The sequence below is a fragment of the Phaeobacter sp. G2 genome (genome assembly GCA_025163595.1).
Lineage (GTDB): Bacteria > Pseudomonadota > Alphaproteobacteria > Rhodobacterales > Rhodobacteraceae > Pseudophaeobacter.
In genome coordinates this window covers 3,433,159-3,489,731 of record CP104100.1, presented here as the reverse complement: position 1 = coordinate 3,489,731, position 56,573 = coordinate 3,433,159, and the positions used below count along the sequence as shown (strand labels likewise).

Below are 56,573 nucleotides of genomic sequence, written 5' to 3'. Positions count from 1 at the left end.
GCAGCACCGAGGCCAGCATCGCCACCACCGTTTCATCCTCGTTTTGTCTTGAACCAAATATCATCTGGACCCGATTTTCTAAAATGTTGGACATTTTTGCCGCAGAGGCCGCCGCGTGTCAATCGCCTGAATTTTCCCATATTTTTGTGACCTTTCTCGGATCATTCCCAGCCGTCGCGTTGACCCTTTGCTGTTGCTCTGCCACTCATGGCGGGGCCAAATGACTGACCATCCAAGTATAGACCGCCTGATCCCCTGACCCGGAGCCCGAATGCCCGCCTTTCGCTTTCTACACACCTCAGACCTGCATCTGGGCAAACGGTTTGGCCAAATGCCGGAAGAGGTGCGGGCGGATTTGCAGCAGGCGCGTCAGCAGACACTCGCCACTCTCGCCGCTCTGGCGCAGGAACAGGGGGTACAGCATGTCCTGATCGCGGGGGATATGTTTGACACCGAAACGCCCTCAGAACGAGTGCAGCGCCAGGCCCTGGCGGCAATGGGGGCGGCGCCGGATCTGCACTGGTGGATCATTCCAGGCAACCACGACAGCGCGGCTGCGGAAACGCTGTGGGCCGGGATGGCGCAGCATGCTGCGGCAAACACACATCTTTTGATGCAGCCTGAGCCGGTGAAAATGGCGCCTGGGGTGCATCTGTTACCCGCGCCCTGTCGTCATCGCTTTGCCGGGCAGGACCTGACCGCCTGGATGGATGGCTGCGACACCCCGGCGGGGGATTTGCGCATTGGTCTGGCCCATGGCGGGGTGCTGAACTTTGGCAGTGATGAGGCCGGCGGTGAGGTGATTTCGCCCAATCGTGCCAGCTCTGCCAGATTGGATTATCTGGCGCTGGGCGACTGGCACGGTGCCTTTACCCTGAATGATCGCAGCCGTTACAGCGGCACGCCAGAGGCCGACCGGTTCAAACACGCCGGGCGGGGCCAGTGCCTGTTGGTCGAGCTGACCGCGGCAGGCCAACCGCCGGATATCACTGCCCTGGAGGTCGGCGCTTATCACTGGCAGGAACAGGCTTTGCCCCTCACCCCGGCGAGCGATGTTGCGGCAGAACTGCAGGCGCTGTTGCCTGCCAACCGGGCCCAGTGGCGCCTACATCTGTTGCGGCTCAAGGCCGAGGGCTGGGTCACTGCACCGCAGCGCCTGGCCCTGGAGCAGGCGGTGGCACAGGTCGCCCCTGAGTTCTGTCATTTCACCCTGGAAACATCAGGGCTGCGCAGCGAATACCAGCTGTCTGATCTGGATCTGATTGCCACCAATGGGGCGTTGCGGGCGGCTGCCGAAGATCTGATGCGCTCGGCCGAGGACACAAGCGAGTCCCAGAGCGCGCGTGACATCGCTTCGGCGGCTTTGAACCGTTTGTTTGCCTATGCCCAGGACGGTGACGCGACCGGGGAGCGCAACGCATGAAGATCCGCGCTATTCGTTTGGAAAATGTTCGCCGCTTTACCGACCCGGTTGAAATCACCGGCATTGGGACGGGGCTTAATGTGTTGGCCGCCCCCAATGAACAGGGGAAATCGACCATCTTTGACGCGCTGCATGCGGTCTTTTTCAAAGATGCCAAATCCTGGGACAAGGACATTCGTGCCTTGGCGCCGCGCGCTGGGGGCGAACCTCGGGTCGAGGTGGAGATTGAACGGGACGGCAGCTGTTATCGCCTGGCCAAGCAGTTTCAAAAGGCCTCGGGCAAGGGCGATCTGCGGATCTGGCAGGGTGATCACCTGTATCTCCAATCGGATGCGGCAGAGGCCTGGCTGCAAAGCCTGATCAAATCCCCCAAAGAGGGCGGTCCCTCCGGGTTGCTTTGGGTGCGTCAGGGGCTGACCAATTTTGCCGACGCAAAGGAAACCCTGGCGGCGCGGCAGGATTTGATGTCGTCGGTCGCGGGGGAGGTGGACAGTATCACTGGCGGTCAGCGCATGGATGCGATCCGGCGCGATGTGCGCCAGTCCCTGGATCGTCTGGTGACCTCGCGTGGGGCCAAAAAGGGCGGCGCGCTGGACCAGGCGATGCATGAGGTGGCGACCTTAGCAGCGCGCGAAGAAGAGCTCGCCGACAAGGTGCGGGAACTGCGCGATCAGCTTGACCAACGTCAGGATCTGCGCCGCGCGCTGACGGATCTGCAAGACCCCGAAACACAACAATCGTTGGAGGCGCGTCTGCGCCAATCCCAGCAAGAGCTGCAAGCCGCTGAGCAATATCAGGAAAAACTGACCGTCGCGGAGCAGGCGCTGCGCACCGCCACCTTGGTGCTGGACAATCACAACAGCGCCTTGGCCGGGTTTCTGGCGCGCCGCAAAGACCGTGCCGAGGCAGAGCAAGCCCTGAGCGCGGCGGCGGAAACCCTGAAACAGATTTGCGAAGTTCTGGATCCGGCCCATGCCGAGGCAGCGCAGGCGGAGCAGGTTTTGGCAACAGCCAAGGCGAAAACACAGGCGCTGGAGGCGCGGTTGGCGCAGATGCAACGGGCCGCGCGTCTGGAGCAGGCCGCAGACCAGCGCCGCGCCTTGCAAAAGACGCTGAAGCAGGTCCGCAGTGTCATGCAGCAGGTCGCAGCGCTGAAGGCGCAGATGGAGCATGGTCCCGACAAGGCTGCGATGGAGCGGATCGAGACCGCCCGCGACACCCTGGCCCTGGCGGCGCAGGCGCAGCAGCTGGGGGCCTTTGCCCTTACCGTCACCTATGAGCCGGGGCAGGAGGGGCGCTTGACGCTGGATGGTGCGCCGCTGGCTGGCGGTAGCCGCATACCCCTGCCAGAGGGGGGCAGCCTGGTGGCGCCCGGTCTGGGTCGTATTGAGCTGCACCCGGGTGATGGCGCTGGGCGGGATCAACTGGATCAGGCGCAGCGGGCGCTTGCAGCGGCCTTGGAGGTGGTGCAGTGCGACAGCATCACCCAGGCCCGCGCGGCCCATCAGACCCGTCAAGAAGCCCGCATCCGACTGGAAGAGGCTGAAGGCCAGCTACTGGTTCTGGCACCCGAAGGGGTGATGGCGCTGATGCAGCGCCTTGATGCTTTGCCGGTGGAGACGCCCCCAGCTGAGGCGGGCGCGCCTGCAAATGAGCCTGAGGAAGAGGATCTGGACCAGCTGGAAGCCAGGCTTGTTGTGCAGCGTGCAGAAATGGACGCGTCGGCTGTCGCGCTTGACCAGGCGCGCCAAAGCGAAGCCCGTCACCGGTTGGATCTGGAAGGCGCCCGCGTTAGCCATCAGGCGGCGCAGCAACGGCTGGAACGCGCCGATGCCGCGTTGGCGGGACAAAGCGACACTGCGGAGCGGCTGGCGGAGTTGCGGCAGCGTCAGGCGGAACTGCAGCAGGATCTGGCGGCACAACAGGCCCAGTATCAGGCCTTGCAGCAGGATGCGCCAGACCTGGCCCCGGCGCGCGCACGCGCCGCGCGGGCAAAATCCGAACAGGCCGCGACCCGCGAGGCTATCCAGGCGCATCTGCGCGATCTTGCGGTCCTGGACAGTCGCATTGCCACAACGGCAGGCATGGCCGTTGAGGAGGAATTGGCCGAGGTGCGCGATCAGCTCAGTGCGGCGCAAAACCGGCTGGCGGCGGTGGAGTTTGAGGTCGCCGTGCTGCGGCGGCTTGATCAGGCGCTGGAACAGGCACGCAGCGCCGCGCAAGAGGCCTATATCGGACCGGTGCTGCAAGAGCTGCAACCGCTGTTGCGGCTGCTCTGGCCCGAGGCGCGTCTGGGGCTGGATGCCGGGCAGGTCCTGCCGGATCAGCTGATGCGGGCCGGCCAGGAAGAGGACTTTGACAGCCTGTCCGGCGGCACCCAGGAACAGATTGCCCTTTTGGTGCGCTTGGCCTTTGCCCGGCTTTTGGCGCGCAAAGGCCAACCGGCTCCGATCATTCTGGACGATGCAATTGTCTACACAGATGATGCCCGCATCGAGAAGATCTTTGACGCGCTGACCCTGCAGGCGGATGAGATGCAGATTCTGGTCTTTACCTGTCGTCAAAAAAGCTTTCGGGCTCTGGGTGGCACCCAGCTGAGCATTCGCCCGGTGTCCGACCCCGCCTAAGCCGCCAGTTGGGTGGCCAATGGGGTGGATCGGTGGGGCGCGGCGAAGGCAGGCTGGACGGCGAAGCTAAGGCAGGTGGGGGGGGGCTGGCGGCAGAACTAGTCGCGGATTTCTTCCGGCATCACGCCCCACAGCTTGCTTTTGGGGGCCCAGCCGTCGAAACCGCCAACCGAGACTTCGCACCAGGCCGGCGCGCATTTGCCCAGCCGTGCCACAACCCCGTATTCCAGTGCTGCAGTGACCGGTGCCTGTTCATTGGCCTTGGCGTGCAGGGTCAGCATGTCTTCCTGGATCAGCACCGTTCGGGCTCCGGACAGTAGGGCGTAATGGACCCAGCCTCCGGCGCCATCCTGATCGCGCACGCGGCGCCAATGGCCAAACTCGGCGGTGATCTCCAGCGGCATGCCGCGGCGTTTGAACACCCAGTCAATGCGGTGGGTCAGGGAGGGGCCGCGGCGCACATTGCCCTCGGAGGCCTTCATCGAGACATAGCGCGGCAGCGGCAGGTTGGTCACTGGGCCGCGTTCAGAGGCCGCAGCCATGGAAGCCAGTGGGCCACAGCCCAACGCCACACAGAGCGCCGCCAATAGGCTGCGCCGATGCAAAAATGTTTTAATCACTGCCTGCTCACTTCTGCTCGTGGTTAAGCCTGCCATATCGTTGGTCCGAAATCTTGCAGGTTTTCCCGCCTGAAAAAGGCAAAAAGCTGCGTCACTTGTTCCGGTTCTGGCGGATCGGTTCTTGTGCCCGGTTCCGTCCTGCGCCACCATGCCATCAAGGCAGATGAAATGAAAAGCCAGGGGAGAGCAAAAGTGGCAAGAGAACGTCTGAGTGTTGTCGTAACGCGACGGTTGCCAGAGCCGGTGGAAACTCGGCTGAGCGAGCTGTTTGATGTTCAGTTGCGCGGCGATGATACACCGATGAGCCGTCAGGAGCTGGCCGCCGCGATGAAAGCGGCGGATGTGCTGGTGCCAACGGTTACGGATACCATTGATGCCGCCCTGTTGGGGCAGGCCGGTGATAAACTGAAACTGATTGCAAACTACGGTGCCGGGGTGGATCACATTGATGTGGCCACCGCCCGCCAGCGCGGCATTCTGGTGTCCAATACACCGGGTGTCCTGACCGATGACACTGCCGATATGGCAATGGCTTTGATCATGGCTGTTGTGCGCCGTATCCCGGAAGGGCTGGCTGTGATGCAAAAGGGCGACTGGCAGGGCTGGGCGCCAACTGCGATGCTTGGCGGGCGTCTGGCGGGGCGGCGTCTGGGCATTCTGGGGATGGGTCAGATTGGTCAGGCCGTGGCGCGTCGCGCCCGCGCCTTTGGCATGCAGATCCATTATCACAACCGTCGTCGCCTGCGCCCCGAAATCGAGTCCGATCTTGAAGCCACCTATTGGGAAAGCCTCGACCAGATGGTGGCGCGCATGGATGTGATCTCGGTCAATTGTCCTTCGACGCCTTCGACCTTCCACCTGCTGAACGCCCGGCGGCTGAAACTGATGAAACCCTCGGCGGTGGTGGTGAATACCTCACGCGGGGAGGTGATCGACGAACACGCCCTGACCCGGATGCTGCGCAGCAATGAGATTGCCGGTGCCGGTTTGGATGTCTACGAGAAGGGCACCAGTATCAATCCCAGGTTGCGTGAATTGCCAAATGTGGTACTCCTGCCGCATATGGGGTCTGCAACTCTGGAGGGCCGGATTGAGATGGGAGAAAAAGTCCTATTGAATATCAAAACCTTCGAGGATGGGCACCGGCCCCCCGACCAGGTGGTGCCTGCCATGTTGTAAGGCGCACCTGTATCTTTCAGTTGTGAGGGCGTTCCATGAAATCTGTTCTACTGACCTGCCTAGCTTTGTCGGGCCTATCGTTGTCGGGCCTAACCCTGTCTTCCGTCGGGGCTGTCGCGCAGGAGGCGGCGGATGCGGTTGCCCCTGAAGGAGCCAGTTCTGGCTCAGTCACGGCGATTTCAGACGCGGTTGCCGCCTCGCTTGCCAGCAAGGCAGCGGGGGCACCGGTTGAGGCGCAGACCTGGATGATCGCAGCCGCCAATCCCCATGCGGTTGAAGCCGGCGCTGCCATTTTGCGTCAGGGCGGCACCGCTGCGGATGCGATGGTAGCGGTGCAGACCGTGCTGGGGCTGGTCGAGCCGCAGTCCTCGGGGCTGGGGGGCGGTGCCTTTCTGGTCTGGTATGACGCCAAGTCCGGCGAGATCACCACGCTGGACGGGCGCGAAACAGCGCCTTTGGCGGCAACGCCTCGACTGTTCCAGGACGCGGCGGGCGAGCCGCTAAAGTTTTTTGACGCGGTTGTGGGCGGGCGATCTGTGGGCACCCCCGGCACCCCGGCCTTGCTGGAGGCGGCGCATCGCAAATGGGGGCGCGCCAACTGGGGCTCGCTGTTTGCGGCGGGTATTTCTTTGGCTGAAGAGGGATTTGAAGTCTCGCCGCGTATGGCAGGGTCGATCGCGCGTGACGCGGACCGGCTGGGGCGTTTCCCCGCCACGGCCGACTATTTCCTGCCTGGCGGCACGCCTTTGGCAGCCGGGGACATCCTGACCAATACCGCCTATGCGGATGTGCTGCGCCGCCTCGCGGCTGAGGGCGCCGAAGGGTTTTATACCGGACCTATTGCAGCCGATATTGTGCGCACCGTGCAGCAGGCCGAGGGCAACCCCGGTGTCCTGTCGGCAATGGATCTGGCGCTGTATCAGGTGAAGGAGCGTCCCGCGAGCTGCGCCAGCTACCGCGCCTTTGAGGTCTGCGGCATGGGGCCGCCCTCGTCGGGGGCGCTGACCGTGGGGCAAATCCTGGGCATGTTGGGCGGCTATGATCTGGCAGCACTGGGGGCTGAAGACCCACAATCCTGGCGACTAATTGGCGATGCCTCGCGGCTCGCCTTTGCGGATCGTGGCCGTTACATGGCCGATAGCGACTATGTGCCGGTTCCAGCCAAGGGGCTGGTGGATCCTGATTATCTGGCCAGTCGGGGCGAGCTGCTGGCGGGCGATGCGGCCCTCGCGGAGGTGGCGCCGGGCAAGCCGGAGTTTGATCATGCGGGGCTGGCACCGCGTTGGGCGGATGATGCCTCGATCGAGTTTCCGTCGACCTCACATCTGGTGATTGTCGATCAATATGGCAACGTACTATCGATGACCACGACCATTGAAAATGGCTTTGGCTCGCGCTTGATGAGCAATGGGTTTCTGCTCAACAATGAGCTGACCGATTTCTCCTTTCGCAGTCACCGCGATGGCGTTCCCATCGCCAATCGGCTGGAGCCGGGCAAACGGCCACGCTCCTCCATGGCGCCAACAATTGTGATGAAAGAGGGCGCACCGGTGCTGGCGATAGGATCGCCCGGTGGCAGCCGCATCATTGGCTATGTGGCAACGGCCATTGTCGCCTGGGCGGATTGGGGCATGGATGTGCAGCAGGCGCTGAGCCTCCCACATGCAGTGAACCGGTTTGGCACCTATGATCTGGAGGCCGACACCGTTGCCGTGGACCTGGAGCCGCGCCTGACCGAGATGGGCTATAAGGTCAATATCCGCGATCTGAACTCAGGCCTGCATGCCATTGAAATCGGCAAGACCCTAAAGGGGGGCGCCGACCCGCGCCGCGAAGGCATCGCGCTGGGCGAGTGACCTTGGGGGCCTCTGTGGGGCTACCTCGGGAGTTTGGCTCTGGCAGCCTGATGCCGCTGAGACAGCGGGACAGATTGGGGCGCAGGCAATGGTTGCCTGCGCCCTTTTTCTGCGCAATAAGAGGCGCGTGTTGTCATGACAACACGAAACGAGAGAGATAGCGCCCGGCGCTATTGGGGTAAGGAAGAGGAGTGAGACATGGTGCAGGCGACGGCATTGCCACGCAACGAAGCTGGGATTGAGGCTGCGATTGGCGTGCTCAAACAGCAATTTGGTGACCAGATGCAGACCGGGCAGGCGATCCGCGAGCAGCACGGCCATACCACCACCTGGATCACCAATCAGGCCCCTGATGCGGTGATCTTTCCGACCTCCACCGCCGAGGTTGCCGACATTGTCAAAACCTGCGCCGAATATGGCGTTCCGGTCATTCCCTTTGGCACCGGCACCTCGCTTGAGGGGCATGTCAACGCCCCCGCTGGCGGCATCTGTGTCGACATGATGCGAATGGATCAAATTCTGGCGGTCCATGCTGAGGACCTGGATGTGGTGGTGCAGCCCGGTGTTACCCGCGAACAGCTGAACACGTTTTTGCGCGACCAGGGGCTGTTCTTCCCGATTGACCCCGGTGCCAATGCCTCGCTTGGTGGCATGGCCGCGACCCGGGCCTCGGGCACCAATGCGGTGCGCTATGGCACCATGAAGGACAATGTTCTGGCGCTGGAAGTGGTGATGGCGGATGGCGAAGTGATCCGTACTGCTCAAAGGGCCAAAAAATCCTCGGCGGGTTATGATCTGACCCGGCTGATGGTCGGCTCCGAAGGCACCCTGGGCCTGATCACTGAAATCACCCTGCGTCTGCAGGGCATCCCCGAGGCGATCCGCTCGGCTCGCTGTTCGTTCCGCACCGTGGATGACGCCTGCCGCGCGGTGATGATGACCATTCAATACGGCATTCCCATCGCCCGGATGGAGCTGCTCGACGAGATGAGCGTTGCCGCCGCCAACAGCTATTCCAAGCTGTCCTTGCCGGAAACACCGCTGCTACTGCTGGAGTTCCACGGCTCGGATGCTGGCGTTTTGGAGCAGAGCGAGACCTTTGCCGCCATTGCGGATGAGTTTGGCGGCTTTGACATTGAGGCCACCTCTTCCGCAGAGGAGCGCAACAAGCTGTGGCAAGCGCGCCATGACATGTATTGGGCCTGCATGCAGATCCGCCCCGGTGCCAAGGGGATTTCCACCGATGTCTGCGTGCCAATTTCAAAACTGGCCGAATGTGTAGGGGCCACCCAGCAAAAGGCCGAAGACCTGGGGCTGGTTGCGCCAATCGTTGGCCACGTGGGCGATGGCAATTTCCACTCCCTGGTCTTGGTGGACATGGAAAACGCAGAGGAGCGGCAAAAGGCTGACGAATTTATCAGCTGGCTGAATGATCTGGCGATCTCGCTGGATGGTACCTGCACCGGCGAACACGGCATTGGTCAGGGTAAACGCCCCTATCTGCAAAAAGAGCTGGGGGCGGCCACCCGCTATATGGCGGCGATCAAGGCAGCGCTTGACCCGGACGATATCCTCAACCCCGGCAAAATCCTCGCTGACAAGGGCTGAGGTCCAAGACTTCCCCAGGCTATGCTCCCAGACCGTGCTCTCTGGAGGCATGGCCTGGGAATGCCATAATTTCCACCAACTCCCCCTGTACACTGCTTTTTGTGAGTGAGGTTCAGGTTTGGGAGCGTGGAGATGAGTATTCGAAAAACCTTGGGAATACTTGTGTTTAGTATCCAGGCAGTTGTTGCGGTGGACTATAATATGCAAAGCCAGAAAGCCGGGTTGGGGCCGGGTGAGCTGAGTATGAAAGACTACGCGGCCATCGTGCAAAAGCGCTATGAGACTGAGCCGGCTGATCGCATTGCAACGGCAGGTCAGCGGGATCGGCTTTGGCAACAGGCCGCTGGTCTGGGCTCTGCAATCGACGCGCGTTTTCCCGGCGCTGCGGATGTGGCCGACGCGGATGTTGCGGCGCAGGAGCAGGCGCCTGCCAGTGTCTGCATCCGCCGAGGGACCACCCTGGACTGTCAATAATACAGACGCCTGAGGTCCAGACCTGCATGACAGCAGGGCCGGGCTGGGCTGGGACTATTGCACGGAACAGTGGCTGTAGGCGTCAAAAGGTCGGTTTTGGCTATATTTGCGTCGGATGGATTTAGACCGGTTTCACGGGGGTTGGGCATAACCAATGCAGAAACCGAGTCACTTGTTCCGGAGAACGGCCTCATGAAAACCCAAGTCAAAGCATTGGTTGTCGGCGGCGGCGCCGTTGGGACCTCTATTGCCTATCACCTCGCCAAAGCCGGCTGGGACGATGTTATGCTGATCGAACGTGATGAGTTGACCTCGGGCTCGACCTGGCATGCGGCGGGGCTTTTGCCGCTGTTCAACATGTCCTATGCGACAACCCATATCCACAAATACTCGGTTGATTTTTACAAACAGCTTGAGGAAGAGACAGGCCTGAATGCCGGTTTTGCCGTTGTTGGCAACCTGCGCATGGCGCAAACCGAAGAGCGTATGGATGAATACAAACTCTACGCCTCGACCGCAGAAACCTGCGATGTGGATTATGAGTGGCTCACACCCGACCAGATCAAGGAGCGCTGGCCGCTCATTGAGACCGGCGATCTGAAAGGCGCGATCTATCACACCGAAGATGGCTATATTAACCCGGCCGACGTGACCCAGGCGATGGCCAAGGGCGCGCGTCAGCGCGGTGTTGATATCGTGCGCAAACTGCAAGCCGATGCCTTCCACTGGACCGGCACCCATTGGGAAGTCACCTGCACCAAAATGGTGGAAAAGGGCGGCAACCTGGTTCCCTCCGACGAGCAAGTGGTGATCACCGCCGAACACGTCGTGACCGCATCCGGCAACCATGCACAGCGCACCGCCAAGATGCTGGGCATCAAGATGCCGGCGATCCCGGTCGAGCACACTTTCATTGTCATGGACAAAGACCCCGAGCTGGTCAAATGGCGCGAAGCGGGCAATCCCGAGCACCCGGTTGTGCGCGACGCTGACAACGAATCCTATGCCCGCGAAGAGCGCGGCGGCTGGATCCTCGGCATCTACGAGCACGGCGCCCCCGCCCGTTTTGAACATGGCGTACCCGACAGCTTCCGTGCTGACCTGTTCCCGCTGGATCTGGACCGGATCGCTGAACAGTATATGGCGATGGCAGAGCGCGTTCCCTCCTGCGCCGAATCCGGCCTCAAAGACGACTTCAACGGCCCGATCTGCTACACGCCTGATGGCAACCCGCTGGTGGGTCCGGCACCTGGTCTGCGCAACATGTGGCTGGCCGAAGGCTTCTCCTTTGGCATCACCGCCGCAGGCGGCACCGGCTACTATCTGGCGCAGATGATGGTGGATGGCGAAGCCGAAATCGACATGGCGTCGCTCGACCCCAAGCGCTATTCCTCCAACTGGCTGACCACGGAATTTGCTGCCCGCAAGAACGAAGAATGCTACGAGCACGTCTACGTGCTGCACCACCCGGACGAAGAACGCGCTGCCGCCCGTGGCCTGCGCTGCTCGCCAGCCTATGACCGCCAGAAAGAGCGCGGCGCACAGTTTGGCTGGGTCAATGGCTGGGAACGTCCCAACTATTACGCGCCTGCAGGCTTCAACGACGCCGAGGCCCGCAGCTTCCGCCGTGGTGGCTGGTGGCAGTATGCCGTGGAAGAGGCCAAGGCGATCCGCGAAACCGCTGGTCTGGTGGATGCAACCGCCTTTACCAAACATGTGGTCAAGGGCCCCGGTGCCACTCAGTTCCTCGACTGGTTCACCTGTAACAAACTGCCCAAGGTTGGCCGTATCAACCTGACCTATGCGCTGACCTCGGCGGGCACCACCCGCACCGAATACACCATCGTGCGCAACGGCGAGAACAACTACTATCTGGTCTCTGCCGGTGCCTGGACCGAATATGACGCCGACTTCCTGCGCAAGGCGGCTGAGGACAAGATGGAGGAGTTCGGCTATATCGAAATCCAGGATGTCACCACCCAGTGGGGCGTCTTTGCCATCGCCGGACCCAAGTCGCGCGATATCCTGAAAGAGATCATCGTCGACGCCGATCCGGAAACCGCGCTCAGCAACAAGCGCTTCCCCTGGCTGTCGGCGCGTCAGATCGAACTAGGCATGTGCCCCGTCAATGCGATCCGTGTGGCCTACACCGGTGAGCTGGGCTGGGAGCTGCACCACCCGATCGAGATGCAGAACTACCTGTTCGATCTGCTGGAAAAAGCAGGCGAGAAACACGGCATGAAGCTGGTTGGCGCCCGGGCGCAAAACTGGCTGCGGATGGAGAAGAGCTATCGCGCCTTTGGCACCGAGCTGGGCCGCGACGCTACCCCAGCCGAGGCCGATCTGCCACGTTTTATCGACCTGGAAAAAGATTTCCACGGCAAAGAGGCGATGATCGAAAAGGGCGTGCGGGTGAAATGCTGCACCCTGCTGATCGACGGACCTGACGATGCTGATCCATGGGGCCGCGAGGCGCTGTATACCGAAGATGGTGCAACCCGCGTTGGGCGCCTGACCTCGGGCGGCTATTCGGTGGCTTTTGAAAAGTCGATTGGCATGGGCTATGTGCCGCCAGAGCTGGCGGTTGAGGGCACCAAACTGAAGGTGAAACTGCAGGACAAACTCTGGGATGCGGTTGTGACATGCGACAGCCCCTATGATCCGACAAACGCCACCATCCGTCAAAACGGCTAAGGCGCAGTAGAAAACGCAAAGCTATTAGCTTTCCGGGTTCTAGAACACAAAAGAAAAGCCCCGGTGATGATGTCACCGGGGCCTTTTACGTTCAAATCTGTCGTGTCGCGCGTCTGGCTGGGTTCAGATCAGAGAGGACCACGACAGGGGGGGGCAGTTGAGGCTCCGCTGTCAGATGTATTAGCGGCCAGAGGGGATCTGGTTCTCAAATCGTTTGAATGCCAGCCCAATCAGCCCGGCAATCACCATATAGACCAAGGCAAGCAGCAACAGCGGCTCATAGACAATAAAGGTGTCGGAGCGCACCCTGGAAGAAACGGCGTAGATCTCGACCACGGTGATGGTGGCCACCAGCGGGGTGGCTTTCAGCTGCAGGATGGTCTCGCCCCCCAGGGTTGGCAGGACGTTGCGGATCGCCTGGGGCAGCCAGATACGGCGGAACATGGTGAAACGGGGCATGCCAAAGCTCTTGGCGGCCTCCAGCTGGCCCTTGGCGACGCCAGAAAAGGCACCGCGCATCACTTCGCCCTCATAGCCAGCATAGGACAGGGTGAGCGCCAAAACCGCATAGGGCCAGGCCTGGCGCAGATAGGGCCACAGCTCGCTGGAGCGGATCCAGGGAAACTGCGGAAACAGCGAGCCAAGCCCATAGTAGAGCAACCAGATCTGCAGCAGGAGCGGGGTGCCGCGAATGACGGTGCAAAAGACCCGCGCGGGCAGGGAGAGATACCAAGGCCCAATCGCCTGTGCCAGCCCCAGCGGGATGGCAAGCAAGAACCCCAGAACCGTGGTGACCACCAGAATCCAAAGAGTGGTCCACAACCCCTCCAGGGCCAGGGGGGCGTATTTGGGGATCCAGTCCCAACGCATCGTCAGCGCACACCACAGGACCAACCCGGCAAAAAGGGCCATCAGCACAATGCGATGGGGCTGCATCAGGGATTTTAGACCGTTCATTGGCTGCCCTCCTTCAGCGAGGGCTGGCCCCGGCGGGCCCATTTCTCAATGCGGGCAAAGATCACGCCAGAACAGAGCGTCACCAGCAAGTACAGCCCGCCAGCAGCGAGGAAGAAGGTGAAATAGGCCCGTGTGCTGCTCGCCGCCTGTTTTGTTTCCAGCGTTAGCTCATTAAAGCCGACAACGGCCAATAGGGCGGTGTCCTTGGTTGCAATCAGCCACAGGTTTGCCAGCCCCGGCGTGGCAAAGGCCATCATTGCGGGAATGGTCACACGGCGCATGGTCATCAGTGCCGGCATGCCATAGGCGCGGGCGGCTTCGATCTGGCCGGTGGGGACGGCCTGAATAGCGCCGCGCAGGATCTCGGTAGCATAGGCGCCCTGGACGATGCCCAGGACCCAGATACCAGCCACAACGCCGCTGATTTCGACACGGCCATAGCCCATCATCAAGGCCAGTTTGTTGATGAGATCGGTACCAACATAATAGAGGATCAGGATCAGGACCAGTTCAGGAACCGCCCGGATCACGGTGGTATAAATGGCGAGCAGATCCCGCAGAATCGGCCCGCCATAGAGTTTTCCATAGGCCCCGAAAAGCCCGATTATCAGCCCCATGCCAAAGGCACCAAAGGCGATCTGCAGCGAATTTGCCAGACCGCGCAACAGGTTGCTGCCCCAGCCGGGAGCCGAGAGCGACAGCAGTGCTGCGCTCTCAGCCAGACCGAGCCATTCGAGGATCATCGTCACGTCGCTACTGCCTTAGTAGATGCTGGCAGAGAAATAGCGTGCAGTGATTTTGTCGTGGGTGCCATCTTCCAGGATCTTGGCGATGCCGGCATTGAGGGCAGTACGCAGGGCGTCATCGCCTTTGCGCAGGCCTGCGCCAACGCCAAGTCCCAGGATGGCCGGATCATCTGCAACGGCGCCTTTGATCTCGCAGCAAGCGCCGGCGTCAGAACCGACAAAATCTGCCATGGCAATGCTGTCGGCCTGGATGGCGTCGATGCGACCAGCAAACAGATCCTGGTTGGCTTCATCCTGGGTCTGATAGACCCGGATTTCAGCATCCGCAAAGTGCTCCTGCGCATAGGCCTGGTGAATGGTCGAGGCCTGAATGCCCAGGATTTTGCCCTCCAGACCTTCTGGGGTGGGGGCGATATCCATCGATTTATCCGCCACAATCACCGCAGGGGTGTTGTAATAGGCATCCGAGAAGTCGATGGTTTTCAGCCGCTCTTCGGTGATCGACATCGAGGCCATGATGGCGTCGATCTGCTGGCCTGTCAGAGAGGGGATAATGCCATCCCAGGCAACGGGCGTCAGCACGCAATCCAGTTCAGCCGCCGCGCAGACCGCGTCGATCACTTCGACTTCCCAGCCAACCCATGTGCCCGAGGAATCCAGCGAAGCAAAGGGAGGATAGGGCTCAGCGGCGATGCCGATTTTGACTTGCTCGGCCTGGGCTGCGCCTGTGGCCAGGGTGGCGAGGGTCAGGCCTGTGGCCAGAAGTGTTTTGAGTGTCATTTTTGATCTCCCTGTTTTGGATTTTGGTTTTGGTTTTATTATGAAACGGATTTCAGGAACTGTTGCAGGCGTTCCGATTTTGGATTGCCAAAGACCTCGGCAGGTGGACCCTGCTCTTCAATACGTCCCTGATACAGATAGACAACGTGATCTGCGACTTCGCGGGCAAAGCGCATCTCGTGGGTGACCAGCAACATGGTGCGCCCTTCGGCGGCCAGGTCGCGGATCACGGTCAGGACTTCGCCCACCAATTCCGGGTCCAAGGCGCTGGTTGGTTCGTCAAACAGCATTACAGATGGATCCACAGCCAGGGCGCGCGCGATGGCGGCGCGTTGCTGCTGGCCACCAGACAAAAAGGCCGGAAAGGCGTCTTCCTTGTCCGCCAGCCCAACCCGTGCCAGCAGGACGCGCGCCTGGGCAATGGCCTCGGCGCGTGGAATTTTCAGCACATGAACCGGCACTTCGATGACATTTTCCAGCAGGGTGCGATGGGTCCAGAGATTGAAGGACTGAAACACCATGGCCAGCCGGGTGCGGATACGTTCGATCTGGCGACGGTCAGCCGGGGTGCCATCGGCGCGCATCTTCACCTCTTCCCCGTCGATGATGATCTTGCCGCCAGAGGGGGATTCCAGGAAATTGATACAGCGCAGCATGGTGGATTTGCCAGAGCCGCTGCCGCCAATGATGGCGACAACATCCCCCTGCCGCGCGGTGAGGGAGACGCCCTTGAGAACCTTTAATGTGCCAAATGATTTGTGTAGATCTTCGATACGCACAGCATCCTTACCCAGGGAGGCGCTCTGGGCAGAGGAGGGGTCGGTGGCTGTGTCTTGTTCAGCGGTGGCAACTGTTGGCATGGTTGGACGTCCTTGGGTATTGCGGTAGTAAGGCGTAATCGTGGTAGTTATGCAAGTGTATAATTAGGCCGAGCGGTTGTGGAGACAGAGATGAGTGACGAACGCCGAAAATTTACGCGTGAAAGTGCGCAGCAGCGCAAGCGTACTCTGATTGAAGCAACGTTGGAACTGGTTGCGGAAAAGGGCGTCCAGGGGGCAACCGTGCGCGGCATCGCGGACCGGGCACAGGTGACGCAGGGGCTGATAAGGCATTACTTTTCTTCCAAGGAGGAGCTGATCACTGCGGCTTTCGAGTACCATATGACGCAGATGACCGACCTGACTTTTGCACCTGTGGCGGATGTCAAAGGCTCCGCGCGGGATCAGCTGCGGGTGTTTGTGCAGTCCTCCTTGATGCCGCCTGTGGTGGACCCGCGCTCGATTGCGCTGTGGGCGGGGTTTCTCAACAAGGTGCAGCATGATGCACAGATGAAAGAGACACACGCAAAAACCTATGTGCAGTTTCGCGACCGGCTGGAAAACCTCATTCGGGCCGCGCTGGAAGAGGCGGAACGCGAAACCGAGCCCGCGCGGCTGTACCAATTGGCGACCGCCTGCAATGCGCTGATTGATGGGTTGTGGATGGAGGGCGGCGCCTTGCCAGAGGCCTTTGCCCCCGGCGAGTTGTCGCAGATTGGGCTCACCTCGGTTGGGGCCATTATTGGCCTGTCTCTTGAACCCTAGCCAAAGCGAAGGTCAGCTGACAGGCACGTTGCCAGTGCAGTTGCAGGTGCAGTTGAGGTTTTGAAAACACACCCTGTGCTGGGCTGCGCCCAGGGGAATGAGTTTGTTCTTTATCTGAACGGTCCGTTTTGTTAAGTTTCCCTTAATAATATAAAAAAGAGCAGGCACACAGGCAGATGAAAACGGGCTTTCAGGGCACGTTCGTCATTTCTTGGTCGCAAACAGAAGTCGATGGCCTTTTGGCCGCACCGGTCGAGTCTATCGATGTCGGGGCCACGTGGTCCTGGCAAGGTGAAGCAGTGCGGGTTGATGGCCCGGCTGAACTGTTGCGTTTGGGTATGGCGAATGGAGAAACGGATCTGCGACGTCGGGCGGCGCGCTCGGTGCGCAGACTGGTCGGGGCGGCGGTCCAGAATAAGACAGACCTGCGCGAGGTCGCGGTCGAAGATCCGCTGTTGGATAAGAGTTTTGTGGTGACAAATGGTGTTCAAAGCTACACCGTCACCCTGATTGAGGTCGCCGATAGCGCGCGGCCTCTTTTGATGTTCGTGAATGAAATCCCGCCCAAAGGCGCGGACCTGTGGGTGGTGCATCACTCGCTGGGCAGTATTGGCTGTCCCATCGACACCATGCCGGGGCAGCCGGGCAGTGGGGTGATTTGCTTTACGCCGGGAACCCGGATCGCCACCCCCAGTGGCCCCCGTCGGATCGAGGATCTGCGCGAAGGTGACAAGGTGCAGACCCGCGACAATGGAGCCCAGGAAATCCAGTGGATCGGTGCCCGCCGGATCAGCGGTGCCCGGCTTTTTGTGGTGCCAAAGCTGCGGCCTGTGCGTATCCGCGCCGGCGCTTTGGGCATCGACAGGCCGGAAAAAGAGCTGCTGGTCTCGCCTGAACACCGCATGTTGCTGCGGGGGCGTCAGGTGCAGGCGCTGTTCAACACCAGCGAGGTGCTGGTTGCGGCGCGTGATCTGATCAACGGCCATACGATCGCCACAGATACCGCAGTGCGCGAAGTGACTTATATCCACCTTCTGCTCGGCTCACATCAGGTGCTTTGGGCCAATGGGGTGGAAAGTGAGAGCTTTCACCCCGCCAGTGCCGCGATGTCGGCGCTGGACACGCAGGACCGCATTCGGTTGGGTAAGGTGCTGCCGCAGGTCGAACAGGATCCGATGAGTTATGGCAGCTACGCGCGCCGCAATCTGAGCAGCTCTGAGGCGGCAATCCTGATGTATGAAGCCGCTTAAACTGGACGGCTGTCAAAAAAACCAAAGAAGCAGGAGACGCGCTGTTGACTCTGCTTCCTTTGCGCATATAAGCGCCACTTCATTGGTGTTGGTGGGCCCCGCAAGGGGATTCCTGTCATAGGCGCGGATCGCAAGATTTAACCCTAAGAGGACAACGCCCTTTATAGCCGCCGTTTTCTTGGCTGCGTTCTGGCTGATCATGACTGTAGGCGCCTGCGTCCGCAATCCGAAAAGTGGGAACCGTTCGGGTAGATCGCGGAGCAACTAAAAAGGAGAACAGCCGTGACTAAACGTACGTCTGCCAAGTATAAAATTGACCGCCGCATGGGCGAAAACATCTGGGGTCGTCCTAAGTCCCCGGTTAATCGTCGTGAATATGGCCCCGGCCAGCACGGTCAGCGCCGCAAGGGCAAGCTGTCCGACTTTGGTATTCAGCTGCGTGCCAAGCAGAAGCTGAAAGGCTACTACGGCGACATCACCGAGAAGCAATTCCGCCGCATCTACGCCGAAGCTGAGCGTGTAAAAGGCGACACTGGTGAAAACCTGATCGGCCTGCTCGAGCGCCGCCTGGACGCTGTTGTGTACCGCGCCAAATTTGTGCCTACCGTCTTTGCCGCACGTCAGTTCGTCAACCACGGCCACGTCACTGTAAACGGTCAGCGCGTCAACATCGCCTCCTACCGTGTCAAAGAAGGCGACGTGATCGCTGTGCGTGACAAGTCCAAGCAACTGGCCGTTCTGCTGGAAGCCGTTGCCCTGGCCGAGCGTGACGTTCCTGACTACATCGAAGCCGATCACTCCAAAATGACCGCGACTTTTGTGCGCGCGCCTGGTCTGGCCGATGTGCCTTACCCGGTTGTTATGGAACCAAACCTGGTTGTGGAATTCTACGCCAAAAACTAATCCTGACGCCCTTTGTGGCTGTTGGAGAAAAGGGCTGCCTGCGGGCGGCCCTTTTTGCATTTGACCCTTTGGCATGGCTCCGAAGTCTCCTGGAGCAGCGTCAGATCAGGGTGCGTAGCTTCCGGATCTGCTAGCCTAGCGAAGTATTCAAAGCGGAAAAGCGGTTGTCTTTTGCCGGGATTGGTCGCTACCGTAAGGAAAAGGAACCGGGGCTTTTAGGTGCCGGGAAAACGGGAGTATGAAATGAAACGCTTTTGGACCGGTACACTTGCCGCCATTGTTGTGACCTGCGCCACGGCGCTCAGCGCGGCGCCGTTGAAACTGCAGCCTGCCAATCCGCAACCGTCGGGGCTAAAGCCGGGGCTTGCAGTGCGCTATGCCTACCCGGTGGATGTCAGAACACTGGTTGAAGCCTCTTCAGCGTTGAAGATTAAATCGGAACGTGGCCGACCTCTGGCGGGGTTGGATCACCGCGACACCAATGAAGGCGATATTACGCTGACCTCAAAACGATCAGAGCATGTGGTGGCCGGGATCAACGGCTATGTGCATTTTGCCAAACCAGGGATTCACAGCATTGATTTTCTGACAAACGACGGGCTGCGCGCGACAATTGGCGGGCAGGTGGTCGGGAAGTTTGATGGTCGCCAAACCTGTGATTCCACCGTGATGAGCGAGGTCGAGGTGCCCTCGGCCGGTTGGTACAAGGTGGATATCCTTTATTTTCAGCGCCTTGGCACTGCCTGTTTGCACATGCGCATGGGGCCTCAGGGAAAGCGCCCGTCCTGGATGCCAGACAAGGCCTTTGGCCATTAGGGGAAGACCCCGAGGGGCGAGCCCCGTTGGCGGTGTGACCTTTGCTGATCTGAGGTCACAGTGGCAGCGGGCGGGCCTCTGCGATGGTTTCCATCGCAAAATATGAGGTGACGCTGTCCAGTTCGACGCCGCTGATCAGCCGTTGATAGACCTGGTCATAGCTGCCCATATCCTGAGTCACCACCTTCAGCTGATAGTCGTAATCGCCGCCAATCCGGTGGAAATCCACCACTTCGGGAATGGTCAGCACATGGCGGCGAAAGGTGGTGAGCCATTCGGCAGAGTGATGCCGGGTCCGCAGCATCACAAAGACCACCAGATCCAAACCCAGCTGGGCGCGGTCTAGCCGCATGGTGGATCCTTGTAGAATTTTCCTGTCATTCAGGCTCTTCAATCGCCGCCAGCAGGCATTTTGCGACAGCCCGACCTCGTCGGCCAGTTCCCGTTGTGACAGGCTGGCGTCCCGTTGCAACGCGCGCAGAATGTGGAGGTCCATATGATCTATAGAATTAGCCATTACCCGATCGTATGACACATAAAATTGAAAAATCAATCAGACATTTGTGGTGATTTTGCGTGTTTTACATAGGAGATTAAACAAAATCCCTTTTAGGAGACGCGCCTATGACCTCGGCAGTAGTGAACCCTCTGGAAAGTTTCAAAGACGACCTGGCCCAGGCCGCCAGTGGCGTAACGCTGGCACAGGGGCTGATTGGCGAAGGAATGATGATCCCAGGCCCGGACGGGGATGTGCCGCTGGTCTATGCTGACTATGTGGCCTCGGGGCGGGGTCTGCATCAGGTGGAGGATTTCATTGCCAGGCATGTCCTGCCGTTCTACGCAAACTCTCACACCGAGGCGTCCTTTTGCGGGGCCTATGTCACCCGAATGCGCCGCGCCGCGCGGCAAGAAATAGCGCGGGTGACCCAATGTGGTGCGCAGGATGCGGTGATCTTTGCTGGCGCCGGCGCCACGGCCGGGCTCAACCGGCTTGTCAGTCTTTTTGGGGTCAATGAGGCGCGCAATCCGGTGGTCTTTATCGGCCCCTATGAACATCACTCCAACATCCTGCCCTGGCGCGAAAGCAAGGCAAAGGTTGTCGAGATCCCGGAGGCGGCAGAGGGCGGAATTGATCTGGAAGCCTTGCAACAGGCCCTGGTGCAGCACGCCAGCTCTGATTTGATGATTGGCAGCTTTTCGGCGGCCTCCAATGTCACAGGGATCCTCACTGATCCTGATCCGGTCAGCCGTTTGCTGCATGCTGCGGGCGGGCTGGTGATCTGGGATTACGCAGGCGGCGGCCCTTATTTGCCAATCTCGATGGCCGGGGACCATGGCGCCCATAAGGATGCGGTGGTTGTCTCCCCCCATAAATTCCCAGGGGGCCCAGCGGCCTCCGGGGTGCTGCTGGTTAACAGGCTGGCGGTTCAGCGCCGCTGCCCGTCCTGGCCCGGCGGTGGAACCGTCAGCTTTGTGTCTCCCTGGGGGCACGAATACAGCGAAGACCTGGTCGCGCGGGAAGAGGCGGGAACGCCCAATGTGATTGGCGACATCCGCGCCGCCCTGGCGTTTTTGGTCAAGGAAGTGGTGGGCGAGGCAGAGATTGCGGCCAAAGAGGCGCAGTTTGCCAAAATGGCGCGGGCGGGCTGGGCGGATAATCCGCAGCTCACGCTGTTGGGACACGCGCAGGCGCATCGCTTGCCCATTTTCTCTTTCACGGTCAGGGGGCGCTCTGGCGCGCCTGTGCATCAGCAGCTGTTTACCCGAATGCTGAGCGATCACTATGGTATCCAGGCCCGTGGCGGCTGTGCCTGCGCCGGGCCCTATGCCCATCGCTTGCTGGGGATTGAACAGGCCGAGTCCGAGGCCTTGTTTGCGGCGCTTCAGTCGGGACAAGAGCTGCAAAAACCGGGCTGGGTCAGGCTTAATTTTTCCTATCTGATGACAGATGAAACAGTGCAATACATCATCGACAGCGTGAACGAGCTGACACTGCGCGCCGAAGATCTGGCCCAAAGCTATCTGGCGGATCCCAAAACCGCGCGGTTCCAGCCCCGCGCGGCCTGACGGGGAAAGCACCGGTCAAAACCCCCATGACAGGGGCAAGGGCTTTATGGCAGGATCACAGCGTTGATTATTTTGTTATTGGTCGGAGCCTTGTTATGGCACTTAATCTATCTGCCCCTGTGGGGGATAAGAACCGTATTACCAAACCTGACGCCAAATCTGGCGAGGGAAAATTCAAGCCCGTAAAAAATGCCCCCGCAGATGTGGAGCTGGTGCGTTTGATGCTGAAGGCAAATGGGTTTGCCAATATTGCGATCTCCAAAAAATGCGACGCAGGCCTGATTAAAGATATCCGCAGCTTCCAGAAAAACGCGCTCGGGTTCAAAAAGCCGGATGGTATTGTGGATCCGGGAATGCGGACCTGGAAGGCGGGGCTGGCAAAACTGCAGGCGATGATTGCCAATGACCAAAAGGTCGCGGTCTATGAGGTCAAGGAAGAGGGCAAGACCAAACAGGTCGAAGTGCGCGAGTTCGAGGCCAAAGAAAAGGCGCTCAAGCATGAGATCCTGTCCAAGGCCAACATGATGCTGGGGCAGGCGGAAACCTGGGTGGATTTCTGCAATGACGTGGAGAAAACCCGCCAGGCCGAGGATGGCATGATGATGGCGATTGCCGAATTCACCATGTCGACGCTGAACGATGACACCGACCCGCCCTGGACCCCGATTTTGAACGCCCGTTCCGAAGCTGGCAACCTAAAAGCCCTGGTGAACCGCTCCAAACCGGATTGGGCTAAGATACAAAAACAGGATGCCAAGGCCACGCGGGTCTATAACACCGGGCAAAAGGCCTTTGACAAATTTATCAAGGCCCGCATTGGCACGGCGAGCAAGGCGGTTTTCACCCTGGAGATCGTGCGCGAAACCTCCTTTACGGTGATCGAGGTCTACGCCACGGCACGGTTGGTGGCCACCAAAGGCATGAACCCGGTCAAGGCCCATGCGATCGCAGCTGCCGGCACCGAGGCGATGAAATCCAGCGCTGGCCAGTACGGGGAATACCTTGCCGGCAATAAGGTCACCTGGGAGGGCGCAGCCAAGAAAGTTGCCCTGGATACGATGTTTGCAGGGGCGGCTGGTGCCGCCGGGGGTAAGCTAGGGGGCGCTTTCCTGAAAGGTGTTGCCGGCAAGGTCGCCGCGCAACTGCCGGGCAAGATGTTCCAGACCTTCTCACAAAAGTCGCTGACCGTGTTTATGGAGAAGGTGTTCACCACCACTATTGGGCAGGAAATGATCAAAAATGCCGCCAAAGAGGCGATCATGCTGTTCAAACCACTGGTAGAAAAAGGCCGCGCGCCGAACCAGAAAGAGTTCACAGACGCGGTGGTCAAGATCCTGTCAGGGGGCATCATGGCCTCGGGACCGATGAAGTCGGTTTCGCAATTTGGCTCTAACTATGTGGCAAATTCCCAGGGCTTTTTGGCCCAGAAACTAATCCCCCGGGCAATGGATTCGGTCTGGAAAGGGGATTTGGTCAAAAAATATGGCGCTGATGCGGTAGAGGAATTTGCCAAAAAGCACGGACCAAAGATCTATGCCGATATCGCTGAGGGGCTTCAGGATAAGGTCTTTGTCGCCTACGCCAATAAAGCTCTTGAAAGCTCAGACGGGACGCAATCTGCCAAGGTGCTGCAAAAAACCATGGAGGAGGCCATGCGCAAGGATGCAAAACTGCGCAAAGAGCTGACCGACATGGTGGAAAAACAGGCCGAAGCCAAGTTGAAAAAGCTGGAAAAAGCCAAGTAATCAGCCGGGGGCGCGGGGAGCTGTGCAATGGGCGGCTCTTTGGCGCCTTCTCCCGGCGGTGGATCTGACGCAGCTGGATTTGAGAGGGGGCATCTTGCGGCTTTCCCATTGGCTTGCGCCTCGCTATTACGGGGGGGAACCAAGGAGCCCGAAGTATGACCCAGATTACGCCGCAGCCCGGTATTATGGATATCGCTCTCTATCAGAGCGGCGCGGCCCATGTGGCGGGGGTGAGCAACACCGTAAAGCTCTCCTCCAATGAAAACCCACTGGGGCCAAGCCCGCTTGCGATTACAGCCATGCAAGAGGCGGCGGCAAATATGCATCGCTATCCCAGCTCGGACCATCAGGCCCTGCGTCAGGCCATTGGTGAAGTCGAGGGACTGAACCCGGAGCAGATCATCTGTGGTGCGGGCAGCGATGAGATCATCGCCTTTTTGTGCCAGTGTTTTGCAGGTCCCGGTGATGAGGTGCTCTATACCGAACATGGGTTTGCCATGTATCGCATCAGTGCTCTGGCCGCTGGTGCCACGCCGGTCGAGGTCAAGGAGCGTGAGCGGGTGACCGATGTGGACGCCCTACTGGCGGGATGTTCGGAACATACCAAGCTGGTGTTTATCGCCAACCCCAACAATCCCACCGGCACGATGATTTCTGCCGCTGAGGTTGCTCGTCTCGCCGATGGGCTGCCCAAAGGCGTGCTGTTGGTATTGGATGGTGCCTACGCGGAATATGTCGAAGGCTTTGACGCTGGCGCGGATCTGATTGCGACCCGGGACAACATCTTTATGACGCGGACCTTTTCCAAGATTTACGGATTGGGCGGCGCGCGGGTTGGCTGGGGCTATGGCCCAGCAGCCATTATTGATGTGCTGAACCGGGTGCGCGGGCCTTTTAATGTCTCTGCCACAGCCCTGGCCGGGGCAGAGGTCGCAGTGCGTGATCGCGCCTATATCGACCATTGCCGCAATGAAAACGCCAAATGGCGCAGCTGGTTGGCGGCGGCGCTGGCAGAGCTGGGGGTGGCGTCGGATACCTCCTGCACCAATTTCATTCTGGCGCGGTTTGCCAGCCAGACCGAGGCTGAGGCCTGTGACACTTACCTGCAAACCCAGGGGCTGATTGTGCGCCGGGTGGGCGGCTATAACCTGCCCGCCGCATTGCGCATCACCATTGGTGACGAGGCGGCCTGCCACCGGCTGATTAAGGCCATTTCTGAGTTCAAAACACAGCAGGGTGCCGCATGAGTGAGGTTGTCTACAACCGGGTGGCGCTGATTGGTCTGGGCCTGATTGCCTCCTCAATGTTCTGGGCGATGAAACGGCGCGGCTTGGCGGGCGAGGTCACGGGCTATGCCCGTAGCGCCGAAACTCGCGAAACCGCCCGGCGCATCGGGCTGTGTGATCGCGTCTGCGACAGCGCCGCCGAGGCCGTCGCGGATGCTGATCTGGTGGTGCTCTGTGTGCCCGTAGGGGCCATGGGGCCAGTCATGGCCGAAATTGGACCGTTGCTCAAACCCGGTGCAACTGTGTCAGATGTGGGATCGGTCAAGGGCCATGTGATCGAAGCTGTGGCGCCGCATATCCCCGATGGCGTTCATTTTGTCCCGGCGCATCCCCTGGCCGGCACTGAACATTCCGGCCCTGAAGCGGGCTTTGCCGAGCTGTTTGATAACCGCTGGAGCCTGCTGGTTCCGGTTGAAGGCAGTGACGAAGAGGCGGTTGCGCGCATGCGTGCGCTTTGGGAAGGGATGGGCGCCAATGTTGATGAAATGGATGCCGATCACCATGATCTGGTGCTGGCCGTGACCAGCCATGCGCCGCATCTTATCGCCTATACCATGGTTGGGGTGGCGGACGATCTGCGCCGGGTGACCGATAGCGAAGTGATCAAATATTCGGCGGCGGGCTTTCGTGATTTCACCCGGATTGCCGCTTCGGATCCGACCATGTGGCGCGATGTCTTTTTGACCAACAAAGAGGCGACGCTGGAAATCCTTGGCCGCTTCACCGAAGAGCTCTTTGCGCTGCAACGGGCCATCCGTACCGGTGACGGGGATCACCTGCATGATTACTTTACCCGTACCCGTGCCATCCGTCGCGGCATTATCGAAGCCGGGCAGGACACTGCTGCGGCTGACTTTGGCCGGGCGCATAAACCATGATCGGATGGGGGCGTTTTCAGGCGGCAGTTGTGCGGGTCAGGGTCTGGGCTCGCGACTGTGGTATGAACGGGGCCAGGACCGGGGCCGGGAACGCGGCTTTGGCTGCTGGGCTGCTCTGTGTTGCGGGTCTGGCCCCGCTGCACGCTTCGGCACCAGAGGTCTCGTTGCGCCCGATTGATCGCCCCTTGTCCGGGAGTGCAGCCTCGGCGGCGGTGCTGCCGCAGTCCTCGGTTGCTGCCCTGGCGGATCTCGAACAGGGTGGTCCAGCCTTGGGGGGCGGTCTGCGCCCTGTTGAGCGTCCGGTTTCAGCCCAAATTCTGGCCGCTGCCGATTTATCTGCGGATCTGGTGCCGCCGGTGTTGGATCAGTCCCTGGTGCCTTTAGTGCGCCCGGATACCATTTTTGAACAGGCTTTGTTCAAACGGCGCCGGCTGCGCAAAGGCTCTGTCTGTGGCGACATTGAAATCCAGGGTAAGGCGGTTGGCGAAGTGGCGGCAGCCCTGCCGGGCTGTGGTGCGCGGGATGCGGTGCGCGTGACCTCTGTCGCGGGGGTCAGGCTGAGCCAGGCCTCGGTGATGACTTGCGAGACGGCTGATGCGTTGAAACGCTGGGTGTCCAAGGATGTAGAAACCGCCTTTGGTCGCCGCAACAAGGTTGTTAGCCTGCGCGTCGCGGCGCATTATGCCTGCCGTCCCCGCAACAATCGCCCCGGGGCGCGGATCTCGGAACATGGGCGGGGCAAGGCGATTGATATTTCCGGCTTCAAGCTGGAGGACGGCACACTGGTAACAGTGCTCCATGGCTGGGGGGCGCGCCAAACCCGCAAACCGTTGACGCGGATCTGGAAGGCGGCCTGTGGCCCCTTTGGCACTGTGCTCGGCCCCGAAGCAGACCGCTATCACCGCGACCATTTCCATCTGGATGTTGCCAGTTACCGCAGCGGTTCCTATTGCCGCTAAGCAGAACGGGCGGCACCTGCGCCCAGGGTTGCATCACGGCCAATGGGTTGTTTTCTGTGAATTTTTAGCCACGGGCGGTGCCGCGCCGCGCCATAGGCGCGGCGCCCGGCCCAACTGAGACGTGGCATTCTGCAAGAATACCGCCAATCAGGCGGGAGCCCGCCGCTGTTTTGTGGATTTGTTCAATTTTGCCCTGTGTTTTGGTGCTTCTGGCCCGCCACTTCCCAGTTAGCCAGTTAGCCAGTCGGGCGGCTACAGACAGTCCGGCTGTTTTGCTCTCAGCGAAGAACCAAAAGCGGTGCCGTGCCAAGTGGCAGCGGGCCAGCCCAGACCTGCCCCTGCTTAAAGCGCAAAGAGATGTCGATCTTTGCGGCGCGCCCGGTTCCGGTCGAAAACAGCGCCAGGACTTTCTCCACCGCTCTGCGACTGCTTGGTGGCAGCAGGCTCAGGCGCTCAGCCATGTCCAGAATGGCGGGCCAGTTTTCCGCGCGCAGATCCAGCGCGCCGCTCAGACGGCCTGTCTCATCAACTTCCAGCGCTCCAGTTGCCCGGAACAGCATATCTCCCCAATGAGCCTCGGCCAGAGCCAGGTTGATCTGGCGCAGCTGTGGGCGTCGCAATTCGATGGCGCGCCGATCCCAGGGGGTATCAAACCCCAGATCTGCGCGCAGGCGCAGAGCATCAAACCGCGGCGGCAGATCCTCCCTTGTGGGGCTTAAACCGCTAAAACCTGTGCGCAATAGCCCCCGGGGAGCAAAATGCGTCGCCACGGCAGTGAGGTGGTATTGTTCGGCCTGCGCTAGCTGCCGCATCTCCAGCAACAGGTCCTGCGCCTGCCAGATGACGCCAGAGGCATCGCTGATCTGCCAATCCTGGCTGGTCAGCGACAGCTTTTCCAGTTCCAGCGCCAGCCCGGGGGCCAGTTGCAGATCCGCGCGCATTTGCTCTGCCGTCACACTGCGGGTCTGGTCAAAAAAGGAATAGTGTTGCGGCGTTGCGGGAAACCGCAGGCTTTGTGCACCGGGCCAGAGGGCCGGGCTGTCAAATTCGATCCAATCGGCGCTCCAGGCCGCGCCGGTGCCGGGATCGGCCAGCAGCGGTTGGTTCAGGCGGGTGACATGGCGGGCCGGAAATCCATCGGTGGTCATTGGCCCATAAGAGACCTGCCAGCCCTGTCGTTGCTGTTCGTCAAACCAGGCCTCAAAGCCCGCGCGCAGGCCCCAGGCCGCCAGCCCCCAGTACACTATCCAGACAGCCGCCCCAAGGCTGAGCCATTTCAGCAGTCGCATTCTGCAAAGACCCTCTTTTTCTAGCCTGCATTTTGCTGTTTATAGGCGGCGGATAAAAAGGGCCATAGATCATGACAATGTGGGTATTCGGATATGGATCGCTGCTGTGGAACCCGGGGTTTCCGGTGGCGCGCCGCGAGGTAGCAACCCTACAGGGCTATGCGCGTTCTTTTTGCATGACTTCGATTCACCACCGGGGCAGCGAAGAGGCGCCAGGACTGGTGCTTGCCCTGGATGAGGTCAAAGGATCGCAATGCCACGGGCTGGCACTGGCGGTTGCCGCCGGTGAAGAGGACCAAACCCTGGCCTATCTGCGCGAACGTGAACTGGTTTCCTCGGCCTATCTGGAACGTGATCTGACGGTTGCATTGCACACAGGTGAAGAGGTTGAGGCCGTGACCTATGTCATCGATCCGCATCACGTGCAGTATTGCGGGGGGATGGCGCTGGAAAACCAGGCGCAGATCATCGCCACTGCGGTGGGCGGGCGTGGTCCCAATACCGAATATCTGTACAATACGGCTGAACATCTCAGCGAGATTGGCCTGGGCGACGCCGAACTGGAGTGGTTGATGATGCGTGTGCGGGAAATTACGGCATAAAGCCTTGTTGCTTTTGTCTCTTTGCCTTTAAGCTCCGAAGGGAATTGAGCTGAAAACCTGACAGGATCACACCGAATATGGCCCATACCGAACGCAAGACCAGGCCGCAGTTCTCGCAACCCGTTCGGCAAATCATCCTGATGCTGATCGCCCTTGGCCTTGCAGGCTTTGGCATCTTTGTCGCCCTGCCCAAGGTGCTGCCGGTGTTTCAGGCTAATCCCTGGCTCAACGGCTTTATTGTCTTTGTTTTTGTCATCGGCGTTCTCTCCTGTTTCTGGCAGGTGCTGCAGCTGATTGGCTCGGTGCGCTGGATCGAAAGCTTTGCCTCTGGTGGCAGCCGCGGGGAGAACCGTGCGCCCTCGCTGCTGGCGCCCCTGGCGGCGCTGCTGCGCTCGCGGGCGGCCCGGATGCAGTTGGGCTCGTCTTCGACACGTTCCATCCTGGATTCCGTAGCGCAGCGGGTGGATGAAGAGCGCGAGATCACGCGCTACATCGTCAACCTGTTGATTTTTCTTGGCCTTTTGGGTACATTTTATGGTCTTGCAACCACGGTTCCTGCGGTGGTGGATACCATTCGCAGCCTGGCCCCGCAGGAGGGCGAAGAAAGCATTGCGGTGTTTAACCGTCTGATGACCGGGCTTGAGGCCCAGCTGGGCGGCATGGGGGTTGCCTTTGCCTCGTCTCTCTTGGGGCTGGCGGGATCGCTGATTGTTGGCTTGCTGGAGCTGTTTGCCGGACACGGTCAAAACCGGTTTTACCGCGAGCTGGAGGAATGGCTGTCTTCCTTCACCCGGGTCAGCTTTTCCTCAGGCGAGGAGGGCGGCGGTGGTGAAACCGGCGTGGTCTCTGAGGTGCTGGACACCATGGCGGAGCAGATGGATGCGCTGCAGGCGATGTTTGCCCAGAATGCCTCTAGTCGGGCAGAGATCGACAACAAGCTGTCCCAGCTGGTGGATGCGATAACCGATATGAACGCCCGTCAGGACCAGGCGGCGAGCATTTCCAGCGCGCTGGACCGGGTTGCGGTGGGGCAGGAGACCCTGACCGAGATCATGCGCGCCCATGGCGATGTTGGCATGGATGCCGAAAGCCGTATGAGGTTGCGCTCAATCGATGTGCAGATGCTTCGCATCCTGGAAGAGATTTCCGCCGGTCGCCAGGAAAGCCTGGCAGAGTTGCGCAAAGATATCGACCTTATGGTCAAGGCCTTTGCAGTGCCCCGTGGGCGCGAGCGCCAGGCGCCAGAGCCCGAGCAGAGCGCCGGCTCCACCTTTCTGCAAGGCGAGGACTAGACCATGGCCCTGTCGCGGCGCAGCGGGCAGCGATTTCAGAGTTCTATCTGGCCCGGTTTTGTCGATGCCATGACGGGCCTGTTGTTGGTTCTGATGTTCTTGCTGACCATCTTTATGGTGGTGCAATTTGTGCTGCGCGAGACCATCAGCGGCCAGGAAAGCGAGCTGGATGATCTGTCATCCGAGGTGCAGGCGCTGGCCAATGCACTGGGACTGGAAGAACGCGACAACAGCCGCCTGAATGCGCGGCTCGGGGCGCTCAGCTCGACGCTTTCCACCACACAAAGCGATCTGGCGCAGGCGCAAAACGCCTTGGACCAGCAGCGCGCGGTGATTGCCGGGCTGACGGCTGACCGGGATCAGCAACGGGCGGCTCTGGCGCAGGCACAAAGCCAGATCACCGCCTTTGAGGCGCAGGTAGCGAGTTTTATTGCCGGGCGGGATGCTGCTGAGGCGCGGATTGCGGAGCTGACTGAAAACCGGGACGCCCTTGAGCTGGAGCGCAGCACCTTGCTGAGTGAAGCGGAGGCGATGAATATCGCCCTGGCCCAGGCACGCGAAGAGATTGATGCCGGTGTTGAAAACGCCCGCCTGGCGGCGGCCAAACGCGAAGCCCTGGAGGCGCTGATCGCTGATCTTGAGGCGCAGGGCGCGCAGCAGGAAAGCACGGTATCGGCCTTGACCGCGCAGCTGAGTGCCGAAGAAGAAGCCCGTCTTGTCGAAGCCGCCGCCGCCGAAGCCCTGCGGGCGCGTCTTGAAACTGCGGATGCAGAATTGACGGCGATGACCCTGTCGCTGGAACGTCAGCGGCAGGAGGCGGAGGATACGCTGACGCTGTTGGCGGCGGCTGAACAGGCCAAGGAACAGTTGAACAGCGATCTGGAACAGGCCCTGACAACCCTGGAGACGGCCAAGGCGCAGGGGCAGCAGCGGGATGAGCTGGCCGAACGTCTGACGCGAGTGCTGGCGCAGATGCAGGTCTCACAATCCGCCGCCGAAGGCCGTGTCGCAGCGCTTGAAATCGAGCTGAACCGGCTGCGTCAGGATAGCAATGCCACACAAGAGCGTCTGAATGCTGAGCTGGACGGCGCCCGCCGCTTGGCCGCTGAAAACAAGGCAGCACTAGAGGCAGAGCTGGCGCGGCAACGCGCCGCCAATGTGGAGACTGAAACCCAGTATCAAAGCGAGCTGGCCAACCTGCAGCGGCAGCAGGCCGAAACGGTCTTGCAGTTGGAGCAGCAACTGGCGGCACAACGGGCTGAGGCAGAAGAGGCCCAGCTTGAGATTGCGACGCAACTGGCCCGTTTGCAGGCCGATACGGCCTCGGTGATGTCCGGGCTAGAGGCAGAACTGCTGCAGGCGCAGAACGAACTGGCAGCTGCCCGCCGCGCTGCCAGTTCAACCGCTGAGGAACGTGCCTCGGTTGAGCTGCGCCTGCTGGAAGCGCTGGATGCTTTGGAAAATGCCCAGGCGGCGGCCAGCGATCAGGCGGTTTTGCAGCAACGGCTTCTGGCGGCCTTAAATGCCCAGCAAGAGGCTGAAAGTAGTGCCAAAACGGATCGCAACCTGGCGCAGGACCGGGCGGCTCTTTTGGCCCAGGCCCAGGCCGCCTTGGCAGATCAGAAAACCGTCTCAGCCGAAGCGCAGCGCGAGACTGCGCTGTTGAACCAGCAGGTTGCTGCCCTGCGCGAGCAATTGGGTGGGCTGCAGGCCATTTTGGACGACTACCAAGCGCGCGATGCGGCGCAGCAGGTGCAGTTGCAGAACCTCGGTCAGGATTTGAACTCGGCCTTGGCACGGGCCGCCTCAGAAGAGCGCCGCCGCCGCCTGCTGGAAGAAAGCGAACGCAAACGGCTGGAGGTTGAGGCAGCAGAATTGGCCAGCAAGGCAGAGAGCCTGGAAACCAAGGCTGAGGAGTTGGAGCGCTACCGCTCAGAGTTCTTTGGACGCCTGCGCAATGTTCTGGGCAGCCAGGAGGGTGTTCGGATCGAGGGCGACCGCTTTGTCTTTGCCTCTGAGGTGCTGTTTGCCTCGGGCAGTGCAGATCTGTCCAGCGCGGGCAAGGGCGAGATCACCAAGGTGGCGAAGATCTTGCAGAGCGTCGCCGCCGAGATCCCACCAGAGCTGAACTGGATCATCCGGGTGGATGGTCACACCGACAATACGGCCATGGCAGGCAGCGAAAAATACAGCGATAACTGGGAACTCAGCCAGGGCAGGGCGCTGTCGGTGGTGCGCTTTATGATCGAAAACCTAGGCATTGCGCCGGATCGCCTGGCGGCCAATGGTTTTGGAGAGTTCCAGCCAGTGAATACCGATGATACCCCGGAGGCCCGAGCTCAAAACCGCCGGATCGAGCTGAAGTTCACTGAGCGCTGACCGGGGCAACGGCCCAGGCGCTTCAGTCAATTCGCTCCAGCCAAGTTCCAGCAGTCAGGTTTTCCCGGGCAGGGCGCTCAGCGAAGGTCGACAACCTCTTCTATCCGGTCAATTTCTTCTTCATCGCGCAGCAGCACCGCCAATGCCGTGTAACGCCCATAATCCCAAGCTTCGCTGCGCAACCGTTTGCCAGAGGCCCGGAAAAACTGCGCCTGATCGCGTTCAAGCGTGATTTCGTGAACGGAAAAGACGCCTTTAGGCCCGGAAATGGTCAGGCGCACACGGTCGCCCTTTTGGCCACCAAAGGCATAGGCCCAAAACACCAGTGCCGGCGATTGTGTGGTCAACCGCTCACGCGTCGCCGCGCCGGATTTGATTTCTATGAACTCTGGAACATGGGTAGAGAACCCGGCCCCCAGAAAGCCCCCTGGCTGATAGGGCAGCGGCTCGGCCCATAGGCTAGAGGCGGGTGCGGTCTCTGTATCCAGATCACAGGATGGGCGCCCTTCCGGGGCAAAGGGGTCTACAACCGTTCCGTTTAGGCGGAGTGACAGGTGTAGATGGGGGAATTGGGTCTTGCCAGAAAGCCCGACTTCGCCCAGAGCGGTTCCAGCTGCTATCTGCTGGCCTTTTTGCACCCGGACAGAGCCCTGTTTCATGTGGCAATACTGGGTTTCCCAGCCGCCTTCATGGCGTAGGACAACGCCGTTTCCACATTCGCGCCCCTTCAGAAGCTCGGCGTTTTCCTGGGTGGAATAGGTATCCGGCATGGTGTTGCGCACCCCCTGGACAACCCCTGGTGCTGCGGCCCGGACCGCGACTCCTGCCTGCATGTCGCTCAGATAGGGCAGGGCGATATCAGTGCCTTTATGCCCGGAGTAGCTTAGCCCCTGGCATTTGTAATCCTGGGTCGCCGGGCCAGGGAGATGGTCGACATATTGTTGGATGTGACAGGTTTCTCCCAGGCGACAATCCAGCGGCCATTGCAAGGTGAAATCGCTCGCCACGGCAGGTGCCGTGACGAGCGAAAGGAGAAACGCTCCGAAAGATAGCCGCATGATCAGTCAGCAGTCAGCAATGGCGGTTTGTCGCCAGAGATCCGTGGCTTGGTTGGCCCTTCGATCCGCAGATCGAGCTTGCCATCCTTGATGCCAACCTTGACCAGCCCACCTTTTGCAAGCTTGCCAAAGAGCAGTTCTTCGGCGAGCGGTTTCTTGATGTGCTCCTGAATGACCCGGCCAAGAGGCCGTGCGCCCATGCGATCATCATAGCCTCGTTCCGCCAGCCATTCCGCAGCCTTGCGGGTCAGCTCAATCGAGACATTGCGATCCATCAACTGGGCTTCAAGTTGCAGCACGAATTTCTCGACCACTTGCAGGATGACCTCTTTGGGCAGTGGCGCAAAGGCGATCACAGCGTCCAGACGGTTGCGGAATTCCGGCGTAAAGGTGCGCTCAATCGCGGCGGTGTCTTCACCCTCGCGGCGATCACGACCAAAGCCGATCGCAGCCTTTGCCATATCTGAGGCACCAGCGTTGGAGGTCATGATCAGTACCACGTTGCGGAAGTTCACCGCGCGGCCGTTGTGATCGGTGAGCTGACCGTTATCCATCACCTGCAGCAGGATGTTGAAAACATCCGGGTGCGCCTTTTCGATTTCATCAAGCAGCAGTACGCAGTGCGGATGCTGATCCACCCCATCGGTAAGCAAGCCACCCTGATCAAAGCCCACATAGCCGGGAGGGGCGCCAATCAGACGGGAAACCGCGTGTTTCTCCATGTATTCCGACATGTCAAAGCGCAAGAGCTCCACACCCAGGGTGTCGGCCAGCTGTTTGGCCACCTCGGTTTTGCCGACGCCCGTGGGGCCTGCAAAGAGATAGTTGCCAATGGGCTTTTCGGGTTCACGCAGACCGGCACGGGCCAGTTTGATGGCGCTGGACAGCGCATCAATGGCATCGTCCTGGCCAAAGACAACCCGCTTGAGGCTTTTTTCAAGATCCTTCAGCACCTCGGCATCGTCCTTGGTGACGCTCTTGGGGGGAATGCGGGCGATCTTGGCCACGACGGCCTCGATCTCTTTGACGCCGATGGTTTTGCGGCGTTTGCTTTCCGGCACCAGATGCTGTGCAGCACCGGCCTCATCAATCACGTCGATGGCCTTGTCGGGCAGTTTGCGGTCATTGATATAGCGCGCGGCCAGCTCGACAGCGGATTTGATCGCATCGGCGGTGAACTTGATGCTGTGGTGCTCCTCAAAATAGGGTTTCAGCCCTTTGAGGATCTCAACCGCATCTTGAACCGAAGGTTCATTGACGTCGATCTTTTGGAAACGACGGGCCAGGGCGCGGTCTTTTTCAAAATGCTGACGGAACTCCTTGTAGGTGGTGGAGCCCATGGTGCGCAGCTTGCCGCCCTGCAACGCAGGTTTCAGCAGGTTAGAGGCATCCATGGCACCGCCAGAGGTGGCACCAGCGCCAATCACCGTGTGGATTTCATCAATGAAGAGCACGCCATCGGGATGGTCTTCCAGTTCTGTCACCACTGCTTTGAGACGCTCCTCAAAGTCGCCGCGATAGCGGGTGCCGGCCAGCAGCGCCCCCATGTCGAGCGAAAAGATGGTGGTTTCAGCCAGAACCTTGGGGACTTCGCCCTGAACGATCTTGCGCGCCAGACCTTCGGCAATGGCGGTTTTGCCAACACCGGGATCCCCCACCAACAGCGGGTTGTTCTTGCGGCGGCGGCACAGCACCTGGATGCAGCGCTCCACCTCATGGCTGCGGCCAATCAGCGGATCAATGTCGCCTTCGCGGGATTTGGCGTTGAGATCGACGCAGTATTTATCCAGCGCGCTTTCTTTTTTGTCGCCTTCGCCGGGCGGGGGGGAGCCCATGGCCTCTTCTTCGCTTTCGGGGGCGCCAGTGACCGGGCGGGATTCGCCAAAGGCGGGATCCTTGGCCACGCCATGGGCAATGAAATTCACTGCGTCATAGCGGGTCATATCCTGATCCTGCAGGAAGTAGGCCGCGTCGCTCTCGCGTTCTGCAAAGATCGCGACCAAAACGTTGGCCCCGGTGACTTCGGTGCGGCCAGAGCTTTGCACGTGGATGGCGGCGCGCTGAATAACCCGCTGGAAGGCTGCTGTCGGGACCGCTTCGGATCCATCAACATCCGTCACCAGATTGGCGAGATCTTCGTCAACAAATTCAATCAGCGAAGCGCGCAGCTGACCCAGCTCAACACCACAGGCGCGCATGACGCGGGCGGCTTCTGGTTCTTCGATCAAAGCCAGCAGCAGGTGTTCCAGCGTGGCAAACTCATGGCGCCGCTCATTCGCCAGCGCGAGCGCGGCGTGAATGGCTTGTTCTAGTGTGCTCGAGAATGAAGGCACGGGCGTGCTCCTCTGTTCTTGGGTTGACCGGGGCATCGGCTTTCTGCCTCTTCCCCGTGCATCAACCATGTCCTCATAGTATTAGAGTTTGGTTGATAGAGCGGCAGCTTCAAGGACTTTCTTTCAAATTTGGGTCACATTTCTTTTTAAAGCGGTTGAATTGCACTCGGCCCTTGAAGGCTCAAACCGTGGTCGCGGGTGCTAGAACGTGTCCTTCCGGTGACGAATTTCTGCAAAAACATCTGCGTTTTCAGCGTCTTCCATGCCGATGGCTGATTTGACTTTATCCAGATGAGCCCGCAAGAACGGATTTGTGTCCAGTTCCAGCTGCAATCGCGACGGAACAGTGGCTTCGCCTTTGGCGCGTTTTTTTGTGATTTCATCAACGCGCAGCTGCAAGGCGGCATTGTCAGGCTCAATTGTAACCGCAAAACGGGCGTTGGATTGGGTGTATTCATGGCCAGAGTAAACCATGGTCTGCGGCGGCAGTGCCATCAGACGGTTGAGACTGTCCCACATCATGTCTGGCGTGCCTTCAAACAGGCGACCACAGCCAAGCGCCATCAGGCTGTCGGCGGTAAAGACGGCCTGGCTCTCTGGCAGGAAAAAGGCGATGTGCCCAATGGTGTGGCCCGAGACATCCAACACCTGGACCTCTTCGCCAAACAATTCAAAGCGGGCGCCATAGTCCAGCGCATGGTCCAGCGGTGGCAGGCGGTGGGTGTCGGGTTTGGCGCCATAGATCTTGGCGCCATAGCTGCGGCGCAGCTCGTCCACGCCGTCGATGTGATCATAGTGGTGGTGGGTCAGCAGGATCGCATCCAAGCCCCAGCCACGGGTGCTCAGCGCTGTTTTCACCGCAGCTGCTTCCGGCGCATCCACCAAAGCGGTCTGACCGCTCTTGGCATCGTGCAGCAGATAGGCATAGTTGTCCGAGAGACAGGGCAGGGTAATGATTTCCAGGGGCATGGTTTTTCGCCTCACCATTGTTACACTGCGCATAGATTGGCCCAAGCAGCAGGCACCCGCAATGCATCTTGATGTTCAGGATCTTAGGAATTTTTATTACCGCAGTACTCTGGGTCGTGCGGCGCAGGCTTCGGTGCGGAACCGATTGTTGGAGCTCTGGCCAGAAGCCGCGGGGCAGACCGTGGCGGGATTTGGCTTTGCCGCCCCCTTGATGCGGCCCTATTTGGCTGAGGCGCGCCGGGTCATTGCCTTGATGCCAGGGCCCCAAGGGGTGATGCAGTGGCCTGCAGGCATGCCCAATGTGTCGGTCCTGTGTGAAGAGACCAGCTGGCCGATCGAAACGGGGCGGGTGGATCGCCTGGTGGTGATGCATGGGCTGGAGACCTCGGAGCGGCCATCCCAGTTGCTGGAGGAATGTCGCCGGGTTCTGGGGCCAGGGGGGCGGGCGATCTTTGTGGTGCCCAACCGGGCCGGGTTCTGGGCGCGGTCTGACAAGACTCCCTTTGGCTATGGACGCCCCTACACGCTTATCCAGCTTGAAAACCAGCTGCGCCTGCATGAGTTCACCATCGAACGCCATGCCGCTGCGCTGTATCGAATGCCAAGCCAGAAACGGTTCTGGCTCAAGTCGGGTGCCCTGTTTGAGCGGGTCGGGCGGCGGTTGCCAACGATGTTGGCGGGGGGCGTGTTTATGGTCGAGGTCAGCAAACAGACCCATCCGCAACATGGGCATATGACCAAGGTCAAGCGTGCCAACCCGATCCGGGTTCTTGAGGGGTTGTCGAATCCCTTGCCAGACCCCGCCTGAGCTGCCCCTGTATTTGCCTGCCCGCCTGAATAAGCCTGCCCGCCTGAAATCCTGCGCCCGGCGAATAATGGCCCACCCAATCCCGGTGCAGGCTTGCGCCGGTCGAGGGGCGATTGCCGCGGGAGGAAGTGGGGTGCGAAGATGATTCTGTTTGTAACTTTTTGTAACGGAGGCTTGAATGCTGGCAGCATCCGGCAGGACTATCGGGGGCAATAGTGTCGTTTTTACGCAGTCAGGAATCGTAAATTGCTGCCGTAACGTAGATAAAAATGCTTTTGTTTAGAGGGGCAAACAGCCGCAGTTTGGCTAACTGATTGAAAACATTGAAGTCACGGAATTCACCCTAGGGGCTATAGACAGTTGATAGGTTGCTAAGGCTCTGTTACATCCACGCTGATTTTAACGCCCTGCCGCTTTTGGTGGGGCTTGCTCACGCCCCCGGACGCCGTCTGCTCGCAGACATGCCAACCGGGGCCAAATGTCGGAAGGGTGGACGTGTCCGAACCAGCTTCGATTTCAGCAGGCATTGCTGCGCGCTATGCCACTGCGGTCTTTGAGATCGCCGAAGAAAGCAAGGCGCTCGATAGCCTTGAAACCAGCATCAATGATCTGGCAGCTGCCCTGGCTGACAGTGACGACCTGCAAAACCTGATCAGCTCTCCGCTGATTTCTCGGGATGAGCAGGGTGCCGCGATTGCGGCAGTTGCGGATAAAATGGGCCTGGCGCCCGTTCTGCGCAATACTCTGGCTCTGATGGCGCAAAAGCGCCGTCTGTTTGTGGTTCCAGCGCTGATCTCCGCTCTGCGGGATCGTCTGGCTGAGGCCCGCGGTGAAGTGACCGCAGAGGTCGTTTCTGCCAAGGCGCTGACCAAGACCCAGAGCGAAAAGCTGGCCAAAACTTTGGCAGAGCGCGTAGGCAAAAAGATTACCATCAATGCAACCGTCGATGATAGCATCATTGGCGGTCTCGTCGTTAAAGTGGGCTCAAAGATGATCGATAGCTCGATCCGCTCCAAGCTCAACTCCCTACAGAATGCAATGAAAGAGGTCGGATAAATGGGTATCCAAGCAGCAGAAATTTCTGCGATCCTAAAAGACCAGATCAATAATTTTGGTCAGGAAGCCGAGGTGGCTGAAATTGGTCGCGTGCTGAGCGTTGGCGATGGTATCGCCCGCGTCTACGGTCTCGACAATGTTCAGGCTGGTGAAATGGTCGAATTCCCTGGTGGAATTATGGGCATGGCGCTGAACCTGGAGGCCGATAACGTTGGTATCGTTATCTTTGGCTCCGACCGCGACATCAAAGAAGGTGACACTGTTAAGCGCACCAACTCGATCGTGGACGTTCCCGTTGGCCCCGAACTGCTGGGTCGCGTTGTTGACGGTCTGGGTAACCCCCTGGACGGCAAAGGCCCGATCAACGCTGCAAAGCGTGGCGTTGCCGATGTCAAAGCACCAGGCATTATCCCACGTAAATCGGTTCACGAGCCGATGGCGACAGGCCTGAAATCTGTTGATGCGATGATCCCCGTTGGCCGTGGCCAGCGTGAGCTGATCATTGGTGACCGTCAGACTGGTAAAACAGCCATCGCGCTGGACACCATGCTGAACCAGAAATCCTACAACGATGCAGCAGGCGACGATGAGTCGAAGAAACTGTACTGCGTTTACGTCGCGATTGGTCAAAAGCGTTCGACTGTTGCTCAGCTGGTGAAAAAGCTGGAAGAAGCCGGCGCGATGGAATATTCGATCGTGGTTGCTGCAACCGCGTCCGATCCTGCGCCTCTGCAGTTCCTGGCCCCCTATGCGGCCACCGCGATGGCGGAATACTTCCGTGACAGCGGCAAGCACGGTCTGATCATCTATGATGACCTTTCCAAGCAGGCTGTTGCCTATCGTCAGATGTCGCTGCTGCTGCGTCGTCCGCCCGGACGTGAAGCCTATCCTGGTGACGTTTTCTATCTGCACTCCCGCCTGCTGGAACGTTCGGCTAAACTGAACGAAGACTTCGGCGCTGGCTCCCTGACGGCTCTGCCCGTTATTGAGACCCAGGGTGGTGACGTTTCCGCCTTTATTCCAACCAACGTGATTTCGATCACCGATGGTCAGATCTTCCTGGAAACCGAACTGTTCTACCAGGGCATCCGTCCTGCTGTGAACACCGGTCTGTCGGTTTCGCGTGTTGGCTCCTCGGCCCAGACAAACTCGATGAAGTCTGTTGCGGGTCCGGTGAAACTGGAACTGGCTCAGTACCGCGAAATGGCGGCCTTTGCGCAGTTTGGGTCTGACCTTGACGCCGCCACTCAGCAGCTGCTGAACCGTGGTGCCCGTCTGACCGAGCTGATGAAGCAGGCGCAGTATTCGCCGCTGACCAACGCAGAAATCGTTTGCGTGATCTTCGCCGGCACCCAAGGCTACCTCGACAAGATCGACGTAAAGTCCGTGGGCCGCTATGAAGAAGGCATGCTGGCGCATCTGCGTGGCAAGCACGCTGATCTGCTCGAGTGGATTTCGACCGAAGATCCAAAGATCAAGGGCGATGCCGCCGACAAAATCAAAGCAGCGCTGGACGAATTCGCCGCAGATTTCGCTTAAGGGGATAAGGCAATGCCAAATCTCAAGGACCTGAAAAACAGGATCGCGAGTGTCAAAAGCACTCGTAAGATCACAAAAGCCATGCAAATGGTGGCCGCGGCGAAACTTCGCCGCGCCCAGGAAGCTGCTGAAGATTCACGTCCCTACACCAAGCGGTTCAACGCCGTTATGGCGGGGCTTGCCTCTTCTGTTGGTGGCAGCGATAGCGCGCCAAAACTGCTGCGCGGCACCGGTAGCGATCAGGTTCAACTGCTTGTTGTCCTGACCGCTGAGCGGGGCCTGTGTGGTGGCTTTAACGCCAATATCGCCAAACTGGCGCGCCAAAAGGCGCAGGAGCTGAAAGCGGCTGGCAAAACGGTCAAGATCCTGACCGTTGGTAAAAAGGGCCGCGACGCGCTGCGTCGCGATCTGGCTGATGATTTTATCGGCCACGTGGACCTGAGCGAAGTTAAGCGCATCGGCTATGCCAACGCGCAGGACATCGCAAAGGATATCCTGACCCGCTTTGACGCTGGTGAATTTGATGTTGCGACTCTGTTCTTTGCAGAGTTCGTCAACGTCGTGACCCAGGTGCCAACAGCGCAGCAGATCATTCCGGCCTCTTACGAGGGCGGTGCCGCTGAAGAGACATCCGCGGCCGTTTACGACTACGAGCCCAGCGAAGAGGCAATCCTTGCCGACCTGCTGCCCCGTGGCGTATCGACCCAGATCTTTTCGGCGCTGCTGGAAAATGGTGCATCCGAACAGGGTGCCCGGATGAGTGCGATGGATAACGCCACCCGTAACGCTGGCGAGATGATCGACAAGCTGACCATCGAGTTCAACCGCTCGCGTCAGGCCGTCATCACCAACGAGCTGATTGAAATCATTTCGGGCGCTGAGGCGCTCTAAGAGACAACCGGAGACAAACACATGGCAAACGCAAAAGGCAAAATCACGCAGGTGATTGGCGCCGTTGTGGACGTGCAGTTCGAGGATGCCCTGCCGGAAATCCTCAACGCTGTGACCACCGACAACAACGGTAAGAACCTGGTTCTCGAGGTTGCTCAGCACCTGGGTGAGAACACAGTCCGTACCATCGCTATGGACGCAACCGAAGGTCTGGTGCGCGGACAGGACGTGACCGACACTGGCGCGCCTATCTCGGTTCCAGTGGGCAACGCCACACTGGGTCGTATCCTGAACGTCATCGGCGAACCCGTTGATGAAAAGGGTCCCGTAGAATCCACCGAAACACGTGGCATCCACGGCGACGCGCCTTCTTTCGCGGATCAGTCGACCGCAACCGAGATCCTGACCACAGGTATCAAGGTTATCGACCTTCTGGCCCCCTACACCAAGGGTGGTAAAATTGGTCTGTTCGGCGGTGCCGGCGTTGGTAAAACCGTTCTGATCATGGAACTGATCAACAACATCGCGAAGGTGCACTCTGGTGTGTCCGTGTTCGCCGGTGTTGGTGAGCGGACCCGTGAGGGCAACGATCTGTACCACGAGATGATCGAATCCGGTGTTATCGTTCCCGATAACCTGGTCGATTCCAAAATTGCCCTGGTCTACGGCCAGATGAACGAACCTCCCGGTGCGCGTATGCGGGTTGCTCTGTCGGGTCTGACCCTGGCGGAACAGTTCCGTGATGACAGTGGCTCGGACGTTCTGTTCTTTGTGGACAACATCTTCCGCTTCACACAGGCGGGTTCCGAGGTGTCTGCTCTGCTGGGTCGTATTCCTTCGGCGGTGGGCTACCAGCCAACACTGGCCACCGACATGGGTGCGATGCAGGAACGGATCTCTTCGACCAAAAACGGTTCGATTACCTCCGTTCAGGCCGTCTACGTTCCTGCGGATGACCTTACCGACCCTGCGCCTGCGACCTCGTTTGCGCACCTGGATGCGACAACCGTTCTGGATCGTGCGATCTCGGAGAAAGGTATCTATCCTGCGGTTGACCCGCTTGGTTCCACATCGCGTCTGCTGGATCCACTGATCATTGGTGACGAGCACTATAAAGTTGCCACCGACGTTCAGCAGATCCTTCAGCGTTATAAATCGCTGCAGGACATCATCGCCATTCTCGGCATGGACGAGCTTTCTGAAGACGACAAACTGGCCGTGGCCCGTGCGCGTAAGATCGAACGCTTCCTGTCTCAGCCGTTTGACGTTGCAAAAATCTTCACCGGCGCCGACGGTAAACAGGTTCCGCTGGAAGACACCATTGCATCGTTCAAGGCCGTTGTGGCTGGCGAATACGACCACCTGCCCGAAGGCGCCTTCTACATGGTTGGCGGCATCGACGAAGTGATCGCAAAAGCCGAAAAAATGGCTGCTGACGCGGCCTAAGGAGGGCCCTGATGGCTGATACCATGCAATTTGACCTCGTAAGCCCGGAGCGCAGCCTAGCGTCGCTCCAGGTGAACGCGGTGCAGATCCCCGGCGCGGAGGGTGACATGACGGCTATGCCGATGCATGCACCCACCATCACCACCCTGCGTCCGGGTGTCCTGCGGGTTGAAAGCTCGCAAGGCACTTCGGAGTTTGTGGTCACTGGCGGTTTTGCCGAAATCAGCGCTGAGGCCCTTTCGGTCCTCGCTGAGAAGGCAATCCCAATGGATGAGATGACCCGCGCCCATCTGGACGAGCTGATCGAAGAGGCTCGTAACATGTATAAAACCGCGCAGGAAGCGGAGCAGCCCCACGACATCGTCGAGGAAGCCGCTAAGCTGCTGTCGGACATGGAGGCCCTGGGCACACATATGAGCCTGTAACGGCCCATGGATGCACGCCCAGTGTGTTCTCGAGACTTAGAAACCGGCCCTTCTTCGTGATGGGCCGGTTTTGTTTTTTGAATTTTAGAATTTTTTGGCTTTTAATGGCCGAACCGTGATTTCGCGCGGATAGACTGAAGCTGGAACGATAAGACATGCAACGACTACGCAATCCACGGATTGGAATTGACCAGGGCGAACTGGTGTTGTTTTCCGAATTCGACAGCGGCGGCAGCATGTGGACCGGCGAGGGCGCCCGCGAGCGGCGCAAGCTGGTGACATTCCAGGAAGCCTATCGCCGCCCACCTGCGGTGCAGGTCTCGATCTCGCTGTGGGATATGGACACCAGCGCTGCCATCCGTGCCGAGCTGGTAACGGAGAATATCACCACCACGGATTTTGAAGTGGTGTTCCGCACCTGGGCCGACAGCCGCATCGCCCGCCTGCGCACCGCCTGGATCGCCATGGGCGAGCTGCCCTTCGATGACGACTGGGATGACGTGGATTGAGGGTTGCGGGGTGGGCTTGTGTTATCGCAAAGGTCAGCTATGCGGGACAAACGGTGCATTCGCTGCGGCTGCGCCAAGGTCTGCTTCACCGATAGACAATAAGAACCCCACGTGTCATTAAAGGCGCATGAAAACCTTGGTTCAGAACTTTGGTCGTCGGGGCCAAAATCGAATTACCTTCCCGGTCTGAAAACCGGGCCGGGCTAACTCGTATTTGAACGTCAACTGCGCACGCCGCGCTGAACAAGGTTATTCATATGTCCTCGACAACGCCAACTCTGCACCTGTTGTGCGGAAAAATTGCTTCTGGAAAATCCACTCTGACTGCCCAACTTAGTCGCACGGCGGGAACTATTGTGATTGCTGAAGATGATTGGCTGAATGGTCTTTATTCTGAAGAAATGTCGTCGATTTCGGACTACATGCGGTTCATGTTAAAGTTTCGCGAGGTCATGGGACCACACGTCGTCTCATTGCTACATGAGGGAATTTCAGTCGTTTTGGACTTCCAAGCAAACACGATTGCTTCGCGTGATTGGATGCGGGACATCTTGGAACAGACGAAGGCTGCACACAAACTTCACGTTTTAGATGTCCCTGACGAAGTCTGTATCGCGCGGCTTCATGCTCGCAATGCTCAAGGCGATCATCCATTTGCGGCAACAGAAGAGCAATTCCGACAAATTTCGAAATACTTCGTCGCTCCTTCACCTGAGGAAGGTTTCAATGTGGTGATGCATCACGTTGACACGAAACTCTGAGTTAACCGGACCTTCATTGATGGTGCGGCATCCGGTAAAGTGAGCTCATTGCTGACATTGAAATGGAAGCTGTACTCTTGCAGCATTACCACTTGCACTTAATAAAAAAGACCCCGGCAGAGTTCCGCGCGGGGCCTTTGTGATGGGGGTGATGCGGGCTTAGACGCCGTTGGAATACAGCGACTCGTAGATCGGGATCAGGGTCTTGTCCTCAAACAGCGAGGACACCGAGGTGCCGTGCCAGATGTTCAGGATTGCCTGAGTGAACAGCGGCGCCGTGGGCAGGATGCGGATGTTGGGCGCATTGCTTACGGCTTCGGTGGGCTGGATGGAATCGGTTAGCACCAGTGACTTCATCACCGAATTGGTGACGCGTTCCACCGCAGGGCCGCTCATCACGCCGTGGGTGATATAGGCGTGGACCTCTTTGGCGCCATTGTCCAGCAGCACCTGCGCAGCCTTGCACAGGGTGCCAGCGGTGTCGCACATGTCGTCAATGATCAGGCAGATCTTGTCCTGCACATTGCCGATTACGGTCATCTCGGCTACTTCACCAGCTTTTTCACGGCGTTTGTCGACGATCGATAGCGGCGCGTTGATGCGTTTGGCCAACTCTCGGGCGCGGGCAACGCCGCCCACATCGGGAGAGACCACCATGAGCTCGTCCATGCTGTCCTTGAACTGGTTTTTCACATCCAGGGCAAAGATCGGTGACGCATAAAGGTTGTCCACCGGAATATCAAAGAAGCCCTGGATCTGCGCGGCATGCAGATCCATGGTCAGAACCCGCTCGATACCCGCGCCGGTCAGCATATTTGCGACCAGTTTGGCGGAGATCGGCGTGCGGGCCTTGGTGCGGCGGTCCTGGCGGGCGTAGCCGAAATAGGGGATCACAGCGGTGATACGTTGCGCAGAAGAGCGGCGCAGGGCATCCGAAATGATCAAAAGCTCCATAAGGTTGTCGTTGGCCGGATTGGAGGTCGGCTGAATGATGAACATATCCTCGCCGCGCACGTTCTCGTAGACCTCAACAAAGATCTCACCGTCGTTAAAACGTTCAACGCGGGCATCGACCAGGCCTTGGTCGACACCGCGGTGCATGCTCATACGGCGGGCAATGGAAGTGGCGAGCGGGAGGTTGGCGTTCCCAGCGATGAGCTTGGGTTCGTGCAAAGTCGGCATTGGCTGATATCCCCGGCAGCAATGGCTATGTGACAGATTCGTGATCTTGCTCACCGCTTAACATGTGCGTAGCGTCCAGCCTAGTTCTAAGCGGGAGAAAACCACCATGACGACCATTGATTATTATTTCTCGACATTGTCACCCTATGCATATCTGGCTGGCACACGGTTGGAGGCGGCTGCGGCGCGGCAGAATGTTCAGATCAACTACAAACCGATGGATATTGTGGCGCTCTATGGCAGCACCGGTGGCACACCGCCCAAGGAACGTCACGTCTCGCGGCAGGAGTACCGGTTGATCGAGCTGCAGCGGCAGGCGAAAAAGAATGGGCTGACAATCAATCTGCAGCCAGCACATTGGCCGACCAATGCTGCGCCTTCGTCCTACGCGATCATCGCGGCGCAATCTGCAGGGGGCGGTGATCTGGGCGCATTGGTACATGGGCTGATGCATGCGGTCTGGGTAGAGGAGCGCGATATTGCCCAGGATGAGGTGATCAAATCCTGTCTGACCAGCGCCGGCTTTGACCCCGCGCTGGCGGATAGCGGGCTCTTGGCCGGCGCGGAGAGATATGCGCGAAACCTCGAGGAGGCTCTCAAGGCGGGGGTCTTTGGCGCACCCTTCTATATTACTGAGGACGGGGCGCGGTTCTGGGGCCAGGATCGGATCGAGGATCTGGAACAGCATCTGGCAGGATAATCCCGCCCATACGGAGACCCCGGCTCAGGCCCCCGTGTTGGCCTGGGCAAACTGGCGCGGCACAAGAGCCGAACAAGTGAGAGAGCAAGTGATGAAGGATGGCAGGGTGAGCGACGTATATTGCCGCAGTTTTGGAGCGGGAGCGCGCCGGGTTTTGGCGGTGCATTGCTCGCTGGCGCATTCCGGGGCTTGGCGCGGGCTGGCGGAGCTGATGAAGGATGAGATCACGCTCACGGCCTTTGACATGTTCTCCCATGGCCGCAGCCCGGATTGGGATGAAGCTGTGGATTTTCAAACTGCCAATCTGACGGCTGGTTTGGCTTTGCTGGACAGGGAGCCAGGGCAGGTTGACCTGATTGGTCACTCTTTTGGGGCGACCGTGGCCCTGCGTATGGCCCAGGCCCGCCCGGAGCAGATCAAAAGCCTGGTGCTGATCGAGCCGGTGCTTTTTGCAGTTGCCCGACAAGAGGCTCCAGAGCTGCAGGCGGCGCTGGAGGCAAAAGAGGCGCCGTTTAATGCGCTTTTTGAGGCCGGTGAGGTAGAGCAGGCGACACGCCTGTTTAATCGCATGTGGGGCACCGGGAAGCCAAAATGGGAAGAGCTGTCCGAGCAGGCACGGGCAGCCATGGTGCGGGCGATGCGTGCGGTTCCCACAAGCTATGAAACGCTTTATCTGGATGACAAGGGCGTCTTGAAACCCGGCGCCTTGGACCCGGTTCAGATGCCGGTTCTTTTGCTCAGCGGCGGTGCCAGCCAGCCGGTGATGCCAATGATCAATGAAGGTTTGGCGCGACGGTTGCCGCAGGCCCGTTGCGAAGTGGTTGCGCAGGCTGGCCATATGTTGCCCATCACCCATGCCGCAGTGACAGCGGGTCTGCTGCGACAGTTCTGGACTGGGATGGCCTGAGGGCTGGCATGGCTTGAGGATCATGGAGGGGGCGCGGCCCCCGGAATATTCCTACAAAGATGAACGTGGGGCGGCTGGTTATTCTGGTTGGGTTATCAGGGCCAGGAACTGATCAATCTGCTGCTTTTCAATTGCCCAGTCGCAGACAAAGCGGGCGGCAACCTGCTCTTGGGGATCGCCGTCGAGGGGGCCATCCCAAAGGTGGTAGGCGGCGCCTGCATCAAACAGGCGCTGGTGGGTTGCGCGGGGCAGGGCGGCAAAGATCATATTGGCCTGTGGCTCATGCAGGAAGGGGGCCTTGGTGCGGCGCAGCCCCTGGGCCAGATAGGCGCAGTTGTCATTGGCTTTGACCGCGTTGTCGCGCCACAGATCATCAGTGAGATAGGCCAGCATCTGGGCCGAAAGATAGCGGTGCTTGGAAAACAGATGACCGCCGCGTTTGCGCCGCAGCTCAAACTCCCAGGCGTGTTTAGGATCAAAGAAGATCACCGCCTCGACCCCAAGAAGGCCGTTTTTGGTACCACCAAAGGAGACAGCATCCACGCCAGCCTTCCAGGTCATGTCAGCCGGGGTGCAATCCAGGGCCACCATGGCATTGGCAAAGCGGGCGCCATCCATATGCAGGGGCAGGTCGAACTCTTTGGTCACAGCGGCGAGCGCCTGTAGTTCGGTCAGAGAGTAGATCGTGCCGCGTTCGCTCACCTGGGTGAGAGAGACCGGCCCGCGCTGTGGCCCGTGAACGCCGCGTGTTTCTTCCTTGGCGATGGTGGCGCGCAGAGCCTCTGGCGTCATCTTGTCGTCAAACCCGGGGGCACCGGGCACCAGGGTCAGTTTGGCGCCACCGCTGTAGAATTCGGGCGCGTTGCACTCGTCTTCGTGGATATGGGCGGTGGGGGTGCAAAAGATGGTCTCAAAAGGCTGGCAAAGCGTCGAAAGCGCCAGGGCATTGGCGGCGGTGCCAGTGGCTACCAAAAAGACCGCAGCCTCGGGGGCTTCAAAAATCTCGCGGATCCGGGCGGTGACCTCTGCCATCTCTGCATCGGCGCCATAGCCCATCGCGTAGCCGGAATTTGCCTCTGCCAGCGCGGTCAGAACCTGTGGTGGCACCGGGCCGGAATTGTCAGAGGCAAAAAACATCAGATAGGCTCCTCGATGATATGGTCTTCCCAGTCTTCTTCCGGGGTGTCGAATTCGGAAACGGTCCAGCCGCGCACGGTGACGCCTGCGGCATGAGGGCTATTGCGGTCGCCGGTCAGCAGAGGGTGCCATTGCGGTAGGGGCTTGCCCTCCCAGAGCAGCCGGTAGGCACAGGTCTGCGGCATCCAATAGGCATGGCTGTCCAGATTATCGGGCCGGAGCACGATACATTCGGGGATGAACTGGTGGCGGTTTTCATAATGGGCGCATTGGCAGCTGTTGTCGTCGAGCAAACGGCAGGCCACACGGGTCAGTGCGATCTCGCCGCTGTCTTCGTCCTCAAGTTTGTTGAGGCAGCATTTGCCGCAGCCATCGCAAAGGGCTTCCCATTCCTGCTGGTTGAGCAGCTCCAGCGGCGTGGTTTCCCAGAACCGTGCTTTCAGACCTTTGCGGTCAATACCTTCGTTCATGTTGGGGCCTGCATTTCGGCGTCCAGAATATCACGGGCACGGGCGCAATCTGCATCCATCTGGTCGATCAGCGCTTGCAGCCCGTCAAATTTCATCTCCGGGCGCAGGTAGTCCACCAGGGCGACCGAGAGGGTCGCGCCATATAGGTTGCCGGTGAAATCAAACAGGAAGGTTTCGATATTGGGATGTGCGCCATCAAACATCGGCCGCACCCCAACAGAGGCCGCGCCCTGATAGCTACCCTGATGCGGGCCATTCAACACATCCACCAGCACCGCATAGACGCCAAAGGCAGGCGGGTGCAGCCCGTCGATGGACATATTGGCGGTGGGAAAGCCAAGGTCACGACCGCGCTGCTCGCCGCCGATGACTTCGCCCTCGATCCGGTGCCAGTGGCTGAGCATGGCGGCGGCATCGCGGGGGCGGCCTTCGCTGAGGGCGGTGCGAATGGCGGTGGAGGAGACGGTATTGTCCACATGGTTCATCAAGGGGGCGATGGTGACGCCAAAGCCCATCTCGGCCCCAAAGCGCTGCAGGTCAGTGGCGGTACCGCTGCGGCCCTTGCCAAAGCAGAAATCAGCGCCAACCACCACATGGGCAAGGCCCAGCCCCTCGGCAATGACCTTGCGGGCAAAGTCTTCTGGGGGCAGGCTGGAGAGGGCGGCGTTGAAGTTCAGCTGATACAGCCGCTCGACCCCGAGTTTTTCCAAGCGCGAGGCCCGGGCTTCGGGGGACATCAGGCGGAAGGGCGGGGCGTCCGGCGCAAAAAAGGCGCGCGGGTGGGGCTCAAAGGTCATCACCCCCAGCGGAGCCTCCGGCGCGGCGGCGCGAGCCAGATCAATAACAGATTGATGGCCCCGGTGGACGCCGTCAAAATTGCCGATCGCGACGCTGGCGCCACGGTCTTGTTGCTCTACAAATTGATAGTCTCGGATGATGCGCATATCGCCTGCCTAGCGCTCTGCAAAGAGGCTTGCAAGTGGCGGCGTTGCGGAAGTTTGCAAGAGGCTGTGTTCACCTCTTGCTGGGGGTGGGGAGAACCTAGTCGAACTTGCGCGAAGGGGCCATGACCATGGCTTCGCCGACCAGGACCTTTTTGCCGTCAACCATGCAGCGGCAATCCAGTTTGACCCGGCGTTTGTCGATGACGATATCCGTCACCTCAACCTCGGCCAGCACCAGATCGCCGGGCCGCACCGGGGCCAGAAATTTCAGCGATTGGCTCATGTAGATGGTGCCATGGCCAGGCAGCTGTTCGCCAATGACCGCAGAAATCAGACCGGCGGTGAGCATACCGTGGGCGATGCGTCCCTGAAAGATGGTGTCCTGAGCGTAGTCGTCATCCAGATGCACCGGGTTGCGATCGGTGGAGACCTGGCTGAACATTTCGATGTCTTCATCGGTGATCACTTTGCGGACAAAGCGCGTCATACCCATTTCGATGTCTTCGATGCAGATGGTTCCGCGCGGCATGTTGTCCAACATTTGATCCTCCATGAGATCTCCCCGATTGAGGGGCTCTTGAAATTTTAAAGCGCCAGATGGAGCCTGTTGGCAACTTTATTACTTTGCAGGTGCAGAAAATCAAGAGCTTTTTGACGGCGTCCCTCTGCTCAGAATTCTGAATTAGGCATGGCCGAGCACAGCTGAACCGGCGCCTATAGCGATGGTGCTGCGGATCGAAAGTGTGCTAGATACATGAAAAGTAGGTATAATTTATCTACCTGAGGAAGCCGATGCTAAAGGTCGGCGCTGATTTTTCCTGCTCGAGATAGGCTGTTAGCGCTGCAGCATCGGGCTGGGTGGTGGTTTTTGTTTCACGGGCTGCCAGGCCGCCAGTGATAAAGAGGGAATCGATCCCCTCTCCCATGGCGCCAGCGATATCCGTATGGGGGCCGTCACCAATTGCCAGAATATCGCCATCGGCGATGTCGGTGCCCAGCTCGGCCAGGCGGCGGCGGGCAAGATCATAAATCGGCGGATGGGGTTTGCCAAAATAGAGGCTCTCGCCGCCCATCTCGGTATAGAGCCGTGCCAGCGCCCCGGCGCACCATTCCCGTTTTTCACCGCGATCCACGACGATATCGGGGTTGGCACAGAGCAGTTTCAGGCCCTTTTGCTTGGCCAGCAGAAAATCAGCGCGGTTTACATCGGGGTCGGCCATAGTGTCGAAGGGACCGCAGCAAACGATGCCCTCAGCCTCAGCCAGGGGCGCGCGGGTGATCTCAACCGGATCGTGAATGACATCTAGCGGCTCAAAGAAGCCTTCATCACGCTGCCATTCCCCCATGAAATAGACCTTGCTGCCCACGGCGCCCGTAAACATCGCCGAGCGGGCAGAATCGCCAGAGGTGGCAATGGTGTCATAGGCGTCTTCTGGGACGCCAAATTCAGCCAGCTGCCCGGCCACCCCGGCACGGGGCTTTGGCGAATTGGTCACCAGCACCACAATACCGCCGCGGGCGCGGTAGGCCTGTAGCGCGGCGACGGCTTCGGGAAAGGCGGTAACCCCATTGTGGACGCAACCCCATAGGTCGACAAAAAGCGCGCTGTAGCGGTCGGAGACCTCTGCGAGTGATTGAATGATGCGGGTCATATATGCGCCTTTCCTGTCTGCGCCGCGCCGTCTGGTTTTGACGGGCTGGGCTGTGCGAGGCTAGATATGACCGAGTTCCCCGGCTGATGCCACCGCGAAACGCGCAGGCCGCACTGGCGCAGGGGGAAATCGCCTGCAAACCGTTACATGGGAAAAGAAAGCGGTATCACAGGTTCAGGCATGTGGACCGGCGGCACCGAAGTGCCGCTGGCCAGAGGTAACAAGCAGCGCTTAGGCGGCTTTCTTCAGCGCTTTTTTAGCGGCTTTCAGTTTTTCTTCCTGACGGGCTACTTTGGCTGCGCGCAGTTTGACTTCTTTTTTCAGGTCTTTAATTTTTGCTTTTTTGGCGTCGGCTTTTTTGCTCATGACGTTTGTCCTTGTCTCAAGTTTCAGAATTAGTGTTGTCGTGCTCACGCAGGAACCCACGGATGAAGCGGCGAATTTCACGGGCGGCGCTGGTGTCCAGCCCGTCGCAAAGTTCCACAAAATCATCCCGCTCTTCTTTCGATATCCGAATGATAAGCTGGGCATCCTTGCGGGCCTTTTTGGTCTTTTCGGCTTTGGCCATCTGTGTTGGCTCCTTGGTAAGCGTAACCTTGTTACTACAATGAATATCGTTTGTATATACAAAAAGAACCCAGTGGGTGATTTTTATCCGCTGTCAATCTGGCGGGGGGGCATGTCAGCGTGACAGGGCAGAACAACTTAGGCGGGCACAAAAAGGGCGCCCCATTGGGACGCCCTAAAACAGTCAGCGGTCAGATGCTGTGGGGACCGCCTGCTCAGACTTTCAGGTTTGGAATGATCTGCTTTTTGCGGCTCATCACGCCGGGCAACACAACCGAGTCGCCTGAAACAGAGACTCCAAAGCTTTTCTCGGCAACGGTTTTCACCAGATCGTTGGGCACCATCAGGGTGGCTTCTTCGTTGAGGATATCCACCACAAACAGCAAAACCTGATCCACACCGTCTTCGCTGGCGACGGTGGTCATTGTCTCCATCAGGCTGGCCTGACGGTCCAGCACCACCGCAGGGGCGGTGGTTTCCAGAACTGAGACGCGGAACTTGGTGCCTTCAACCGCGTATTCCTTGCTGTCCATGCGCAGCAATTCGGCGTCCGAAAAGGACGACACATCGGACTTGGCAGCAAACATATCAGCGGCATAGGCGGCGATATCGATGCCCAGATCAGCGGCCAGCTTTTCGGCTACGGCACGGTCGTGGTCGGTGGTGGTGGGGGAGCGGAATTCCAGCGTGTCCGACAGAATGCAGGTCAGCGCCGCGCCTTTGATGGCGTCGGGCATCTTGGCCATGTCGTCACCGATCAGATCATACATGATGGTGGCGGTGCAGGCGAGCGGGCGGATGGTGATGTCGATGGGGCCTTTGGTCTCTAGGCCGCCAACCAGTTTGTGGTGGTCGATGATGGCCTGCACATCGGCGCCATTGATATTGGCGGGCAGCTCGGCCGGGTTGTTGGTGTCGACGATGACAACTGGCTGATCGTCCGCCACATCAGCGATGATTGCAGGTTTGTCCAGGTTCCAGCGCTGCAACATGAAGGCGGCTTCGGTATTGGGTTCGCCGAGCAGTTTGGCTTCGGCGGCAACACCTTTGATCTCGTTCAGGTACCAGGCCCAAATGATTGGGGAGCCGGTGGAATCGGTGTCAGGGGATTTGTGGCCAAGAACTTGGACGGTCATGATGCTATCCTATGAACAAAAAAGGGAGAATTTGAGCGCCTTATAACAGGGTGAAATCCCTTGTCACCCCACCAGGGGTGCAATGCGGCAATGTGGTTCACGCAGTGCCGCATTTGCTGGTTTTTGATCTCTGATCAGGCTGATCCGGGCGAAGCGCGCCGTCTCGGCGGCATATGCAGGGTCAAAACGCGGCGCGCGTCAGGCTGTATCCCTGCTGTTGTAGCAGGTTCAATATGCCGGTTTCTCCTGGCAGGTGCAGGGCGCCAACAGCCACCACCAGGGTGGTCCCCTGGGTGGCTTCGATCACTGGGATCCAGGCTGCGTTGCGGTGCACCAGCATCAGGTCCATAGCCTCATCCCACGGCTGTCTGGCCTCGTCTTCTTCAAAGGTAGAGCTTTGGTAGAACCGCCGCTCCACCATGGCGAGGTAGCGCCAGCTGGTCTGCTCAAAATAGCTGTGGGTCAATGTGACGAATTCGTCCGCGCCCTGTCCCATCAGGCTGAGGGAGAGCTGCATCTGGCGCAGCTGTTCGTCCAGCGTTTCCGCATTCATCGCCTGCAAGATCGTTATCGGATCTTCGAGGGATAGCATGGGGATTTCGGTGCCTTTGGCCTGTTTCTGCAGCCGCTTATCAAGGCCCAGCTTGCTGGCCTTGCTGCCCCTGAGGCAGGGCGGAACGGACATCGACATGGCCAGAAACCAAGGCCGCATTTTTGCCGCCATCCAGCCGGGGATGCCGTGTTTCTGTGCCATACCGGACAGGGTGGCCCAGTCGTCGGTGGACAGCCGGTCAATCAAAGATGGGCCTTGGGTAATGAACATCAGCTCAGGAGTTTTTCCCAAACGCGCTTGTAACTTTGCTTCGTCCTCTGGGGTGATCTCCAACAGCAGCGTGTCGGCAGCGGCAAGAACCGGTTCCAGGCGGGCAGTGATGGCCTTAAGGCGGGGATCATTCAAATGCAGGGTCCCGATGACATGGATCCTGCGCTCCCCGCGCTGGGCGATCCAGTGATTGCCCTCAGCAAAGGGGGCATCGGCGATCCTGGTGTCAATCCAGCTCTGATCCTGGGGAGACAGCGTCGTGCGCAGATCGGTGCCGGTGCAGGCGGCCTGGGCCCAGGCCGGTAGCAGGGCAGGCAGCAACAGGAATAGAATAGAATAAATCAGTCGCATCGTTGCTCCAGGAAAATGGGTAGGGGGTGGCCGCCCGCACCCTGGCGCGCGCCGTTTGAAGGGGAGATCTTAATTAAAGGCGGCGCGTTCCAAACTGTAGCCGCGCTGTTTGAGCAGGTTCAGAATGCCCTCTTTACCCGGCAGATGCGCTGCCCCCACCGCGATCACCACTTGCTCGCCTTTGATCTGCTGAATGGTCTTGATCCAGAGCTTGTTCCGCCACCCCAGCATATTACTATAAAATGCACGGTCCAATCGGGTGAGCTCTTTTGCCGAAACGCCGATATACTGACTGGCAATGCGGGGCTCCAGAAGGAAGGCCTGCCAGACGCTTTCGTCAAAGTAGGCCTCTACGGCTGTCGCGTTTTCGGGAGCGTCAGAGAGCAGGAATGCCACCTCGTTTTCGAGCATGCGGACCTGATCGCGCAGGGACAGGCGGGCCAGGGCGGAAAATCCGGTGCCTGCGGTCTCCAATCCGCCAACGGGGATGCCTTTGCGGGCTGCAAAACGCTCAATCCGGTCATCCAATCCTCGTTTTAGACCAAATCCGAAGGGGCGGCAGCCACCGGGGATCAGAAACAGGCTCAGGGCCCAGGGCTGCATTCTTTGAATGGTTTCCATGTCCGCATTGGACATCGCGGCAAAAAGCTCAAACTGTTCCCAGCTTTTGGGGCTCATCAGCTGTTGCAACCGGCGCCCGGGCGGCAGCAGGAAGGCTTCTGGCCGTATTTTCATCTGATCCTTGACCAATTTCATTTCCGCGCGGGTGACTTCAAAATACACCGCATCGGCCTGGGCAATGATGGGGCGTAGGCGCCGCATCACCCGGGCCATGCGGCTGTCACCGCTGTGCATGGTGCCAATAACATGCAGTGACTGACCGTCTTTGCGGGCAACCCAGTGGTTGCCGGTGGAATAGGGCGTTGCGGCCATCTGGCGCGCCAGCCATGCTGTTTCGCTGGGCGGCAGGTGATCGCGAAAATCTGCGCCGCGGCAGGCTGCGTGGGCAGACTGAACAGCCAGCAAAGCCGCAAAAAGAAATGCAAATATTCGGATCATGGGCTCAGTCTCATTAGATTCGCTGTCAAAAAGCTAGAAGTGAGAGCCGCCAAATAGCAAGTCGATAACACAGCTCTGGCGCGAAGTGGGCCCTGGTGTCACCCGGCAGCGCCGCTTGAACTGTGCGCAACAACCTGCCAAGCATCCCCCATGGACCGCGAAGATCAACTCTACCCTCCCGTAAAGGCGCTGCTGCAGGCCCAAGGCTATGAGGTCAAGGGCGAGGTGGGGGCCGCTGATGTGATGGCACGGCGCGGCGGTGAAGAACCAGTGATTGTTGAGCTGAAGCTGCGGTTTTCGCTGTCTTTGTTTCATCAGGCGATTGCCCGCCAGTCGGTCACGGATCTGGTCTATATCGCGGTGCCCCGTCCCAAGGGGCGTCAGGCCAAACGGATGCTCAAGGATAATCTGGCCCTGTGCCGCCGGTTGTCGCTGGGGCTGATCACGGTGCTACCGGATGGGCGCTGCGAGGTGCATTGCGATCCCGGTCCCTACGCGCCGCGCAAATCCAAAAAGCGCCAGCAGCGGCTGTTGCGTGAGTTTGAAAAACTGCAGGGCGATCCCAATGCTGGCGGTGCGACAAGACATGGCATCGTGACCGCCTATCGCCAGGATGCGCTGCGTTGCGCCGCGCATTTGGCCGAGGCCGGCGCCACCAAGGGCTCAGCGGTGGCCAAGGCAACCGGGGTAGGCCGGGCCACTGGGCTGATGTCTGCCAATCACTATGGCTGGTTCGAGCGGGTTTCGACCGGTATTTACCAACTTACCGAAGCAGGCCGTGACGGGCTGAAACACTGGGCCTATAGCTGGGAGCCAGAGGCGGATTGTGGGGTGTCAGAGGCAGGGCAGGTCGCAGATAAACGCCCTGAGTGAGCAGCTCCGTTTGCTGTTCGGATCTGCGCTCATACGATTGCTAAAATTTTCTTTCCCATTTTGGTTGACTCATGCGCCGCTGCTGCCTAGCTATTCGTTCGTTAGCACTCGCCACCTGTGAGTGATAACGCCCTCTGCGGGGAGCAGGGGGATAGAGATAACAACCTTTGAGCCTTATAAGGAGCTGCAAAGATGGCATTGAAACCACTCCACGATCGCGTGCTGGTTCGTCGTACCGAAAGCGAAGAAAAAACTGCTGGTGGTCTGATCATTCCAGAATCCGCCAAGGAAAAGCCCAGCGAGGGCCAGGTCGTCGCAACCGGCGAAGGCGCGCGCAAGGACAATGGTGAGCTGATCGCAATGGCTGTTACAGCTGGCGACACCATCCTGTTCGGCAAATGGTCCGGCACCGAAGTCACCGTCGACGGCGAAGAGCTGCTGATGATGAAGGAAAGCGACATCATGGGTATCATCGAGTAAGCCTTCAGGCTTCTCTGATCCCATATCACGCTGAATTAAGAAGACTTTTCTCGAGGAGAATAAAACATGTCTGCTAAGGACGTCAAATTCGACACCGATGCCCGCAACCGCATGTTGGCCGGCGTAAACGTACTGGCTGATGCTGTCAAAGTGACCCTGGGCCCCAAAGGCCGCAATGTCATTCTGGACAAATCTTTTGGTGCGCCACGCATCACCAAAGATGGTGTTTCCGTTGCCAAAGAGATCGAACTGGAAGACAAGTTCGAAAACATGGGCGCCCAGATGGTCAAGGAAGTTGCTTCCCGCACCAATGACGAAGCAGGCGACGGCACCACTACTGCCACCGTTCTGGCCCAGGCCATCGTCAAAGAAGGCCTGAAGCAGGTTGCAGCTGGTCTGAACCCAATGGACCTGAAGCGCGGTATCGACCTGGCAACTGCCACTGTCGTTCAGGGCATCCGTGACATGGCACGCGAAGTCAAAG

At 59.4% G+C, this 56,573-nt stretch carries 55 protein-coding genes (2 of these 55 only partly in view); 32 read left to right on the top strand and 23 right to left on the bottom strand.

The genetic code is table 11. From position 1 onward, the window contains the following. Positions 1-64, bottom strand: partial view of an FCD domain-containing protein gene (locus N1037_16635; protein UWS78876.1) — the start only. It extends 602 nt beyond the left edge of the window; only the first 64 of its 666 coding nucleotides appear in the window; its start codon is at positions 62-64; its stop codon lies beyond the left edge, outside the window. 207 nt (positions 65-271) lie between these two features. Between N1037_16635 and N1037_16630 the strand changes: the two genes are divergently transcribed. Continuing rightward, positions 272-1,423 carry a DNA repair exonuclease gene (locus tag N1037_16630; protein ID UWS78875.1) on the top strand — a complete coding sequence of 384 codons (1,152 nt, stop codon included), beginning with the start codon at positions 272-274 and terminating at the stop codon, positions 1,421-1,423. Further along, on the top strand, positions 1,420-4,050 hold the full coding sequence (locus N1037_16625; protein ID UWS78874.1) for an AAA family ATPase: 2,631 nt from the start codon (positions 1,420-1,422) through the stop codon (positions 4,048-4,050). The genes N1037_16630 and N1037_16625 overlap by 4 nt, the downstream gene beginning before the upstream one ends. Positions 4,051-4,148: 98 nt before the next feature. Here the strand turns inward: N1037_16625 and N1037_16620 are convergent, their stop codons facing one another. After that, positions 4,149-4,592 (bottom strand): SH3 domain-containing protein, encoded by a 444-nt coding sequence (locus tag N1037_16620; GenBank protein UWS81384.1) that lies wholly within the window; start codon positions 4,590-4,592, stop codon positions 4,149-4,151. Positions 4,593-4,862: 270 nt separating this feature from the next. Here N1037_16620 and N1037_16615 point away from each other — a divergent pair, with 270 nt between their 5' ends. The 5 genes from N1037_16615 to N1037_16595 all read left to right on the top strand — a co-directional run bounded on the left by N1037_16615 (position 4,863) and on the right by N1037_16595 (position 12,481). Beyond that, positions 4,863-5,849, top strand: coding sequence for a D-glycerate dehydrogenase (locus N1037_16615; GenBank protein UWS78873.1), 987 nt, complete (start codon positions 4,863-4,865; stop codon positions 5,847-5,849). Positions 5,850-5,884: 35 nt separating this feature from the next. After that, positions 5,885-7,705: a gamma-glutamyltransferase gene (ggt, locus tag N1037_16610; protein UWS78872.1), complete on the top strand. Its 1,821-nt coding sequence runs from the start codon at positions 5,885-5,887 to the stop codon at positions 7,703-7,705. Positions 7,706-7,903: 198 nt separating this feature from the next. After that, a complete protein-coding gene (locus N1037_16605; GenBank protein UWS78871.1) occupies positions 7,904-9,313 on the top strand; it encodes an FAD-binding protein in 1,410 nt (469 codons plus the stop codon). 132 nt (positions 9,314-9,445) lie between these two features. Further along, positions 9,446-9,787, top strand: coding sequence for a hypothetical protein (locus N1037_16600; protein UWS78870.1), 342 nt, complete (start codon positions 9,446-9,448; stop codon positions 9,785-9,787). Between the two features lie 192 nt (positions 9,788-9,979). Further along, positions 9,980-12,481 (top strand): FAD-dependent oxidoreductase, encoded by a 2,502-nt coding sequence (locus N1037_16595; GenBank protein UWS78869.1) that lies wholly within the window; start codon positions 9,980-9,982, stop codon positions 12,479-12,481. 180 nt (positions 12,482-12,661) lie between these two features. Here the strand turns inward: N1037_16595 and N1037_16590 are convergent, their stop codons facing one another. Genes N1037_16590 through N1037_16575 form a run of 4 tightly spaced genes read right to left on the bottom strand, consistent with a single transcriptional unit; the run spans position 12,662 to position 15,824 of the window. Next, positions 12,662-13,438 (bottom strand): ABC transporter permease, encoded by a 777-nt coding sequence (locus tag N1037_16590; GenBank protein UWS78868.1) that lies wholly within the window; start codon positions 13,436-13,438, stop codon positions 12,662-12,664. Next, positions 13,435-14,187, bottom strand: coding sequence for an ABC transporter permease subunit (locus N1037_16585; GenBank protein ID UWS78867.1), 753 nt, complete (start codon positions 14,185-14,187; stop codon positions 13,435-13,437). The genes N1037_16590 and N1037_16585 overlap by 4 nt, the downstream gene beginning before the upstream one ends. A 12-nt stretch (positions 14,188-14,199) precedes the next feature. Then, positions 14,200-14,964 carry a transporter substrate-binding domain-containing protein gene (locus tag N1037_16580; GenBank protein ID UWS78866.1) on the bottom strand — a complete coding sequence of 255 codons (765 nt, stop codon included), beginning with the start codon at positions 14,962-14,964 and terminating at the stop codon, positions 14,200-14,202. Positions 14,965-15,002: 38 nt separating this feature from the next. Next, positions 15,003-15,824, bottom strand: coding sequence for an ATP-binding cassette domain-containing protein (locus N1037_16575; GenBank protein UWS78865.1), 822 nt, complete (start codon positions 15,822-15,824; stop codon positions 15,003-15,005). Positions 15,825-15,914: 90 nt separating this feature from the next. On the opposite strand from N1037_16575, the gene N1037_16570 reads away from it, so the two are divergent. Together N1037_16570 and N1037_16565 are read left to right on the top strand one after the other, a co-directional pair. Continuing rightward, a complete protein-coding gene (locus tag N1037_16570) occupies positions 15,915-16,547 on the top strand; it encodes a TetR family transcriptional regulator C-terminal domain-containing protein (GenBank protein ID UWS78864.1) in 633 nt (210 codons plus the stop codon). A 176-nt stretch (positions 16,548-16,723) separates the two neighbouring features. Beyond that, positions 16,724-17,797, top strand: a complete 1,074-nt coding sequence (locus tag N1037_16565) for a Hint domain-containing protein (protein UWS78863.1) — start codon at positions 16,724-16,726, stop codon at positions 17,795-17,797. Positions 17,798-17,809: 12 nt separating this feature from the next. Here the strand turns inward: N1037_16565 and N1037_16560 are convergent, their stop codons facing one another. After that, positions 17,810-17,998 (bottom strand): hypothetical protein, encoded by a 189-nt coding sequence (locus N1037_16560; GenBank protein ID UWS78862.1) that lies wholly within the window; start codon positions 17,996-17,998, stop codon positions 17,810-17,812. A gap of 81 nt (positions 17,999-18,079) precedes the next feature. On the opposite strand from N1037_16560, the gene rpsD reads away from it, so the two are divergent. Beyond that, on the top strand, positions 18,080-18,700 hold the full coding sequence (gene rpsD / locus N1037_16555; protein ID UWS78861.1) for a 30S ribosomal protein S4: 621 nt from the start codon (positions 18,080-18,082) through the stop codon (positions 18,698-18,700). A gap of 243 nt (positions 18,701-18,943) precedes the next feature. After that, positions 18,944-19,516, top strand: coding sequence for a hypothetical protein (locus tag N1037_16550; protein ID UWS78860.1), 573 nt, complete (start codon positions 18,944-18,946; stop codon positions 19,514-19,516). 55 nt (positions 19,517-19,571) lie between these two features. Here N1037_16550 and N1037_16545 read toward each other — a convergent pair whose 3' ends face one another. Further along, positions 19,572-20,033, bottom strand: coding sequence for an Lrp/AsnC family transcriptional regulator (locus N1037_16545; GenBank protein UWS78859.1), 462 nt, complete (start codon positions 20,031-20,033; stop codon positions 19,572-19,574). A gap of 107 nt (positions 20,034-20,140) precedes the next feature. On the opposite strand from N1037_16545, the gene N1037_16540 reads away from it, so the two are divergent. From N1037_16540 to N1037_16520, 5 genes are all read left to right on the top strand, one after another. Then, positions 20,141-21,583: an aminotransferase class V-fold PLP-dependent enzyme gene (locus tag N1037_16540; GenBank protein UWS78858.1), complete on the top strand. Its 1,443-nt coding sequence runs from the start codon at positions 20,141-20,143 to the stop codon at positions 21,581-21,583. Positions 21,584-21,678: 95 nt separating this feature from the next. Beyond that, entirely contained in the window at positions 21,679-23,328 is a 1,650-nt protein-coding gene (locus tag N1037_16535; GenBank protein ID UWS78857.1) for a peptidoglycan-binding protein, read from the top strand. 155 nt (positions 23,329-23,483) lie between these two features. Further along, positions 23,484-24,575, top strand: coding sequence for a histidinol-phosphate transaminase (gene hisC, locus N1037_16530; GenBank protein UWS78856.1), 1,092 nt, complete (start codon positions 23,484-23,486; stop codon positions 24,573-24,575). After that, entirely contained in the window at positions 24,572-25,492 is a 921-nt protein-coding gene (locus N1037_16525) for a prephenate/arogenate dehydrogenase family protein (protein ID UWS78855.1), read from the top strand. Before hisC ends, N1037_16525 begins: the two co-directional genes overlap by 4 nt. A gap of 62 nt (positions 25,493-25,554) precedes the next feature. Continuing rightward, positions 25,555-26,451, top strand: a complete 897-nt coding sequence (locus N1037_16520) for an extensin family protein (protein UWS81383.1) — start codon at positions 25,555-25,557, stop codon at positions 26,449-26,451. A 278-nt stretch (positions 26,452-26,729) separates the two neighbouring features. Here the strand turns inward: N1037_16520 and N1037_16515 are convergent, their stop codons facing one another. Then, positions 26,730-27,740, bottom strand: coding sequence for a DUF2125 domain-containing protein (locus tag N1037_16515; GenBank protein UWS78854.1), 1,011 nt, complete (start codon positions 27,738-27,740; stop codon positions 26,730-26,732). 71 nt (positions 27,741-27,811) lie between these two features. On the opposite strand from N1037_16515, the gene N1037_16510 reads away from it, so the two are divergent. The 3 genes from N1037_16510 to N1037_16500 all read left to right on the top strand — a co-directional run bounded on the left by N1037_16510 (position 27,812) and on the right by N1037_16500 (position 32,013). Next, on the top strand, positions 27,812-28,342 hold the full coding sequence (locus tag N1037_16510; protein ID UWS78853.1) for a gamma-glutamylcyclotransferase: 531 nt from the start codon (positions 27,812-27,814) through the stop codon (positions 28,340-28,342). A 77-nt stretch (positions 28,343-28,419) separates the two neighbouring features. Continuing rightward, the gene (locus tag N1037_16505) at positions 28,420-29,634 is read left to right on the top strand and encodes a biopolymer transporter ExbB (GenBank protein UWS78852.1); all 1,215 of its coding nucleotides are present in this window, start codon (positions 28,420-28,422) and stop codon (positions 29,632-29,634) included. A 3-nt stretch (positions 29,635-29,637) separates the two neighbouring features. Next, a complete protein-coding gene (locus N1037_16500) occupies positions 29,638-32,013 on the top strand; it encodes a peptidoglycan -binding protein (protein UWS78851.1) in 2,376 nt (791 codons plus the stop codon). A gap of 77 nt (positions 32,014-32,090) precedes the next feature. Here N1037_16500 and N1037_16495 read toward each other — a convergent pair whose 3' ends face one another. From N1037_16495 to gloB, 3 genes are all read right to left on the bottom strand, one after another. After that, a complete protein-coding gene (locus tag N1037_16495; GenBank protein UWS78850.1) occupies positions 32,091-33,071 on the bottom strand; it encodes a M23 family metallopeptidase in 981 nt (326 codons plus the stop codon). Positions 33,072-33,073: 2 nt separating this feature from the next. Next, positions 33,074-35,404: an ATP-dependent Clp protease ATP-binding subunit ClpA gene (clpA, locus tag N1037_16490; GenBank protein ID UWS78849.1), complete on the bottom strand. Its 2,331-nt coding sequence runs from the start codon at positions 35,402-35,404 to the stop codon at positions 33,074-33,076. Positions 35,405-35,605: 201 nt separating this feature from the next. Further along, positions 35,606-36,373 (bottom strand): hydroxyacylglutathione hydrolase, encoded by a 768-nt coding sequence (gene gloB, locus N1037_16485; GenBank protein ID UWS78848.1) that lies wholly within the window; start codon positions 36,371-36,373, stop codon positions 35,606-35,608. Positions 36,374-36,434: 61 nt separating this feature from the next. Between gloB and N1037_16480 the strand changes: the two genes are divergently transcribed. The 8 genes from N1037_16480 (at position 36,435) to N1037_16445 (ending at position 43,808) form a co-directional block, all read left to right on the top strand. Continuing rightward, positions 36,435-37,181, top strand: a complete 747-nt coding sequence (locus N1037_16480; GenBank protein UWS78847.1) for a methyltransferase domain-containing protein — start codon at positions 36,435-36,437, stop codon at positions 37,179-37,181. A gap of 495 nt (positions 37,182-37,676) precedes the next feature. Next, positions 37,677-38,237 (top strand): F0F1 ATP synthase subunit delta, encoded by a 561-nt coding sequence (locus N1037_16475; protein ID UWS78846.1) that lies wholly within the window; start codon positions 37,677-37,679, stop codon positions 38,235-38,237. Beyond that, complete coding sequence (atpA, locus tag N1037_16470) at positions 38,238-39,776, top strand: F0F1 ATP synthase subunit alpha (protein ID UWS78845.1); 1,539 nt, start codon at positions 38,238-38,240, stop codon at positions 39,774-39,776. A 12-nt stretch (positions 39,777-39,788) separates the two neighbouring features. Then, the gene (locus tag N1037_16465; GenBank protein UWS78844.1) at positions 39,789-40,667 is read left to right on the top strand and encodes a F0F1 ATP synthase subunit gamma; all 879 of its coding nucleotides are present in this window, start codon (positions 39,789-39,791) and stop codon (positions 40,665-40,667) included. Positions 40,668-40,688: 21 nt separating this feature from the next. After that, entirely contained in the window at positions 40,689-42,113 is a 1,425-nt protein-coding gene (atpD, locus tag N1037_16460) for a F0F1 ATP synthase subunit beta (GenBank protein UWS78843.1), read from the top strand. Positions 42,114-42,124: 11 nt separating this feature from the next. Further along, positions 42,125-42,538 carry a F0F1 ATP synthase subunit epsilon gene (locus N1037_16455; protein ID UWS78842.1) on the top strand — a complete coding sequence of 138 codons (414 nt, stop codon included), beginning with the start codon at positions 42,125-42,127 and terminating at the stop codon, positions 42,536-42,538. Between the two features lie 155 nt (positions 42,539-42,693). Further along, positions 42,694-43,047 carry an H-type lectin domain-containing protein gene (locus tag N1037_16450; GenBank protein ID UWS78841.1) on the top strand — a complete coding sequence of 118 codons (354 nt, stop codon included), beginning with the start codon at positions 42,694-42,696 and terminating at the stop codon, positions 43,045-43,047. A gap of 257 nt (positions 43,048-43,304) precedes the next feature. Beyond that, complete coding sequence (locus N1037_16445; protein ID UWS78840.1) at positions 43,305-43,808, top strand: ATP-binding protein; 504 nt, start codon at positions 43,305-43,307, stop codon at positions 43,806-43,808. Between the two features lie 159 nt (positions 43,809-43,967). Here the strand turns inward: N1037_16445 and N1037_16440 are convergent, their stop codons facing one another. Further along, complete coding sequence (locus N1037_16440; GenBank protein UWS78839.1) at positions 43,968-44,990, bottom strand: ribose-phosphate pyrophosphokinase; 1,023 nt, start codon at positions 44,988-44,990, stop codon at positions 43,968-43,970. Positions 44,991-45,096: 106 nt separating this feature from the next. On the opposite strand from N1037_16440, the gene N1037_16435 reads away from it, so the two are divergent. Next, entirely contained in the window at positions 45,097-45,690 is a 594-nt protein-coding gene (locus tag N1037_16435) for a 2-hydroxychromene-2-carboxylate isomerase (GenBank protein ID UWS78838.1), read from the top strand. Positions 45,691-45,781: 91 nt separating this feature from the next. Then, on the top strand, positions 45,782-46,597 hold the full coding sequence (locus N1037_16430) for an alpha/beta hydrolase (protein UWS78837.1): 816 nt from the start codon (positions 45,782-45,784) through the stop codon (positions 46,595-46,597). Between the two features lie 78 nt (positions 46,598-46,675). Here the strand turns inward: N1037_16430 and N1037_16425 are convergent, their stop codons facing one another. The 10 genes from N1037_16425 to N1037_16380 all read right to left on the bottom strand — a co-directional run bounded on the left by N1037_16425 (position 46,676) and on the right by N1037_16380 (position 54,736). Continuing rightward, positions 46,676-47,734: a low specificity L-threonine aldolase gene (locus N1037_16425; GenBank protein UWS78836.1), complete on the bottom strand. Its 1,059-nt coding sequence runs from the start codon at positions 47,732-47,734 to the stop codon at positions 46,676-46,678. Further along, positions 47,734-48,204 (bottom strand): YcgN family cysteine cluster protein, encoded by a 471-nt coding sequence (locus tag N1037_16420; protein ID UWS78835.1) that lies wholly within the window; start codon positions 48,202-48,204, stop codon positions 47,734-47,736. The genes N1037_16425 and N1037_16420 overlap by 1 nt, the downstream gene beginning before the upstream one ends. Next, positions 48,201-49,148 (bottom strand): bifunctional riboflavin kinase/FAD synthetase, encoded by a 948-nt coding sequence (locus N1037_16415; protein ID UWS78834.1) that lies wholly within the window; start codon positions 49,146-49,148, stop codon positions 48,201-48,203. Before N1037_16415 ends, N1037_16420 begins: the two co-directional genes overlap by 4 nt. A 97-nt stretch (positions 49,149-49,245) precedes the next feature. After that, positions 49,246-49,689 carry a MaoC family dehydratase gene (locus N1037_16410; GenBank protein ID UWS81382.1) on the bottom strand — a complete coding sequence of 148 codons (444 nt, stop codon included), beginning with the start codon at positions 49,687-49,689 and terminating at the stop codon, positions 49,246-49,248. A gap of 235 nt (positions 49,690-49,924) precedes the next feature. Continuing rightward, entirely contained in the window at positions 49,925-50,800 is an 876-nt protein-coding gene (locus tag N1037_16405) for a TIGR01459 family HAD-type hydrolase (GenBank protein ID UWS78833.1), read from the bottom strand. Between the two features lie 231 nt (positions 50,801-51,031). Next, positions 51,032-51,166 carry a hypothetical protein gene (locus N1037_16400; protein ID UWS78832.1) on the bottom strand — a complete coding sequence of 45 codons (135 nt, stop codon included), beginning with the start codon at positions 51,164-51,166 and terminating at the stop codon, positions 51,032-51,034. Positions 51,167-51,182: 16 nt separating this feature from the next. Next, positions 51,183-51,368 (bottom strand): hypothetical protein, encoded by a 186-nt coding sequence (locus N1037_16395; protein ID UWS78831.1) that lies wholly within the window; start codon positions 51,366-51,368, stop codon positions 51,183-51,185. A 214-nt stretch (positions 51,369-51,582) separates the two neighbouring features. Further along, positions 51,583-52,503: a manganese-dependent inorganic pyrophosphatase gene (locus N1037_16390; GenBank protein UWS78830.1), complete on the bottom strand. Its 921-nt coding sequence runs from the start codon at positions 52,501-52,503 to the stop codon at positions 51,583-51,585. 181 nt (positions 52,504-52,684) lie between these two features. Then, complete coding sequence (locus N1037_16385; protein ID UWS78829.1) at positions 52,685-53,677, bottom strand: TraB/GumN family protein; 993 nt, start codon at positions 53,675-53,677, stop codon at positions 52,685-52,687. A 69-nt stretch (positions 53,678-53,746) separates the two neighbouring features. Then, a complete protein-coding gene (locus N1037_16380; protein UWS78828.1) occupies positions 53,747-54,736 on the bottom strand; it encodes a TraB/GumN family protein in 990 nt (329 codons plus the stop codon). Positions 54,737-54,886: 150 nt separating this feature from the next. Here N1037_16380 and N1037_16375 point away from each other — a divergent pair, with 150 nt between their 5' ends. The 3 genes from N1037_16375 to groL all read left to right on the top strand — a co-directional run. Then, positions 54,887-55,609, top strand: coding sequence for a DUF2161 family putative PD-(D/E)XK-type phosphodiesterase (locus N1037_16375; GenBank protein ID UWS78827.1), 723 nt, complete (start codon positions 54,887-54,889; stop codon positions 55,607-55,609). 192 nt (positions 55,610-55,801) lie between these two features. Continuing rightward, a complete protein-coding gene (gene groES / locus N1037_16370; protein UWS78826.1) occupies positions 55,802-56,089 on the top strand; it encodes a co-chaperone GroES in 288 nt (95 codons plus the stop codon). Between the two features lie 66 nt (positions 56,090-56,155). Then, positions 56,156-56,573: the 5' portion of a chaperonin GroEL gene (groL, locus tag N1037_16365; GenBank protein ID UWS78825.1), read on the top strand. The gene runs 1,235 nt beyond the window's last position; the window shows 418 of its 1,653 coding nt (coding positions 1-418); its start codon is at positions 56,156-56,158; its stop codon lies off the right edge, out of view.

Excerpts from the sequence above, each read along its gene's own strand:
- N1037_16630 (UWS78875.1), top strand. The coding sequence starts at position 272 with ATGCCCGCCTTTCGCTTTCTACACACCTCAGACCTGCATCTGGGCAAA.
- N1037_16625 (UWS78874.1), top strand. The coding sequence starts at position 1,420 with ATGAAGATCCGCGCTATTCGTTTGGAAAATGTTCGCCGCTTTACCGAC.
- N1037_16620 (UWS81384.1), bottom strand. The coding sequence starts at position 4,592 with ATGGCTGCGGCCTCTGAACGCGGCCCAGTGACCAACCTGCCGCTGCCG.
- ggt (UWS78872.1), top strand. The coding sequence starts at position 5,885 with ATGAAATCTGTTCTACTGACCTGCCTAGCTTTGTCGGGCCTATCGTTG.
- N1037_16605 (UWS78871.1), top strand. The coding sequence starts at position 7,904 with ATGGTGCAGGCGACGGCATTGCCACGCAACGAAGCTGGGATTGAGGCT.
- N1037_16600 (UWS78870.1), top strand. The coding sequence starts at position 9,446 with ATGAGTATTCGAAAAACCTTGGGAATACTTGTGTTTAGTATCCAGGCA.
- N1037_16595 (UWS78869.1), top strand. The coding sequence starts at position 9,980 with ATGAAAACCCAAGTCAAAGCATTGGTTGTCGGCGGCGGCGCCGTTGGG.
- N1037_16590 (UWS78868.1), bottom strand. The coding sequence starts at position 13,438 with ATGAACGGTCTAAAATCCCTGATGCAGCCCCATCGCATTGTGCTGATG.
- N1037_16580 (UWS78866.1), bottom strand. The coding sequence starts at position 14,964 with ATGACACTCAAAACACTTCTGGCCACAGGCCTGACCCTCGCCACCCTG.
- N1037_16575 (UWS78865.1), bottom strand. The coding sequence starts at position 15,824 with ATGCCAACAGTTGCCACCGCTGAACAAGACACAGCCACCGACCCCTCC.
- N1037_16570 (UWS78864.1), top strand. The coding sequence starts at position 15,915 with ATGAGTGACGAACGCCGAAAATTTACGCGTGAAAGTGCGCAGCAGCGC.
- N1037_16565 (UWS78863.1), top strand. The coding sequence starts at position 16,724 with ATGAAAACGGGCTTTCAGGGCACGTTCGTCATTTCTTGGTCGCAAACA.
- N1037_16560 (UWS78862.1), bottom strand. The coding sequence starts at position 17,998 with ATGATCAGCCAGAACGCAGCCAAGAAAACGGCGGCTATAAAGGGCGTT.
- N1037_16550 (UWS78860.1), top strand. The coding sequence starts at position 18,944 with ATGAAACGCTTTTGGACCGGTACACTTGCCGCCATTGTTGTGACCTGC.
- N1037_16545 (UWS78859.1), bottom strand. The coding sequence starts at position 20,033 with ATGGCTAATTCTATAGATCATATGGACCTCCACATTCTGCGCGCGTTG.
- N1037_16540 (UWS78858.1), top strand. The coding sequence starts at position 20,141 with ATGACCTCGGCAGTAGTGAACCCTCTGGAAAGTTTCAAAGACGACCTG.
- N1037_16535 (UWS78857.1), top strand. The coding sequence starts at position 21,679 with ATGGCACTTAATCTATCTGCCCCTGTGGGGGATAAGAACCGTATTACC.
- hisC (UWS78856.1), top strand. The coding sequence starts at position 23,484 with ATGACCCAGATTACGCCGCAGCCCGGTATTATGGATATCGCTCTCTAT.
- N1037_16525 (UWS78855.1), top strand. The coding sequence starts at position 24,572 with ATGAGTGAGGTTGTCTACAACCGGGTGGCGCTGATTGGTCTGGGCCTG.
- N1037_16520 (UWS81383.1), top strand. The coding sequence starts at position 25,555 with ATGAACGGGGCCAGGACCGGGGCCGGGAACGCGGCTTTGGCTGCTGGG.
- N1037_16515 (UWS78854.1), bottom strand. The coding sequence starts at position 27,740 with ATGCGACTGCTGAAATGGCTCAGCCTTGGGGCGGCTGTCTGGATAGTG.
- N1037_16510 (UWS78853.1), top strand. The coding sequence starts at position 27,812 with ATGACAATGTGGGTATTCGGATATGGATCGCTGCTGTGGAACCCGGGG.
- N1037_16505 (UWS78852.1), top strand. The coding sequence starts at position 28,420 with ATGGCCCATACCGAACGCAAGACCAGGCCGCAGTTCTCGCAACCCGTT.
- N1037_16500 (UWS78851.1), top strand. The coding sequence starts at position 29,638 with ATGGCCCTGTCGCGGCGCAGCGGGCAGCGATTTCAGAGTTCTATCTGG.
- N1037_16495 (UWS78850.1), bottom strand. The coding sequence starts at position 33,071 with ATGCGGCTATCTTTCGGAGCGTTTCTCCTTTCGCTCGTCACGGCACCT.
- gloB (UWS78848.1), bottom strand. The coding sequence starts at position 36,373 with ATGCCCCTGGAAATCATTACCCTGCCCTGTCTCTCGGACAACTATGCC.
- N1037_16480 (UWS78847.1), top strand. The coding sequence starts at position 36,435 with ATGCATCTTGATGTTCAGGATCTTAGGAATTTTTATTACCGCAGTACT.
- atpA (UWS78845.1), top strand. The coding sequence starts at position 38,238 with ATGGGTATCCAAGCAGCAGAAATTTCTGCGATCCTAAAAGACCAGATC.
- N1037_16465 (UWS78844.1), top strand. The coding sequence starts at position 39,789 with ATGCCAAATCTCAAGGACCTGAAAAACAGGATCGCGAGTGTCAAAAGC.
- atpD (UWS78843.1), top strand. The coding sequence starts at position 40,689 with ATGGCAAACGCAAAAGGCAAAATCACGCAGGTGATTGGCGCCGTTGTG.
- N1037_16455 (UWS78842.1), top strand. The coding sequence starts at position 42,125 with ATGGCTGATACCATGCAATTTGACCTCGTAAGCCCGGAGCGCAGCCTA.
- N1037_16450 (UWS78841.1), top strand. The coding sequence starts at position 42,694 with ATGCAACGACTACGCAATCCACGGATTGGAATTGACCAGGGCGAACTG.
- N1037_16445 (UWS78840.1), top strand. The coding sequence starts at position 43,305 with ATGTCCTCGACAACGCCAACTCTGCACCTGTTGTGCGGAAAAATTGCT.
- N1037_16440 (UWS78839.1), bottom strand. The coding sequence starts at position 44,990 with ATGCCGACTTTGCACGAACCCAAGCTCATCGCTGGGAACGCCAACCTC.
- N1037_16435 (UWS78838.1), top strand. The coding sequence starts at position 45,097 with ATGACGACCATTGATTATTATTTCTCGACATTGTCACCCTATGCATAT.
- N1037_16430 (UWS78837.1), top strand. The coding sequence starts at position 45,782 with ATGAAGGATGGCAGGGTGAGCGACGTATATTGCCGCAGTTTTGGAGCG.
- N1037_16425 (UWS78836.1), bottom strand. The coding sequence starts at position 47,734 with ATGTTTTTTGCCTCTGACAATTCCGGCCCGGTGCCACCACAGGTTCTG.
- N1037_16420 (UWS78835.1), bottom strand. The coding sequence starts at position 48,204 with ATGAACGAAGGTATTGACCGCAAAGGTCTGAAAGCACGGTTCTGGGAA.
- N1037_16415 (UWS78834.1), bottom strand. The coding sequence starts at position 49,148 with ATGCGCATCATCCGAGACTATCAATTTGTAGAGCAACAAGACCGTGGC.
- N1037_16410 (UWS81382.1), bottom strand. The coding sequence starts at position 49,689 with ATGTTGGACAACATGCCGCGCGGAACCATCTGCATCGAAGACATCGAA.
- N1037_16405 (UWS78833.1), bottom strand. The coding sequence starts at position 50,800 with ATGACCCGCATCATTCAATCACTCGCAGAGGTCTCCGACCGCTACAGC.
- N1037_16400 (UWS78832.1), bottom strand. The coding sequence starts at position 51,166 with ATGAGCAAAAAAGCCGACGCCAAAAAAGCAAAAATTAAAGACCTGAAA.
- N1037_16395 (UWS78831.1), bottom strand. The coding sequence starts at position 51,368 with ATGGCCAAAGCCGAAAAGACCAAAAAGGCCCGCAAGGATGCCCAGCTT.
- N1037_16390 (UWS78830.1), bottom strand. The coding sequence starts at position 52,503 with ATGACCGTCCAAGTTCTTGGCCACAAATCCCCTGACACCGATTCCACC.
- N1037_16385 (UWS78829.1), bottom strand. The coding sequence starts at position 53,677 with ATGCGACTGATTTATTCTATTCTATTCCTGTTGCTGCCTGCCCTGCTA.
- N1037_16380 (UWS78828.1), bottom strand. The coding sequence starts at position 54,736 with ATGATCCGAATATTTGCATTTCTTTTTGCGGCTTTGCTGGCTGTTCAG.
- N1037_16375 (UWS78827.1), top strand. The coding sequence starts at position 54,887 with ATGGACCGCGAAGATCAACTCTACCCTCCCGTAAAGGCGCTGCTGCAG.
- groES (UWS78826.1), top strand. The coding sequence starts at position 55,802 with ATGGCATTGAAACCACTCCACGATCGCGTGCTGGTTCGTCGTACCGAA.